The 57,671-nt window shown below is 43.5% G+C and carries 59 protein-coding genes and 1 pseudogene (1 of these 60 running past the window's edge); 27 read left to right on the forward strand and 33 right to left on the reverse strand.

What is annotated here, in order from left to right; genetic code table 11:
• Positions 1-129: 129 nt before the first annotated feature.
• The 12 genes and pseudogenes from KFE26_RS16025 to KFE26_RS16080 all read right to left on the reverse strand — a co-directional run.
• Positions 130-354 (reverse strand): annotated as a pseudogene (locus tag KFE26_RS16025) (DNA polymerase V subunit UmuC); the annotation flags it as partial.
• Positions 342-776, reverse strand: a complete 435-nt coding sequence (umuD, locus tag KFE26_RS16030; protein ID WP_212601000.1) for a translesion error-prone DNA polymerase V autoproteolytic subunit — start codon at positions 774-776, stop codon at positions 342-344. The gene umuD and the pseudogene KFE26_RS16025, both read right to left, overlap by 13 nt.
• Before the next feature lie 592 nt (positions 777-1,368).
• Complete coding sequence (locus tag KFE26_RS16035; protein ID WP_212601001.1) at positions 1,369-1,644, reverse strand: hypothetical protein; 276 nt, start codon at positions 1,642-1,644, stop codon at positions 1,369-1,371.
• Positions 1,645-1,774: 130 nt separating this feature from the next.
• Positions 1,775-3,013, reverse strand: a complete 1,239-nt coding sequence (arsJ, locus tag KFE26_RS16040; protein ID WP_212601002.1) for an organoarsenical effux MFS transporter ArsJ — start codon at positions 3,011-3,013, stop codon at positions 1,775-1,777.
• A gap of 5 nt (positions 3,014-3,018) precedes the next feature.
• Positions 3,019-4,029 (reverse strand): ArsJ-associated glyceraldehyde-3-phosphate dehydrogenase, encoded by a 1,011-nt coding sequence (locus KFE26_RS16045; RefSeq protein ID WP_212601003.1) that lies wholly within the window; start codon positions 4,027-4,029, stop codon positions 3,019-3,021.
• Positions 4,030-4,085: 56 nt separating this feature from the next.
• Entirely contained in the window at positions 4,086-4,577 is a 492-nt protein-coding gene (locus KFE26_RS16050) for a tyrosine-protein phosphatase (RefSeq protein WP_212601004.1), read from the reverse strand.
• Between the two features lie 7 nt (positions 4,578-4,584).
• Entirely contained in the window at positions 4,585-4,821 is a 237-nt protein-coding gene (locus tag KFE26_RS16055; RefSeq protein ID WP_131524958.1) for a thioredoxin family protein, read from the reverse strand.
• A gap of 11 nt (positions 4,822-4,832) precedes the next feature.
• Complete coding sequence (locus tag KFE26_RS16060; protein WP_212601005.1) at positions 4,833-5,831, reverse strand: permease; 999 nt, start codon at positions 5,829-5,831, stop codon at positions 4,833-4,835.
• 92 nt (positions 5,832-5,923) lie between these two features.
• Positions 5,924-6,436, reverse strand: coding sequence for an arsenate reductase ArsC (locus KFE26_RS16065; RefSeq protein ID WP_212601006.1), 513 nt, complete (start codon positions 6,434-6,436; stop codon positions 5,924-5,926).
• Positions 6,437-6,514: 78 nt separating this feature from the next.
• Positions 6,515-6,862 carry a metalloregulator ArsR/SmtB family transcription factor gene (locus KFE26_RS16070; protein ID WP_212601007.1) on the reverse strand — a complete coding sequence of 116 codons (348 nt, stop codon included), beginning with the start codon at positions 6,860-6,862 and terminating at the stop codon, positions 6,515-6,517.
• Positions 6,855-7,271: an arsenate reductase ArsC gene (locus KFE26_RS16075; protein ID WP_212601008.1), complete on the reverse strand. Its 417-nt coding sequence runs from the start codon at positions 7,269-7,271 to the stop codon at positions 6,855-6,857. Before KFE26_RS16075 ends, KFE26_RS16070 begins: the two co-directional genes overlap by 8 nt.
• 98 nt (positions 7,272-7,369) lie before the next feature.
• Complete coding sequence (locus KFE26_RS16080) at positions 7,370-7,657, reverse strand: helix-turn-helix transcriptional regulator (RefSeq protein WP_182743184.1); 288 nt, start codon at positions 7,655-7,657, stop codon at positions 7,370-7,372.
• A 224-nt stretch (positions 7,658-7,881) separates the two neighbouring features.
• Between KFE26_RS16080 and KFE26_RS16085 the strand changes: the two genes are divergently transcribed.
• Both KFE26_RS16085 and KFE26_RS16090 read left to right on the forward strand, forming a co-directional pair.
• Entirely contained in the window at positions 7,882-8,934 is a 1,053-nt protein-coding gene (locus tag KFE26_RS16085) for a permease (RefSeq protein WP_212601009.1), read from the forward strand.
• A 155-nt stretch (positions 8,935-9,089) separates the two neighbouring features.
• On the forward strand, positions 9,090-10,520 hold the full coding sequence (locus KFE26_RS16090) for a glutathione synthase (RefSeq protein WP_212601010.1): 1,431 nt from the start codon (positions 9,090-9,092) through the stop codon (positions 10,518-10,520).
• Between the two features lie 70 nt (positions 10,521-10,590).
• Here KFE26_RS16090 and arrB read toward each other — a convergent pair whose 3' ends face one another.
• Together arrB and arrA are read right to left on the reverse strand one after the other, a co-directional pair.
• Positions 10,591-11,295 carry an arsenate respiratory reductase iron-sulfur subunit ArrB gene (gene arrB, locus KFE26_RS16095; RefSeq protein ID WP_212601011.1) on the reverse strand — a complete coding sequence of 235 codons (705 nt, stop codon included), beginning with the start codon at positions 11,293-11,295 and terminating at the stop codon, positions 10,591-10,593.
• An 11-nt stretch (positions 11,296-11,306) separates the two neighbouring features.
• Complete coding sequence (arrA, locus tag KFE26_RS16100; protein WP_212601012.1) at positions 11,307-13,871, reverse strand: arsenate respiratory reductase molybdopterin-containing subunit ArrA; 2,565 nt, start codon at positions 13,869-13,871, stop codon at positions 11,307-11,309.
• Positions 13,872-14,243: 372 nt separating this feature from the next.
• On the opposite strand from arrA, the gene arsD reads away from it, so the two are divergent.
• The 4 genes from arsD to arsC all read left to right on the forward strand — a co-directional run bounded on the left by arsD (position 14,244) and on the right by arsC (position 18,283).
• Positions 14,244-14,606: an arsenite efflux transporter metallochaperone ArsD gene (gene arsD, locus KFE26_RS16105; protein ID WP_212601013.1), complete on the forward strand. Its 363-nt coding sequence runs from the start codon at positions 14,244-14,246 to the stop codon at positions 14,604-14,606.
• Positions 14,607-14,640: 34 nt separating this feature from the next.
• Positions 14,641-16,413, forward strand: a complete 1,773-nt coding sequence (arsA, locus tag KFE26_RS16110; RefSeq protein WP_212601014.1) for an arsenical pump-driving ATPase — start codon at positions 14,641-14,643, stop codon at positions 16,411-16,413.
• A 64-nt stretch (positions 16,414-16,477) separates the two neighbouring features.
• Positions 16,478-17,761 carry an arsenic transporter gene (locus KFE26_RS16115; RefSeq protein WP_212601015.1) on the forward strand — a complete coding sequence of 428 codons (1,284 nt, stop codon included), beginning with the start codon at positions 16,478-16,480 and terminating at the stop codon, positions 17,759-17,761.
• An 87-nt stretch (positions 17,762-17,848) separates the two neighbouring features.
• Positions 17,849-18,283 carry a glutaredoxin-dependent arsenate reductase gene (gene arsC, locus KFE26_RS16120; protein ID WP_212601055.1) on the forward strand — a complete coding sequence of 145 codons (435 nt, stop codon included), beginning with the start codon at positions 17,849-17,851 and terminating at the stop codon, positions 18,281-18,283.
• 117 nt (positions 18,284-18,400) lie between these two features.
• Here arsC and KFE26_RS16125 read toward each other — a convergent pair whose 3' ends face one another.
• The 7 genes from KFE26_RS16125 to KFE26_RS16155 form a co-directional block, all read right to left on the reverse strand.
• Positions 18,401-21,475, reverse strand: a complete 3,075-nt coding sequence (locus KFE26_RS16125) for an efflux RND transporter permease subunit (RefSeq protein WP_212601016.1) — start codon at positions 21,473-21,475, stop codon at positions 18,401-18,403.
• Entirely contained in the window at positions 21,472-22,596 is a 1,125-nt protein-coding gene (locus KFE26_RS16130) for an efflux RND transporter periplasmic adaptor subunit (RefSeq protein ID WP_212601017.1), read from the reverse strand. Before KFE26_RS16130 ends, KFE26_RS16125 begins: the two co-directional genes overlap by 4 nt.
• Before the next feature lie 44 nt (positions 22,597-22,640).
• Complete coding sequence (locus KFE26_RS16135; RefSeq protein WP_212601018.1) at positions 22,641-23,339, reverse strand: aromatic aminobenezylarsenical efflux permease ArsG family transporter; 699 nt, start codon at positions 23,337-23,339, stop codon at positions 22,641-22,643.
• Positions 23,332-23,865 (reverse strand): nitrophenyl compound nitroreductase subunit ArsF family protein, encoded by a 534-nt coding sequence (locus tag KFE26_RS16140; protein ID WP_212601019.1) that lies wholly within the window; start codon positions 23,863-23,865, stop codon positions 23,332-23,334. Before KFE26_RS16140 ends, KFE26_RS16135 begins: the two co-directional genes overlap by 8 nt.
• An 18-nt stretch (positions 23,866-23,883) precedes the next feature.
• A complete protein-coding gene (locus tag KFE26_RS16145) occupies positions 23,884-24,126 on the reverse strand; it encodes a thioredoxin family protein (RefSeq protein WP_212601020.1) in 243 nt (80 codons plus the stop codon).
• A gap of 60 nt (positions 24,127-24,186) precedes the next feature.
• Positions 24,187-24,495 (reverse strand): helix-turn-helix transcriptional regulator, encoded by a 309-nt coding sequence (locus KFE26_RS16150; protein WP_212601021.1) that lies wholly within the window; start codon positions 24,493-24,495, stop codon positions 24,187-24,189.
• Positions 24,496-24,903: 408 nt separating this feature from the next.
• On the reverse strand, positions 24,904-25,233 hold the full coding sequence (locus KFE26_RS16155) for a YnfA family protein (RefSeq protein ID WP_212601022.1): 330 nt from the start codon (positions 25,231-25,233) through the stop codon (positions 24,904-24,906).
• A gap of 572 nt (positions 25,234-25,805) precedes the next feature.
• Between KFE26_RS16155 and KFE26_RS16160 the strand changes: the two genes are divergently transcribed.
• A complete protein-coding gene (locus KFE26_RS16160) occupies positions 25,806-26,435 on the forward strand; it encodes a recombinase family protein (RefSeq protein ID WP_212601023.1) in 630 nt (209 codons plus the stop codon).
• A gap of 207 nt (positions 26,436-26,642) precedes the next feature.
• On the opposite strand, the gene KFE26_RS16165 is transcribed toward KFE26_RS16160, so the two are convergent.
• From KFE26_RS16165 to KFE26_RS16200, 8 genes are all read right to left on the reverse strand, one after another.
• Positions 26,643-27,248, reverse strand: coding sequence for a hypothetical protein (locus KFE26_RS16165; protein ID WP_212601024.1), 606 nt, complete (start codon positions 27,246-27,248; stop codon positions 26,643-26,645).
• A gap of 157 nt (positions 27,249-27,405) precedes the next feature.
• Entirely contained in the window at positions 27,406-28,374 is a 969-nt protein-coding gene (locus KFE26_RS16170; protein WP_212601025.1) for a YiiX/YebB-like N1pC/P60 family cysteine hydrolase, read from the reverse strand.
• 109 nt (positions 28,375-28,483) lie between these two features.
• Positions 28,484-29,368, reverse strand: coding sequence for a hypothetical protein (locus KFE26_RS16175; RefSeq protein ID WP_212601026.1), 885 nt, complete (start codon positions 29,366-29,368; stop codon positions 28,484-28,486).
• Positions 29,369-29,405: 37 nt separating this feature from the next.
• The gene (locus KFE26_RS16180; protein ID WP_212601027.1) at positions 29,406-29,783 is read right to left on the reverse strand and encodes a hypothetical protein; all 378 of its coding nucleotides are present in this window, start codon (positions 29,781-29,783) and stop codon (positions 29,406-29,408) included.
• A 132-nt stretch (positions 29,784-29,915) separates the two neighbouring features.
• The gene (locus tag KFE26_RS16185; protein ID WP_212601028.1) at positions 29,916-30,641 is read right to left on the reverse strand and encodes a hypothetical protein; all 726 of its coding nucleotides are present in this window, start codon (positions 30,639-30,641) and stop codon (positions 29,916-29,918) included.
• An 89-nt stretch (positions 30,642-30,730) separates the two neighbouring features.
• A complete protein-coding gene (locus tag KFE26_RS16190; RefSeq protein WP_212601029.1) occupies positions 30,731-34,591 on the reverse strand; it encodes a hypothetical protein in 3,861 nt (1,286 codons plus the stop codon).
• Positions 34,592-34,921: 330 nt separating this feature from the next.
• Positions 34,922-36,019, reverse strand: coding sequence for a ParB family protein (locus KFE26_RS16195; RefSeq protein ID WP_212601030.1), 1,098 nt, complete (start codon positions 36,017-36,019; stop codon positions 34,922-34,924).
• Positions 36,019-37,218: a ParA family protein gene (locus KFE26_RS16200; RefSeq protein ID WP_212601031.1), complete on the reverse strand. Its 1,200-nt coding sequence runs from the start codon at positions 37,216-37,218 to the stop codon at positions 36,019-36,021. The genes KFE26_RS16195 and KFE26_RS16200 overlap by 1 nt, the downstream gene beginning before the upstream one ends.
• A 165-nt stretch (positions 37,219-37,383) precedes the next feature.
• Here KFE26_RS16200 and KFE26_RS16205 point away from each other — a divergent pair, with 165 nt between their 5' ends.
• Complete coding sequence (locus KFE26_RS16205) at positions 37,384-37,614, forward strand: hypothetical protein (RefSeq protein ID WP_037391534.1); 231 nt, start codon at positions 37,384-37,386, stop codon at positions 37,612-37,614.
• Positions 37,615-38,055: 441 nt separating this feature from the next.
• Here the strand turns inward: KFE26_RS16205 and KFE26_RS16210 are convergent, their stop codons facing one another.
• From KFE26_RS16210 to KFE26_RS16225, 4 genes are all read right to left on the reverse strand, one after another.
• A complete protein-coding gene (locus KFE26_RS16210) occupies positions 38,056-38,583 on the reverse strand; it encodes a GNAT family N-acetyltransferase (RefSeq protein WP_212601032.1) in 528 nt (175 codons plus the stop codon).
• A gap of 5 nt (positions 38,584-38,588) precedes the next feature.
• Positions 38,589-38,870, reverse strand: coding sequence for a DUF1778 domain-containing protein (locus KFE26_RS16215; RefSeq protein WP_212601033.1), 282 nt, complete (start codon positions 38,868-38,870; stop codon positions 38,589-38,591).
• Positions 38,871-39,791: 921 nt separating this feature from the next.
• Positions 39,792-40,724 carry a hypothetical protein gene (locus KFE26_RS16220; RefSeq protein ID WP_212601034.1) on the reverse strand — a complete coding sequence of 311 codons (933 nt, stop codon included), beginning with the start codon at positions 40,722-40,724 and terminating at the stop codon, positions 39,792-39,794.
• 441 nt (positions 40,725-41,165) lie between these two features.
• A complete protein-coding gene (locus KFE26_RS16225; RefSeq protein WP_012197906.1) occupies positions 41,166-41,348 on the reverse strand; it encodes a hypothetical protein in 183 nt (60 codons plus the stop codon).
• Between the two features lie 119 nt (positions 41,349-41,467).
• Between KFE26_RS16225 and KFE26_RS16230 the strand changes: the two genes are divergently transcribed.
• The 19 genes from KFE26_RS16230 to traG all read left to right on the forward strand — a co-directional run.
• Entirely contained in the window at positions 41,468-41,725 is a 258-nt protein-coding gene (locus KFE26_RS16230; RefSeq protein WP_012197905.1) for a hypothetical protein, read from the forward strand.
• A gap of 101 nt (positions 41,726-41,826) precedes the next feature.
• Positions 41,827-42,015, forward strand: a complete 189-nt coding sequence (locus KFE26_RS16235) for a TraY domain-containing protein (protein ID WP_012588990.1) — start codon at positions 41,827-41,829, stop codon at positions 42,013-42,015.
• 63 nt (positions 42,016-42,078) lie between these two features.
• Positions 42,079-42,453 (forward strand): hypothetical protein, encoded by a 375-nt coding sequence (locus KFE26_RS16240; RefSeq protein ID WP_212601035.1) that lies wholly within the window; start codon positions 42,079-42,081, stop codon positions 42,451-42,453.
• Positions 42,454-42,456: 3 nt separating this feature from the next.
• Positions 42,457-42,759 carry a type IV conjugative transfer system protein TraL gene (traL, locus tag KFE26_RS16245; protein ID WP_212601036.1) on the forward strand — a complete coding sequence of 101 codons (303 nt, stop codon included), beginning with the start codon at positions 42,457-42,459 and terminating at the stop codon, positions 42,757-42,759.
• A 40-nt stretch (positions 42,760-42,799) separates the two neighbouring features.
• Positions 42,800-43,366: a type IV conjugative transfer system protein TraE gene (gene traE, locus KFE26_RS16250; RefSeq protein ID WP_212601037.1), complete on the forward strand. Its 567-nt coding sequence runs from the start codon at positions 42,800-42,802 to the stop codon at positions 43,364-43,366.
• On the forward strand, positions 43,366-44,181 hold the full coding sequence (gene traK / locus KFE26_RS16255) for a type-F conjugative transfer system secretin TraK (protein WP_212601038.1): 816 nt from the start codon (positions 43,366-43,368) through the stop codon (positions 44,179-44,181). Before traE ends, traK begins: the two co-directional genes overlap by 1 nt.
• The gene (locus KFE26_RS16260) at positions 44,178-45,704 is read left to right on the forward strand and encodes a TrbI/VirB10 family protein (RefSeq protein ID WP_212601039.1); all 1,527 of its coding nucleotides are present in this window, start codon (positions 44,178-44,180) and stop codon (positions 45,702-45,704) included. The genes traK and KFE26_RS16260 overlap by 4 nt, the downstream gene beginning before the upstream one ends.
• A gap of 20 nt (positions 45,705-45,724) precedes the next feature.
• The gene (gene traV / locus KFE26_RS16265) at positions 45,725-46,180 is read left to right on the forward strand and encodes a type IV conjugative transfer system lipoprotein TraV (protein WP_048908698.1); all 456 of its coding nucleotides are present in this window, start codon (positions 45,725-45,727) and stop codon (positions 46,178-46,180) included.
• Positions 46,181-46,183: 3 nt separating this feature from the next.
• Complete coding sequence (gene traC, locus KFE26_RS16270; RefSeq protein ID WP_212601040.1) at positions 46,184-48,772, forward strand: type IV secretion system protein TraC; 2,589 nt, start codon at positions 46,184-46,186, stop codon at positions 48,770-48,772.
• A gap of 1 nt (position 48,773) precedes the next feature.
• On the forward strand, positions 48,774-49,145 hold the full coding sequence (locus KFE26_RS16275; protein ID WP_212601041.1) for a TrbI F-type domain-containing protein: 372 nt from the start codon (positions 48,774-48,776) through the stop codon (positions 49,143-49,145).
• Entirely contained in the window at positions 49,142-49,846 is a 705-nt protein-coding gene (gene traW, locus KFE26_RS16280; RefSeq protein WP_212601042.1) for a type-F conjugative transfer system protein TraW, read from the forward strand. Before KFE26_RS16275 ends, traW begins: the two co-directional genes overlap by 4 nt.
• Positions 49,833-50,840 (forward strand): conjugal transfer pilus assembly protein TraU, encoded by a 1,008-nt coding sequence (traU, locus tag KFE26_RS16285; RefSeq protein WP_212601043.1) that lies wholly within the window; start codon positions 49,833-49,835, stop codon positions 50,838-50,840. The genes traW and traU overlap by 14 nt, the downstream gene beginning before the upstream one ends.
• Before the next feature lie 22 nt (positions 50,841-50,862).
• Positions 50,863-51,603 (forward strand): type-F conjugative transfer system pilin assembly protein TrbC, encoded by a 741-nt coding sequence (gene trbC / locus KFE26_RS16290; protein ID WP_012197896.1) that lies wholly within the window; start codon positions 50,863-50,865, stop codon positions 51,601-51,603.
• Positions 51,600-53,411: a type-F conjugative transfer system mating-pair stabilization protein TraN gene (traN, locus tag KFE26_RS16295; protein WP_212601044.1), complete on the forward strand. Its 1,812-nt coding sequence runs from the start codon at positions 51,600-51,602 to the stop codon at positions 53,409-53,411. The genes trbC and traN overlap by 4 nt, the downstream gene beginning before the upstream one ends.
• 104 nt (positions 53,412-53,515) lie before the next feature.
• On the forward strand, positions 53,516-54,283 hold the full coding sequence (traF, locus tag KFE26_RS16300) for a type-F conjugative transfer system pilin assembly protein TraF (RefSeq protein WP_311981220.1): 768 nt from the start codon (positions 53,516-53,518) through the stop codon (positions 54,281-54,283).
• A 13-nt stretch (positions 54,284-54,296) separates the two neighbouring features.
• On the forward strand, positions 54,297-54,737 hold the full coding sequence (gene trbB, locus KFE26_RS16305) for a type-F conjugative transfer system pilin assembly thiol-disulfide isomerase TrbB (RefSeq protein WP_212601046.1): 441 nt from the start codon (positions 54,297-54,299) through the stop codon (positions 54,735-54,737).
• A 10-nt stretch (positions 54,738-54,747) separates the two neighbouring features.
• On the forward strand, positions 54,748-54,924 hold the full coding sequence (locus tag KFE26_RS16310) for a hypothetical protein (protein WP_212601047.1): 177 nt from the start codon (positions 54,748-54,750) through the stop codon (positions 54,922-54,924).
• A complete protein-coding gene (locus KFE26_RS16315; RefSeq protein WP_212601048.1) occupies positions 54,921-56,309 on the forward strand; it encodes a conjugal transfer protein TraH in 1,389 nt (462 codons plus the stop codon). Before KFE26_RS16310 ends, KFE26_RS16315 begins: the two co-directional genes overlap by 4 nt.
• A gap of 2 nt (positions 56,310-56,311) precedes the next feature.
• Positions 56,312-57,671 carry the 5' portion of a conjugal transfer mating-pair stabilization protein TraG gene (gene traG / locus KFE26_RS16320; RefSeq protein WP_212601049.1) on the forward strand. The gene runs 1,454 nt beyond the window's last position, so only the first 1,360 of its 2,814 coding nucleotides appear in the window; its start codon is at positions 56,312-56,314; its stop codon lies beyond the right edge, outside the window.

Here is a 57,671-nt window from a genome sequence, read left to right on the forward strand (position 1 = left end):
TTCATCCATCTACTTTTTCAAGATATCCAGACAAACAGTAAAACTGTAACTACCTCTCTTCTCTTCGTCTAATTTATTTATCATGAAAAATTCCAACATGTGGCATCTAAAAAAATTCCCAACTGTAAATTCATAATTAGATGAAAACACCTGCACATTATGTTGTCTGCACAAATGTTGCAGCTCAAAGTAAGGGACAAATTTTTTCACGCCAACGGACTTGGCCGCTCGATTGACTGCCACACAACAACCGTCGTTGTTGCTGAGTACAATCGCGGGAAGTTCGCGCAAGTCGGGTCTAAACACCAATTCGCATGACACATAAAATGAATTAGCATCAATCAGTCCGTACATGATTGACTCAGATATTGTTCAAGTAAGCTTGAATGCTCGTGAAGTCGGATTGACTTGATGATCACCCCTTCAACCGAGAAGGTATCTGCATCATCGATTGCAACGGACGTCATGTTTTGCTGTTGATCGATAGAAACCAGTAACCGGCGCTTTTCATCGAGGAGCTTTACGGTAAATTCTCCGTTATAGCTGGCAACAACAATAGAGAGATTACGGCGCTTAGCGGCACGGTCAATCACCAGTATATCGCCATCATAGATCCCAACCCCTTCCATTGAGCAACCCGCAGCACGACCAAACCAGGTCGAGCTAGGATGCTCAACAAGCAGTTGATCAAGACTAAGGGGTAATTCAACGTAATCCGCTGCAGGACTTGGAAAACCCGAAATTCCTGCACTCGCATGGCATGTTATGAGTTTCATAGCACCAAACTACTGTATAAATAATCAGTAATAATAGCAGGAAATTTAAAAAATTCTAAAATTTCGGTCCTGCTGCCGGTTCGTGATTTTTTCGGTGGATAATCACCGCGCTCTTTGGGGTGTTATCCACAAAAAATCAGGGTTCGGTGGCGAGTGATATTTCGCTTGAAATGGCAATGAATGATGGAAAACGGTAAATAATTGCAGACAAATCCACTTTAGTTGCATAAATCTGGTCAATACCCACAGATTATTGACTTGTACTGGTACGCTAAATTTGGTCACTTAGATAGAGGCGTAATTTGACTTTACTTCCATATTTTTGGAATGACTAAATGTAAGTCAATTATCCTCTGTGCACTGAGTGATTAATCGGTCATAGCTCACAATGGGGCAAAAATTGGTTAGTAAGAAGGCTGCACAAAATAGCAGGGGTTTGGCACGTGAACCCGAATAGGTAAGTCTGACTCAGTCAATCTGGGCTAGAGTAATTCACCTAATTTTTAGATATTACGAGTTAGAACCAAAGTTCCAACTCGTAAAACATCAGAAAATGGGATTTAGAAATTCGAGTAACGCTTCACTAAGTACATTAGTTCGCTTTTACCTTAGCTAAATATTCATCTAAGGTTATTTGATCGGCCGCTTTAACCGTCATCCCCTTAGGACCAACACCAATGACAGTAAATTGCTTTGCTGGCTCACCATGCTGTTTAAACTCAGTTAACTCAGCCGAATTCTCTTTAAACACCCATAGACGACCATCTTCTACTTCAGTGACAAAACCCGGTAAATCGAACTCGCTAGCGTGAGCAACACAAGCAAATAATCCTAAACCAAGCAGTGACATTAACGCTGTTTTTTTCATATTGATATCCTCATTTGGAGACATAGGTGTCATTTAACTGTCTTTATGTAACACCGCTAGAATACATATGAAATATGACATATATGTTAATTCGCATATTGTTTGTGACATTTTTTCGCGTTTAATGTCTTTATATCGCTCTATGTCTTGGAAGCTTAATTGAGATAAGCGCTGCGAGCGCAATAAATGCCGCCGATATCCACAGACAAGCCGCCATGCCATACACTTGATACACCCAGCCAGACAACACAGTCCCGATCAAGCGTCCCATAGCATTAGCCATGTAGTAAAAACCCACATCTAACGATACGCCATCTTCATCCGCATAACTGACGATAAGATAGCTGTGTAATGAAGAGTTGATCGCGAATAAGGCGCCAAACAGCATCAATCCCCAAATCAGTATATTCGCGGCATGGAAGTCATAACTTATCGCCAGCGCAATGCCTGCCGGCACTATGCTCAATATCGCCGCCCAACCTAAGGCGCTACGTCCATCGGGAACCTTGTTTTGGCTCGCCGACTTTGTCCCCGTCAAGCGAGGTGCAAAGCCTTGCACTATGCCATAACCTATTACCCAGAGTGCGAGAAAACCGCCGACATACCAATGATCCCAACCAAAGGCTGAGGCCAAATAAACGGGTAAAGCCACCACAAACCACACATCCCGCGCACCAAACAAAAACATGCGTGCGGCAGAAAGCGTATTTACCGCCGGACTCTTAGAGAAAATTTCCGTGAACTTAGGTTTGTTTTTGGCTTTACCTAAATCGCGTTGCAAACTTAACAGACTAAAAATCCACACCAGTAATAGGCCAATCGCCATACCTAACACGGCCAGCTGGAATCCAAACAGGGTCAGTAAGGCGCCGCCCAAGAAGAACCCCGCGCCCTTTAGCGCATTTTTGGAGCCAGTGAGCATGGCAACCCACTTATACAGCTCACCCTGAGCATCATTGGGCACCAACAACTTGATACTGCTTTTAGCGCTCATCTTATTGAGATCTTTAGCGATACCCGACAAGGCCTGCGCCGCCATCACCCAAGCAACCGTGAGCATACCGCTAGGCACAAGCAGCATGCTAAGGGCGACAATCTGCATAAATAGGCCTACATTCATGGTCTTATTTAAGCCTAAACGCGCCCCGAGCCAGCCGCCGACTAAGTTCGTTACCACCCCAAAGATTTCATAGAAGAGGAATAGCATGGCAATTTGCAGCGGGCTATAACCTAAGCCATGAAAATGGAGCACCACTAACATACGTAATGCGCCATCGGTGAGCGTGAATGCCCAATAGTTGCCTGTGACCACCAAATACTGGCGGATCTCGGGTGATATGTTAGACAAGAACCCTGTCAGCTTACCCATAAAGCTTATGCCTTATCCATCAGACCGACCATGCGGGCCAGTTCGACGGTGCGATTGGCATAACCCCACTCGTTGTCATACCAAGCGTAGAGTTTGACCTGAGTGCCATTGATAATCATGGTCGATAGCGCATCGATAATGCTCGAACGCGGATCGGTTTTATAATCGACCGAGACTAATGGGCGTTCCTCATAACCTAAAATGCCTTTTAGCGGTCCGTCTGCCGCTTCTTTTAACAGGCGATTGACTTCAGCTTCGGTCGTTTTGCGACTCACCTCGAACACGCAATCGGTTAATGAAGCGTTCGCTAATGGCACCCGCACCGCATGGCCGTTAAGCTTACCTTTGAGTTCAGGGAAAATATGGGTAATGGCCGTCGCTGAGCCTGTTGTCGTAGGGATAAGGCTTAAACCACAGGCCCGCGCACGGCGAAGATCTTTATGCGGTGCATCTAAAATAGTTTGAGTGTTGGTAATATCGTGAATAGTCGTCATGGAACCATGCACTATGCCGAGGTTTTCGTGGATCACTTTGACGATCGGCGCCAAACAGTTAGTAGTACAGGAGGCCGCAGTCACAATCGGATGAATAGCTTTGTCATAGAGTTGATGATTCACTCCCATGACAACGTTTAACACGCCCTCTTCTTTAACTGGCGCTGTGACCACAACGCGTTTAACGCCTTGATCTAAATAAGCTTGCAGCACTGCTTTGGTTTTCATTTTACCCGAAGCTTCAATCACCACATCACAACCGGACCAATCGGTTTCCCCGATGGTTTTATTGCGAGTACAGCGAATACGCTTGCCATCGATAATGATGTCATCGCCATCGCTGCTCGCCTCATGTTGCCAGCGGCCATGCACAGAATCGAATGTCAGCAAATGGGCTAAGGTCGCCGCATCTCCGGCGGGATCATTAATCTGCACAAACTCAACCTCTTCCCAGCCCCAAGCAGCGCGCAGTGCTAAACGTCCCATACGGCCAAAGCCATTTATCCCGATTTTGATTGTCATACCTGCATCCTTCACACTCAGTTTTATATTAGGTGTTTTATATTATTTGTTTAAGATTAAAGCGTTATCTGTTCGATATAGCCACGTTGATGCACATTGGTTAAGGCATTAGGGCGAATGGATTGCACTTGGGTAATCACTTCTGCCAAGGTGCCTCCCGCCAGTAACAGCAAGATTGCCGCCATTAATCCTGTGCGACCGGAACCACCGCGACAATGAATGGCAATTGTGGATTGAGTTTGCATCAATGCCAGCAGTTCTGCTTTGTGTCGTGCAAACGCGAGCTCGAATACCTCTGCGGGTGCCGCATCATCTTCTATAGGTAAATGCAACCAACGGATCCCCGCTTCATGGCAAATATCGGGCAATAATGCAGCACCAAATGTTTGCAATTCGGCAAGTGGCATTAAGGTTATGATGACCTCAGTTCCCGCCGCTTTAAGAATTGCCACCGCCTCTGTCACAGGGACAGATTTAGTCCCTGGGCAAGGGGTAAAAATCAACCTAGCACCACTCTCTAGCGGCAAAATATCAAATGGATGTGACATTTAAGTGTTACCCCACTAACCAAGATTCAATCATGGCTCTATGGGGAATGGAGCCCCAATGCACTAGCTTCTCATCAATCACCACAGCGGGTGTACTCATCACCTTATAGCCCATGATGACTTCTGGATTGGTTTCCTTTACCAGCGCAATACTGATGCCCTTTTCGTTGGCGATGGCGGTAATAATCTCAGCGGTTTTTGTGCATTTGGCACATCCACTGCCTAATACTTTGATGTTTAGCATTTTTATAATTCTCACAGAACGGGACCTATAGCGTTAAAGATCCAACCTATTAAGGTGAATGAAATCAATAAAATGGCAAAAACGATGGCCAGTAAACGCCATTGCATCACCTGCTTGAGCAAAATGAACTCAGGAAAACTGGCGGCAACCGTTGCCATACAAAATGCCAATGTTGTCCCTACGGGCAAGCCATTAGTGATAAGGCTCTCCATGATAGGGATAACCCCTGTGGCATTGGAATACAGAGGAATACCAATCAATACCGCCGCAGGAACAGACCACCATTGACCATCGCCTAAGTGGGCTTCGATCCAACCGTCAGGTACAAATCCATGGAGTGCGGCGCCAAGCCCAACCCCAATAATGACCCATTTCCACACTCGGCCAAAAATCTCTAGGGTCTCGCCTTTCGCAAATTCATGCCGTTCCGTTAACGTCATGGATGTTGATGTCATACCCTCGCTATTATCGTGACTTGCTTGTGCCTTTCCTTGCTCGAGTGCTTTGGCGGCAAAGGACTGCAGCCAACGCTCAGCGCGGATCGTGTCCAAAAATGCCCCCGCCAACATACCCACTGACATGCCGACCAGCACGTATATCACAGTAAACTTCCAGCCCAACAGACTCACAAGCAACAGAACGGCGACTTCATTAATTAACGGCGAAGTAATCAGAAACGCCATAGTGATCCCAACGGGGATCCCAGCAGAGGTGAAACCTAAAAAAACCGGAATGCTCGAACATGAGCAGAATGGAGTAACCGCGCCAAAACCCGATCCCATAAAGTAACCGACAAAACGATTTTTACCCGCCAAGTAATCCCGAACGCGCTCGACATTGAGCGAGGCCCGCACCAAAGCGATGCCATAAATCATCAGCAACAGGAGCGCAAAAATCTTAGTGGTATCTTCAATAAAAAAATGGATGGCGTCGGCGAGCTTAGTATTGGGATCTAAACCCATTACTCCAAAGGTTAGCCAGCTCGCTAAATCGGAAAATAGTTGCAGCATAATCAAACTTCCTTGGTATACATGAAAGCGATGAAGCAAAAGGATATTGCTATTTTAATTAGTTGAATAAACACCAATTAAATACAAACCATTTATCTTTGAATAAGTGGAAATTGACTCGCAATTGATTGTAATGATGCTTTTTGAGCTTCTATACCTGCCGAAAGCGGCAACGAGATTAATGCCTTTATACGATTTTCAAGTGTTTCTATAACATAGCTAAATTGCTCATCTATATCGGGGGCGTCGATTGATGTTGGGTCGGGTAAACCCCAATGTAATTTAAGTGTTTGACCTAACCACAAAGGACAGGTTTCTCCCGCAGCATTATCACAAACAGTGATCACTAAGTCAGGAGTGAAATCCGCCATCATATCCCAGCTTTTGCTGCAGAGCCCTTCGGTAACATAGCCTCTGTGTGCTAGTTGCAATAGAGTTTGAGGATGAACGACCCCGGCAGGTTCACTACCGGCACTCGCAAATTGCCATTGAGCAATAGTAGTCAAAGCTTGCTTACCGACGAGATCTCGACCTATAGCTTCAGCTAGGATGCTGCGACAGGCATTATGGGTACATAGAAAGAGCACTTTTATAGCTGGTGCCATATCAACCTCTAGCGATTTAATATATGAATTTTCATATATTTTAGATTAAATTTTTTATTTATTTGTTACAAACAATCTTTAGCAACAGGCTCTAGCGCGCTCGGGGCGGCCACCCATCTTGCACAGATTACGCATGTTTTCTTCAAGGAATACCGGATTTTGGCTGGTAACCTCACTCAACACTGACTTTCCCCATTCGGGTAAATCATTACTGATACTATAGAAAATCCATTGCCCCTGCCGGCGATCGACTAATAATCCGCACTTACGTAATTGGGCTAAATGCCGCGAGATCTTGGGCTGAATTTCCTGCAAGGCTTCGGTCAATTCACAGACGCAAAGCTCACCCTCGTGCTGAATCAACATCAAACAGCGCAAGCGAGTTTCATCGGCTAAACATTTAAAAAATTGCGTAGGATTAATCATTAAGATCCTTAGACTGAACGAGTACAAACATTTTTATTCTTTCGTTGAGTTCTCTAAAAGTTTGTTCAAACCCACGAGTGCCCGATTCGATTTTGGGATCGGGATAATCCCAAGCAATAATCTTATCTGCCAAGGGGAAACTCTGACACTCTTGCGTTGATTTTTCACAGAGACTGATCACAAAGTCAAAGGATTGCCCACTAAACTCACTGACAGACTTCGAACGTAACTCACTCGTACCCAAATTATTTTTCTGCAAAAGCGCAAGAGTTCGCTCATCGATGGGCTCAGGCTGCGTACCCGCACTAAACACATCAAACTGCTCTTGGGCTTGGTGTCTTAATAAGGCCTCAGCGAGTTGTGAACGCGCAGAATTACCAACACAGAGAAAAAGTACACGTTTTTTCATGGGAATGAGTCCTGATGAAAGAGAATGTCACTATATACGATTTATCATATATGTAAATATCCACATGTAATAATTTACTGTTCATTTAACAAAATTGTTCACTGAGCACTACAACATTGATCTTGTAAAAAATGCACTAATCCTTGTAATAATTCATAGTCAGGTACGCAGTACAGCACCCTTCCCTCGCGCCGTTGGGAAATCACTCCCGCTGACACAAGGGCACTAATATGGTGTGAGAGAGTTGAACCAGGGATCTGCAACTCGTCTTGTAACTGACCCACCGCAACGCCAGCATATCCGCCCTTGACCAGTAATCGAAATAGGGCGAGACGCGTTGGATGGCCCAGTTCTTTTAATACTTTAGCAGCATTCTCTATATTCATATCGGCCTCATTTCGTTAAGTAATTCGATAATACCAGAAATATCCTTACCCTAGCGACCTCAAAATCGACCACTCATAAACAATCAAAAGCAGGGTGTCATGTGTTTAAGCATCAATAGGTATACCAAATATTTCCATTATTCTAGAAATAATATATTGAAAACACTTCGCCCAAACACTATTATTCTAGAATATTCGAAACTTTAAGTTGAAGAGGTAAAAAAATGAGTCCTGAAATGATTCTTATGATGAAAGAAACGGCAAGCATGTTCGCTTTCCTTGCCGTTGAGCTTACCCTACTATTTCTTGTCATAAGCTACCTAGTAGGTATTTTACAAGAATTTATCACCCCTCAAAAAATACAAGCGATGCTAAGCTCACGCAACGGCAGAGGTTATGTCATTGCTGCACTACTTGGGTCAATTACCCCGTTTTGCTCTTGTTCTACCATTCCATTTTTGAAAGGCTTACTCAGGGCTCGTGCCGGTTTTGGCCCTATGATGGTATTCCTGTTTGCCAGTCCATTACTGAATCCGATTATTATCGGACTATTTGTTGTCACCTTTGGCTTAAAAGTAGCACTTTTTTATTTTGTAGTAGCAATGGGAGTCTCTGTCATTGCAGGCTATATGCTTGAAAAGCTGGGGTTTGAAAGGTATGTCCGTAAAGAAGCTTATACTCTGGAAGACACTGTCACTTCATGTTGTGACACTAAACCTTCCTCCTTTTCCAGTACCTGTTGCGAAACTAAATCGACAGCAGTTGCGAACTCATGTTGCGATACTAAACCCACAGCTGTTGCGAACTCATGTTGCGATACTAAACCAGTAACGACTACTGATATAGCACCCAAAAGTAAGCCTCAGAGCCGCTGGATAAGAGTTTGGCACTCTACTTGGAAGGACTTCAAACAAGTACTACCTTATCTATTTGTGGGCATTCTGTTGGGGTCAATGATCTACGGTTTTATTCCTACAGATTTAATCGTTAAATATGCCGGTGAAGCAAAATGGTACGCTATTCCTGTGGCGGCTTTAATTGGTATTCCACTTTATATTCGCGCCGAAGCAGTAATCCCTCTCAGCGCCGCATTAGTGCAAAAAGGGATGGCGATGGGTTCTGTAATGGCCTTAATTATCGGCAGTGCAGGAGCGAGTTTAACAGAAGTCATTTTACTAAAATCCCTCTTTAAAAATCAGATGATTATTGCATTTTTAGCGGTAATTTTAAGTATGGCAATGACTGCCGGATTTCTTTATAGCTATGTATTTAGTTAACACAAAAAATAATGTTCTAACTCGATATGGCACTCACCGCATGCTCCTAAAGTGAGTGCCATAGGGCCTTTACGCCCCAAGATTAAATCATCTAAAACGTAAACCTATAACATACTGGTATTGCGAATAAATTCGCCTCGCTTAAGAGAAGCATAATGAATTCACCTATTAGTCTAAAAGCCAAAGATGATGCAATAGAATGGGCGCTAACCCATGGCATGGCGTTTAAAGAAACCCAATATTCTGCCCGCCACGCGCCATTTACCTTAACGCCGAGTTTAATCAGTCGAGGTCACTATCAATACTTAAAAGATTCTGTGCATTTACTCGGTAAACTTATTCATTCTATATCAGAAGAACATGCCTTCTTATACGATGCGATTCAACCTATTACGGCTAGCGATCCCTTTTTTGCCGCCTTGCTTGGTATACACCAGCAAGTACATTGCTCGCAGACTCCAGCGCAGAGAATGCCATTGCTCATTATGCGTAGTGACTTCATGGACGATAAGGACTTAGGGCCAAAACTAGTGGAGTTTAATGGCATTGCGGCTGGTATGGGGCCCTTTGGTCAGAGAGTGCATCAATTCCACCATTATTTGCAGCAATGGCATCAACTGCCTATAGGTGAACTTGTTGATAATCATGCCATTGAACAATTATCCGCAGGCATAGCTAAAGCAACCTTTAAGATAAAACAGGAATTTGAAGATGCGGGGCCAGCAAGATTTTTGATGATAGTGCAAGAAAATGAAGACAATGTGTTTGACCAACATTTACTCGAACTCGCGTTACAACAACAAAAGATACAAACAATTCGCAGAACCTTTAGTGAACTACAAGAACAAGTTACCACAGGCGAAAAACATAGACTGATACTCGAAGGCATAGGCACTATTGATACCGTTTATCTGCGAGCGGGTTATCAATATACAGATTATGAATCCGTTGACATCAATGGTAACAAAAACTGCCAAGCCCTGATGGCGATCCGTGTATTGATTGAAAAACATCGCGTTGCCGTCAATGCCACCGTAGGGCAACAACTGGCAACCAGTAAGCGGATGCAGATGCTGCTCTCGTCTATGGATGAAATGTCCTTGACTCAGTTTGGTTTAACGCTGCAACAAGCCAAAATGGTCAAATCCCTCCTCGGCGAGATGCGCCCCGTTACCCCAGAGAGTATCAAATTAGTCGAAGCATCCCCAATAGACACTTGGGTGCTAAAAAATCAAGGTGAAGGCGGTGGCAATTGCCTGTTTGGTACCGATATTTCACATGAATTAGCCGAGCTAGAACCCGCGCAATACCAAGCATGGTCACTGATGCGCCGCTTACACCCTAGACCGAGAGCAACACCAGCCTTAGTGGTGCGTAACGGCAAGATAGAAACCATAAATGACATGATCCCTGAAATAGGCATGTTCACCATCCACATTGATGGCGAGCCTGTGATGGAGGATAGCTCTAATAGCGACAACCCCGGTTATGCGGGATATTTAGTTCGCAGCAAATCGGCCATGGTGACTGAGGGTGGAGTTCACAGCGGCCAAGGGGTATTAGATTCGCTGATGTTTAGCGATTAACAGGGCGCGTATAAAGTAAAAAGCCACAGAATCTCATCTGTGGCTTTAACTAACAAATTAACCTATATGATTAATAAGCGGTTTTAACACCAAAACTGCGAATATAAAATACCCTTGGTCCCGTTCCCGCTTCAGGTTTCAACTGCATCGGTTTATGCAATTTAATCAACTGGGATACCTTGCTCTGCGGATCATCTAAATCACCAATCACCCGCGCTTCAGATGGACAAGCGTCAACACAGGCAGGATTCAACCCCTTATCAAGCCTATGATCACAGAAAGTACATTTCTCTGTAGTGCGTCTTGGTCGTGTAACAGGGTAAGTATCACCCCGCTCTGGGTTTTCATTGGGTGATGCAGCAGCCCCCGTGCGTTTGAGCAGCATCAGTGGAGATACAGTTCCGTTCGCGACCACCTCTGAGTCATCCTGCCAACGACGATGTGGTGTTGCCGCATTAAAACTAATCACGCCGTATGGGCAAGCATTCATACACTTCTTGCAACCAATACATTCATCATTGTTTTGCAGCGTTAAGCCGCGCTTATCTTTGTGCATAGCCCCTGTCGGGCAGACTTTTACACAAGGTGCATCATCACAATGATTACATAAGGTCGGTATATAAGTGTATTTTACATCAGGAAAAATCCCCTCAGTGGTGGCAATATGATGCGACCAATGAATACCGTCGTTCGTGTTGTTCTCTGTTTTACAGGCTAAGCTACAGCCACCACACCCTACACATTTTTGTAGGTCAATCACCATTCCTAATCTCATAGTGGGTTACCTCACACTTTCTCAACACGAACACGGATATGACCATAGAATGCCGACGCGCCACTTAAGCGATCGTACCTGTCTGCAATCAAGTCATTATTTGAGCCACCTCTTGGGGTTATGCCAAATTTGGTACTGGCGTAACGTCCATAGGCCCAATGCCCTTGGCCAAAACACTTAGCCACAGTGCCAGGACGGACACCTTCCCATAGCTTCGCCTTACAGGTCAGCGTACCCACAGGGCTTGTAATGCGGATTTCATCACCGTCTTTGAGGCCAAATTTCTTGCCGTCTATCGGGTTGAATTTAGCCACATCTTCATTCGCCACATCACCAGGATCGACATCTTTAAACTCGTAGTACCAAGGACTATTTGCAGTTCGACCTTCTTTGTTTAGACGTGACTTTTGATCCACGAGTAACAGCGGGAACTCGGCTTCGTCACCAAATCGATAGGGTTCTTCATAATGAGGGATAAATACCAATTGACCACGAGCTTGGTAGTCACAAGCTTTCATTACCTCATCTATGCTGACTTTGTGTTTATCAGCATGTTCTTGCAACGCTTTTTCCAAGGTCTTACTGTAAAACTCAAACTTAGAGGTTTCTGTTTTGAACTTACCCCAGCGAGACTCAAGCTTATAAGGAGAGCTATTCCACACCCCTTTTTGCACGAACTCATCCCATGAATTGAGCTTATCACCGTATTTAGACGCATCTTCTTTCCACAGCGGCGCAGTCAAGAATCTGACCATCAACTTCGCAAACTCAGCTTCATCCGCAGCAGGTTTACCTGTTTCAGGATCGACAATTTGTTCATTGATATAACGCCATGGTGCATCAAATCCTTTATCTGCCAGCTTTTTAGCTAACATGTAAGGGATTTCAGATTCATCGATACGGGTATCCCATAGACGTTTAATCGAGGGTTGTTGAATTGAAACCTGTGCAACACCATTACCGATAGAATCCAACACACCCCATTTTTCAAACATATGGTGGCTAGAAGGTAATAACACATCAGCAAACCAACTGAATTCGGACACGTTGGTGGTCACATGGGCCATGAAATCGACTTTGCTTAAGGCTTCATCCCAACGTTTCCCTTCAGGATTGGAAAAGTTGAAGTTATTAAAATAAGCTAAAATCACTTTTATTTCATAAGGATCAGCAGCGAGCATGCCATTAGGGACGTTACCCGTGATCACCCCACCTCCAGGCTTACCTTTAGCAATGGCAGGGAATGCTAAACGACCACGTTGGTCAATTTTTTCTTTTTTGACACCTTTAGCAGCAATCTCATCCATATAGGCTTTTGCCTCTGGATATTCTTTCAGGAGAGGCGTTTTGTTACCTGGGAATAAACCCCCTTTACTATCGATACCACCAAATAAGCCATTTAAAGCATGGCAAGAAATCGAAGTATATGTTCCGCGGGCTTGCATCACTGCGCCACGGGAAGTCCATACTTGCACCGCAGGTGCCGCCGCCCCCATATCTTTAGCAATGGCAATAATGGTTTTAGGGTCTATACCAGTAATTTTGCTCGCCCATTCTGGCGTATAGTCTTTAAGAGCTTGGTTCCACCACTCCACTAAACCGTAGGTATGGGTTTCTTTAAAGCTCTCGATACTGACGGTTTTACCCGCTTTAAACAGGTTTTTACCCTCAATAAAATCACCAACAAAAGGCTTATGCCATACACCTTCAACCAAGGCGACATGGGCAATGGCTAGGGCCAGCACACTGTCTTGACCAGGTTCAATCGGGATCCATTTATGGGCTTTGGCCGCCGAAGCAGAAAGCCTTGGGTCGACTACGACGACTGTAGCCTGATCGAGGGAATCACCCCATGTCTGCGAATAAAACGAGACTTGACGGTTACTCGCAATGGGATCGGCGCCAAATGACAAAATAAATTTAGCATTTTTGATATCGTACTGGTTATATCCCCAGTTACCATCTAGATAATACGGTCCCATTTTATGGGCTTCAGCACACACTGAACTATGGGAAATATTATTGGGAGAACCAATCAGATTGGTCATCTTTTTATAGAGTAAATCAGTGATATGCGAATATCTACCGCGAAGGAGCGCATATTTATGGGGCTCATTAGCTTCGCGTAAAGCAATGATTTTATCCGCTAACATATCCAGCGCTTTATCCCAAGTAATAGGGACAAATTTAGGATCTTGATCGCGGCCTTTTTTAGGATTAGTTCGCATCATTGGTGTACGCAATCTATCGGGATCGTAAACCTGCTGTAAGCTTAAGTGCTGGCGAGGGCAACTGGACATACCGTGTACGCCGGAGTTTGGATTACCCCTCACTTTTAATGCTCGGCCATCCATCACATAAATCTGCTTAGCGCACCATGAGGTACAACCTTGGCAGGTCGTCGCTAACCACTCTCCAGTGCCGGTTCTACGCAAAGGCGCAGGTAATTCTGCAGCAATACTATCAACGATAGGGGTAAAGGATAAGGTCCCACCAATACCTGTTAATACCGTGCCCGCCGCAGTTGACTTGAGTAGCTGGCGCCGCCCCAAGTTGACTTGAATTTCTTTTTTCATTTCCACACTCCTGATAAGGGTATGGAATTTAATATATATCTTTTAGGGTATGTAACTGCGATTTAGATCAATTAATACACAAGTATCCTTTACTGAAATTTACAATTGTGAAACTAAGTTGAAAAATATAAAAAATGTGATCAAGAACAATATCCTGAAGTTTAGTAAAAAAATTTACACGTATAAAGATGATCTATTTCAGATTTTTTAGATTTTAATGACGAATATCCTCAGTATGTTTGACTCCCCTTTTTTGAAGCGTATAGTATATATGAAAATTCATATGTTTATATGAAGTGATTTTTAAGGCGCCTGTTACCACCTTTTATCGCCTCCACTTTCAAACCAAAATCAATTTTATGGGGAAAAGTTATGACTCAATTTTCAATATTCGATCCCGCTTTATGTTGCAGCTCTGGCGTGTGTGGCACTGAAGTTGACCAAGCACTCGTCACCTTTGCCGCCGATTGCCAATGGCTAAAACAACAAGACATTACAGTAGATCGCTTTAATTTATCCCAACAGCCCATGGCCTTTGCAGAAAATGCCCTTGTCAGACGCTTTTTAGAAACATCTGGTACAGAATCCCTACCGCTTATTCTCCTAAATGGTGAGATGATATTAGCGGGCCGTTATCCAAGTCGGCAGGAACTAGCCCGTTGGGCGAAGATCGATATCGCAGAACCTGCGAAAAATATCGCTCCTTGTTGCAGTGGCAAAACCTCTTGCTGTTAGTCAACTCACGTTTGGAAACACCAAGGATAATCTAATGAAATTTATTCAGAATCCGCCCGCATTCCTCTTCTTTACCGGTAAAGGCGGTGTTGGTAAAACATCGCTATCCTGCGCGACAGCAATTACCTTAGCTGACAGTGGTAAGCGGGTGTTGTTGGTCAGTACCGATCCCGCATCCAATGTAGGTCAAGTTTTCGGACAAACCATAGGTAATAAACTCACGCCAATAGACAGCGTTGCGGGACTAACGGCACTGGAAATTGATCCTCAAGCAGCTGCAGAGCAATACCGCGCTCGTATTGTGGATCCCGTCAAAGGCCTATTACCGCCAGATGTAGTTCGCAGTATTGAAGAACAACTCTCTGGTGCCTGTACCACTGAAATTGCCGCCTTCGATGAATTCACCGGTTTATTAACCGATGCATCGCTACTGCAAGATTTCGATCATATTATTTTTGATACCGCACCAACGGGGCATACGATTAGGCTGTTACAACTCCCTGGGGCTTGGAGCAGCTTTATCGAGACTAACCCCGAGGGCGCTTCCTGTCTTGGCCCATTAGCGGGCCTCGAAAAACAGGCGGAACGCTACTCGCAAGCATTAGCTGCACTGGCCAATCCCGACAAAACACGCTTGATCTTAGTTGCGCGTCCACAGCAATCCACCCTGATAGAAGTGGAGCGCACTCACCAAGAATTGCGCCAAGTGGGCCTTAAGAATCAATATCTGGTGATTAACGGCGTATTGCCCAAAGGCGCAGCACTCAATGATCCCCTTGCCTCAGCACTCTACCAACGTGAACAAGCGGTGCTCACCAATTTATCCCCCATTCTCACGGCATTACCTCACGAAACGCTGATACTTCAATCGATGAACCTGGTAGGCGTTGCGCCATTACGCCAACTCTTTATGCCTGCAGAAGACATAGATTTACCCGCAATGGATGAGCAAGACCAATGTAAGCAAGACAGTCAGCCCCAAGTGCCAACACTGGATAGTTTAATCAGTGAAATCGCGCAGCAGGACCATGGCCTTATCATGCTCATGGGCAAAGGTGGTGTCGGGAAAACTACGCTGGCCGCCGCCATTGCGGTCAGATTGGCAGAGCTGGGCTTAGATGTGCATTTGACCACATCAGATCCTGCCGCGCATCTAGAACAAACGCTGCATGGTCAATTGGCGAATTTGCAAGTCAGCAGAATCGATCCCGTCGAAGTCACCACTCGCTACCGCGAACAGGTGTTAGCAACGAAGGGCAAAGCGTTAGATGTCCAAGGTAAAGCCTTGTTAGAAGAAGATTTACGTTCGCCATGCACCGAAGAAATTGCCGTATTCCAAGCCTTTTCGCGCATTATCCGCGAGGCGGGGAAACGCTTTGTGGTAATGGATACCGCGCCAACGGGGCATACCTTATTGCTGCTTGACGCTACCGGCGCCTACCACCGTGAAGTAGCTAAACGTATGGGAGAAACAACTCACTATTCAACGCCAATGATGCAGTTGCAAGACAAAGAGCGCACTAAGGTATTATTGGTCACTTTGCCCGAAACTACCCCTGTGCTCGAAGCCGCGAATTTGCAGGAAGATTTGCGCCGCGCAGGGATTGAACCTTGGGCATGGCTTATCAATAATAGCCTCGCCGTTGCCAGAACGACCTCGCCATTATTAAAAGTACGCGCTCGCCATGAACTGGTGCAAATAGAGAAAGTGCAACAGGGCTTAGCCTCTCGGTTGGCATTAATCCCATTGCAGCAAGAAGAACCCATTGGTATTACGCGATTAAGCCTACTGGCAAAACAACATTAATGTATCCTTATGGGCATTATTTTAGGGTTACGGGTAGACGGTATCTGCCCTTTTAGGAGCTTGTATGTGGTTAGCTGGGGCAATTTTTGTACTCACCATAGTGTTAGTAATTTGGCAGCCTAAGGGATTAGGCATAGGTTGGAGTGCCACCTTGGGCGCCGTATTGGCTCTACTACTGGGTGTGGTGCACTTAGGGGATATTCCTGTGGTATGGAATATTGTCTGGAATGCGACCGCCACCTTTATTGCCGTGATCATCATCAGTTTATTATTAGATGAGTCGGGATTTTTCGAATGGGCCGCGCTGCATGTGGCCCGTTGGGGCAAAGGTCGTGGCCGTTTACTCTTTACTTACATAGTGTTACTCGGCGCTACTGTTGCCGCATTGTTCGCCAATGATGGCGCGGCGCTGATCCTCACCCCCATAGTAATTGCGATGTTACTGGCTCTGGGCTTTAGCGCCGGAGCGACCTTAGCCTTTGTAATGGCGGCGGGTTTTATTGCCGATACCGCGAGTTTGCCGTTAATCGTCTCTAACTTAGTGAATATCGTTTCGGCTGACTTCTTCAACATAGGCTTTAACGAATATGCTGCAGTGATGGTGCCCGTCGATATTGCCGCTATTAGCGCCACCTTAGTCATGCTGCATCTGTTTTTCCGCAAAGATATTCCCGCGACCTACGACTTGCAAAAACTACGCGAGCCTAAGGCCGCCATTCGCGACCTCAACACCTTTAAAACCGGTTGGGGTGTATTAGTCTTGCTCTTGGTGGGCTTTTTTGGCTTAGAACCACTCGGTGTGCCCGTGAGTTTAGTGGCTGCCGTGGGTGCCCTGATCCTGTTTGTTGTCGCGAAAAAAGGCCATGCCATAGATACCACTAAAGTACTTCGCGGCGCGCCATGGCAAATCGTAGTCTTTTCATTAGGCATGTATTTGGTTGTTTATGGTCTTCGCAACGCAGGCTTAACCGATTACCTATCAAGCGTATTAAATAGCTTGGCAGAACAAGGGCTTTGGGCTGCCACTATGGGCACAGGCTTCTTGGTCGCCTTTTTATCGTCCATCATGAACAACATGCCCACAGTGTTAATTGGCGCCCTGTCGATAGACGGTAGCAATGCAACTGGCGTGATTAAAGAGGCCATGATTTACGCGAACGTAATTGGTAGCGATTTAGGTCCCAAAATCACCCCCATCGGCAGTTTAGCAACCTTGTTATGGCTGCATGTACTGGCGCAGAAAAATATCAATATTACCTGGGGTTATTATTTCCGCGTCGGCATTGTGATGACAGTACCAGTGCTATTTGTCACCCTAGCGGCACTGGCGCTGCGCCTCTCCTTCTAATCTTCTTCCATGGGCACTAGAGCATCTATTTAGTGCCTATGGATAAATTTATAAGCGATTATTTATCAGAGACATGTTATGACTAATATGATTGATGACAGCATTAAGATTTACCACAATCCAGCCTGTGGCACATCGCGCAACACTTTAGGCCTTATCCGCAATTCAGGGGTTGAACCGACCATAATCCTCTACCTTGAGACGCCACCGAGCCGACAAACTCTGCAGCAACTGATTGCGGAGATGGGTATTTCGGTACGCAGTTTACTGCGGCAAAATGTTGAGCCCTTTACCGTATTAGGCTTAAGTGAAGATAAGTTTAGCGACAGTGAATTAATCGATTTTATGCTTGAGCACCCGATCCTAATTAATCGCCCTATCGTCGTTACTCCATTAGGCACTCGCCTCTGCCGCCCCTCGGAACAGGTATTGGATATTATACCCAAACCCCAACTGGGTGCTTTTACTAAAGAAGACGGTGAAGTGGTTATTGATGCCAATGGGCAAAGAGTGGCTCAATAACATTTTCGTTTATAGATTACTCCCTAAACGCTGCTTAATCTCAAAATAAACGCCTGCGAAGCTAATGACTTCGCAGGCGTTTTTTAACCTTGATAACCGCGTTTATTACCCTACCGCTTAAGTTATATCAGCTGATGCTGGTTCTGGTGTAGATGCCATAAAAGTATACAGAACAGGAACCAGAAATAGCGCAACAAAGACATTTAATAGCAAACCACCTATCGCTGCAGCGGCCATAGGACGCAATAACTCCCCTCCTTCCTCAAATGCAAATGCTAACGGTGTAAAGCCTAATACGGCGGGTAATACCGTCATCAGTCGAGGACGAAGTCGACTCAAACCTGCATCAAATGTCGCTTTCAACAAGGTCATACCCTGTTGTTTTTGACGCTCAGCGGTTTGGATCAGTAACACACCATCAATAACATTGGCCGCTAGCACTATCATAGCCGCAATGATCACGGTAGCTCCAAACGGTTGACCTGCTAAGAAGAGCCCATATCCAATACCTGTAAGGCAAAAAGGTGCGGCAAATAAGATCACCAAAGGAAGGCGAATACTATTAAATTGTACCGCTAAGACAATAAAGGAAAAAAATACTGCATAGCCCAGAATACTTTGCACTGTCGTTTGCATTTGCGTCATTTGCAATGCCTTACCGCCTATCGAATAAGTGTATCCCGTAGGCCAAGTTGTCTCTGTAAGAATATTAGTGACCAATTCTTTTGCTGAGTTAAGATCAGTTGCTGACGGATCACAACGTACAATTACTTGTTTTATCTGATTTTTTCTAATTATTTCAACAGGACCTGTTGCTGCGGTCACTTTAGCTACGTCTTTAAGGCGCACATAATGACCAGAAGGCGTGGCTATAGAGATATTTTCAACATCAGAGCGCGACCGTAACTGTGACTCAGGCATAATGATTCGGATATCATACAACTCACTCGCCTCTCGATAACGTGTCGCCACACTTCCATTAATGTAGCCGTTAAGAACGTGGGCAATTTCCTTAGTAGATAAGCCATGTTCGGCGGCCAGAGTCCTGTCAATATCAACTTGCCATTCAGGCTTCGAAGAATCAAGCGAGACATAGACATTGGTTAATTCGGGCCTTTCGGCTAATTTTGCCGCCAATTTATTCGCCACATCAAAAAGTGTATCAACTTCTGAGCCATTAATTTCAACTTCAATTTCGGCCTGTCCCACAGAGCGAATACCCCGCATCTTTGCCTGATTGACCGCTAATATCGCCCCCGGGGCTAGCAACTTAGCCACCTTAGGCCGCAATTCTTTAATGTATTCCGTAGTAGTAATTTTACGCTCACTGGAGGGGACAAGTTCAATATCGACTTCACCTTCATTACCAATTTTATTGGTATACAGTCCCCTGACCGCACCACCTGAAAGCGCAAAAACACTACGAACTCGCTGATCGCCTATCACTAATGCTTCAACTTGCTGTGCTATGGCATCCATGCGAGCTAAATTCGCCCCCGCAGGCATTCGAATTTTAACGACTATACGGCCATCATCAACAGCGGGGAAAAATTCAGACCCTGCGGACTTAAACAGCAGCACACCACCGATTGCAACACCAATAAATATAAATATAGTGGTTAACCTAAACTGCAATGCGCTATGCAACAAGACGCCATAAGCCCAGCGTAAGCCATGGTTAATCTTCTCACTGAAGGCAAATTCGCGTTGATTGGCTTTTAATAACACGCCACCTAGCATGGGAGTCAGTGTGATAGCGGCAAGACCTGCAATGATCATCAAACCAAGGATAACTAGGACTAACTCTTTAAATAGTAAGGTGATTAGCCCAGGCACGAGTAAAAACGGAACAAACAGCGCTATAAAGGTCACTGTCGCTGCCATAATCGCCCCACCCACTTCCAGTGTAGCCTCCTCGGAGATGGATTGTGGGTTAGCCTTATCATGTAAACTACGCAGCCGGGAAATATTTTCAACCACTATAATTGATGTGTCGGGTAACACCCCAATCGCAACGACAAGACCACCAAGGGAAAAAATATTGAGTGAAAAGCCTGCGAGGTGCATTAAAAAGAAATTCACCAATAATGCAAATGGCAAGGCTATCGCAATAATTAACACTTGCCTTGAGTTACCTAAAAATACGAATAATACCAGCACAACCAGCGCCATAGCCTCTAAGGCAGTGTTACGTACACCACGGATAGAATCATTGATATAGTCGGCTTGGTTTTCAACTAAAGTGAATTTGATATCCTTAGGAAAAGATGGCGCTAACTCCGCTAAACGGTCCTCAACATTATCTACCGTTGTGACAGTATTAGCGTCGGCTTGTTTAATCACGTTAACTTTAACCGCCGGATGACCATTTAAGCGGGTCAGCATACGAATGTCTTCATGGCTATCTTTAACCTCGGCCACATCCCTGACACGAACAATGTTGCCATTATTATCGCGGCTTAATACGAGATCTTGAATAACAGCTAACTGCCTAAACTCCCCCATCACCCTCACTATATTCTCACGGTATTGGCCAGTCACCCTTCCGCCAACCCGTTGTAAATTCTCAGCAGCGAGGACCCGTTCTAACGTGGTGAGATCTAATCCGTGGGCTTCTAGTTTTTCATCATCCACAAAAATACGAATTTCACGCTCAAGACCGCCGGCAACATCAATAGCGGCTACGCCACCGGCAGATAACAGTCGCTGAGTTAACCATGAATCAACCCAAGTACGCAGCTGAGTCAAATCCATATGTTCCGACTCAAACACAGCTTGTACTATCGGTAATTGTGACGGATCGGCTTTGATGATGACGGCAGCCTCAATATCAACAGGCAGCTCCTTGGTGGAGCGATTAAACGCCGCTAACGTATCTTGATATGCAACATCAACATCAACACCGTAACGGTAATTGACATCCAATTGATATAGGCCCTCTATCGCGCTAGATGAAAGATAATCTAGACCATCTACTGAGGCGAGTTCACGCTCAATAGGATCGGCTAAGTTTTGGTCTATATCCTCAGGTGTTGCACCCTGCCAAACTATCGATAACTTGATGAGAGGGTATTTAACCGAAGGTAAGAAATCGACAGGTAGCATATTCAGATTTAGCGCCCCAAAAATAGCTAAACCGAAAGCCAATACAGCCGTTGAAATTCGACGAGAAATAGCGGCTTTAATGATCATTTCACAACACCCGCGCTATTGTTTTTAGCGGGTTGCTCCAATACTCTTACTGCAGAGCCATTTTTCACCCGTTCAATGCCAGTTAGAACGATCTTCTCGCCCGCTTTCAGTCCCGATAACACTTCAATTTGATCATCCTGCTCTAGACCAGTTTCGACTAATCGTCGAGTGGCTATATTATCAGTCACCACAAACACACTTTTGTCATTTCCTTGCACTTGAAGCGCATCAATCGGTATGACAAGGGTATTTTCGTGTTTTTGTTGTATTGCACTGATCCGCGCAAACATACCTGGAATAAACTCATTTACAGGCAGCGCCGCCTCAAAAAGACGCGTACGTAACTTTCTATCTAAATCGGGATAAGCTCGAATAATCTCTAATTCAAATTCCTTCCCAGCAAGCCCATCAAAAGTCGCTTTAATTTTATGCCCCTTCTTAAGCGCTAAAGCTTGGGCTTCTGCGACGCTAAATCGTAATACCAAACTATCTGGATCATACATTTCAACCAAGGGACTACGGGGTATAACGAAATGACCATCTGAAACCAAGACTTTAGATATAATCCCTGACCAAGGCGAGGTCACGATGTAATCATTAAGAGCTTGTTTTGCTTGGCTCAATGCCGCCTTCGCTTTTTCTAATGATGCTAGTGCTTCGTCTAACTGCTCCTCAGGTAAAGTATGCTGCTTAACTAAAGTTTCAATACGCTTTAAATTTAATACTTGTTTACGTACTTCTTCAGCGGCAGATGTTTGAAAAGAATTAGCCGCATGAGTTCGTCCAATGCGTAAAATCTCTTGTCCTAAATTAACAGTGTCCCCCTCGCGCACCACAAGATTAAGAATCGGACCTTCTGCCGGAGAGGCCAAACTCGCCATTTTTGTTGGCTCAATTGTTCCAGTCAATACAATATACTGGCTAAACGTTTGATTTGTGACTTTAAAAAGGCTAACTGCAGGAGGTAGTTGCGACTTTTTAGACGTTGACTTAGCCATCATCTCTGCCGTTAATTTACTTTCAGCATATTGTGTTTTTGAGGAAAAATTAAGACCCCAAACTACTATCCCAATTAATAGAATAAAGGTACTTCCAACTATTAACACCAACGTTTTTTTCACAGGAAGGACCTCACAAGATAAGCATTGTTAGGAATAAAATTATGCTAAAACAAAGATGGAACGAAAATATTCACCCAAGCGTAATAGGCACCAATGATGATAAACACCACGCCAGTGATTTTTCTGGCCCAATGCTCAAACGTCAAAATATGGTTGTAGGCTTTAGCAACACGATGGGCGCTAACGCCAAGCAAAATAGCGAAAACTAAAACCGGCAGCCCAGTCGCAAAACCATAAATCGCTGGCAGTGCAATACTCGATTGTGACTCTAGTGCAAGCGGCAGCAGCGAACCAAAGAAGAGCGCGGCGGAAGTCGGACAAAATGACAGCGCAAATAACACGCCTAGCAGTAAAGCTCCTACATATCCCTGAGGGTTGATTTTAGACTTTAATTTTTCGATTAAGGCACCATCACCCGGTAGACGCAACGTCAATAACTCCAGCAAAAACATCCCTACCAATATCAAAATCGGACCTAATAGTAGGTTCATATATTTCTGAAGCGCGACGGATAATGTCATTGTCGAGAGCAAACTGCCAACCAATATCACACCAATCACCAAATAACTCAGCATGCGCCCTATCGTGTAGGCAAGCCCAGTACCCACTACCCGATAAGGCGATTGTATTCCTTTACTGATATAGGAAATGGCCGCCACATTGGTGGCCAAAGGACAGGGACTTATAGAGGTTAAAATGCCAAACCAAAAGGCCGATAACAGCATGACTGCCCACTCATCCATGGGGGAGCTCCTTGGGAGATGGCGCCGCGAGGGTTTGATTTGCCTGAATTTGATTAACCATTGCGTTAATCTCTTCAGTCAAATATTGGCTGAATGCCAGCTCGTTGTTGGCCAACTCCCACACACGGTCTAACCGTCGCCAATCTGTATCCACGCCATTATGGGTATTAGCAATCACCACGGTACGAAATACCAACTGATAATCATCGATGTAATGCTGGTTTTCAGGCAAATCGACATTCACCAAATTTAACTGCATTTCACCATCGCGCACTTGCTTGAAAAACTGATTCATCACAGTAGACTGTGTGAATTTTTCCATGCGGACACACGTTGTACAGCGCTGATTTCCATGAAAATAATAAACATTCAGCCCATCTTTTAATTGAGGTGACACGCTGGCAGCGATATCCGCATTGTTAGTTTTAGCAGCGGTTATCGTGCCAAATTGCTGATACCCAACCAACCCTAAGCCTACACAAACCACAGTGAGCAGCAGGTAGCGGACAATTTTTTTAACGTTCATGCCGACTCCTTTATGCCACTAAGCTGTATGGGCTTGAAGCAAGGTCATGAGTTCATCAACACTGGCAAGTCGTCCCATCAGCTTTATTTGCTCGTCGACCACCAACGCCGGTGTCGACATTACGTTGTAGGCCATAATTTTCTCAATATCAGTCACTTTAGTTAGCTGGTAATCAAGATTAAGTGCTTGCGCCGCGGCATTAGTAGCCTCTGCCAATTTTTGACACTTTGTACAACCCGTACCGAGAATTTTAATATCCATAATTTAGCCTCACTTGGTTACTTCGTTATTTTGCCATTTAACCAAATGATAAGTCTGAAACTACTCCATTAATGCGATCTGCTTCTGAATTTGTTGATCTAATAAACCATCAATGCAATGTAACGATGTCAGTAAGCATGGCATGGTGAGACGATAAAAAATCTGCTTACCTCGTTTTTCCATATCCACAATTCCAGCATGGCGCAAAACGGATAAGTGCTTAGAAATTGTGGAAAAATCAACATCAACGCCCTCAACAAATTCACATACACATTTTTCACCCTTTGTTAGTTGCTCTACCATCCATAATCGCGTTGGATGCCCCAGAGCTTTGAAAATATTAGCTTTTAATATGATGCGTTGTTTCATTACTGACATCCCTTAACTCTACAGTGGCTAAATCAGTGATAAGTATAAAATAATCGAGCTAAAAAAACGTTGGTGAATAACGCAAAGTGACATCTATTTTATTGACTGAACACAAGATTCTAAATTCAAGTATTGAATGTCAATTCTCTGTTGTTGATAAACAATGAACTCTTTGAAAATATTTCTAAGTTTGCTTTCTAACTATGAAAACTAATGCTTAATTGGTACTGATTACAATCGAAACTGAACAACGCTAAATTACTCTGGAATACAAATTGTTAGATGTTCAGATCTAGTGGCGAAAAATATCTATAGGTAACGCTTTGCTAATTGGCTGGCGCAGCGTAGCCAGTCCAGTTCTGGCTACGATTTTTGTGGGCGGAACAAAATTAAACAACTTATTATGTACTACGTGCGTGGTGCAAAAATGATAATTACCATACCCAAAATTGCCACGCCTGAGCCAACAAAATCCCAGGTTGTTGGTTTGATTCCATCTACTACCCACAGCCACAAAATAGCCATAAAAATATAAACACCACCATAAGCGGCATAAACTCTGCCTGCTGCTGTTGGATGTAAGGATAACAACCAAGCAAACACAGCAAGACTAATGGCGGCCGGAATCAGCAACCAAATCGATTTTCCCTCACGCAACCAAAGGTATGGTAAATAACAACCAACAATCTCTGCCAAAGCAGTAATTAAAAAAAGAACTAAGGTTTTCATTTCAGTCAAAATACGATACCTCTGATTGATTGCACATAACACCTTAAGTAAGTGCGCCACTTTTTGGCGTAGCGTAGCATATTTATACTGGTTAAGCCTTGCTTCAGGAGTGTGAAGTCCAACGGAACAAAACGTACGCTAAGTCAATTCGTTCTGCTCTGATGGTTGCTTCTGCGGCCTGAGTTGCCCACTTAGTACTTGTTCAATAAGGGTAAACGAATAATGCCCCAGCATGTTCACGTGTTTATCGCTGATCGGGGATAATCTAAGTACAGCTTCTATACTCCTGAAAGAGTTATTTACTCTCTCATTGCGGCAAGTATGATCGTAAGGTTTCCACAAGAAAGAGCTCAAGAGTATGCAGGTATCGACAACTTGAGTAGTGTCACGTTGCTCATATCCGAAGTAGGTCGCTATTAGTATATCTATACACAAGGATACCACTAGACGAACCACCATTTAGGGTATACCCCAAGCAAACTAACCACATCACATTGCCAATTGGTTCGCTATATATTGATTTAAAACCCTACTCGCACTAGCATCGTAAACCACATCCTAAAAACACCAAATGAGGCAAAATGTTTATTCGGGCCTACCTACGCGCATCAACAGATGAACAAGATGCCAATCGAGCCAGAAATGAGTTGGTTCAGTTTTCAGAAAGTAAAAATGTTCGCATAGCCAGTTTTTATACTGAGACGCAATCAGGGGCGAAAATTGAACGGCCTGAACTTGGGCGCTTAATCATGGACTCTCACCCTGGTGATGTTTTACTCATAGAAAAAGTCGATAGATTGTCTCGCCTCCCCTTTGAGCAATGGAAGGTCCTAAAAAGTAAATTGGTAAAAGCCTATATTCATATTGTTGTTGTTGACCAGCCAATGACACATGGGATCTTAAATAACACTGAAGAACATACCATGATCGCAAAGGTACTGACTGAGTTCATGATTGATTTAGCCGCGGCCATGGCCAGAGATGATTACGAGACAAGAAGAAAGCGACAAGCACAAGGCATCGAAAAGGCCAAAACCTTAGGTAAATACCTTGGGCGTCAGCCTAACCATGGATTGAGGCACAATATTCGGTTACTACTCGATGAAGGGAAAAGCTGGTCACAAGTGCAGAGTCTGCTTAAATGCAGTCGTTCTACCATTGCCAAGGCTGCTAAGTTGAATGAGCTAAAAACCGATGAATCAATTCTCTAAAGATTTGATTCATTCTAAGGCAAAAAAAAGCCCCGTTGGAAGGAAGATACGGGGTGAAAATCAGTCTGGTGTAGAGTGATTCACTGGTTCATTTTTGACAACGTCTTTCTCACCTGCACATGCTGCGGAGAGTGCTTTTGTATAAAATGGAGCGCAGCGAAAACACAAAAATTAGCGTAGCAGTATGTGTCAGCGTGCAGCAATTTGTTATACATTGGCTTTCGCTAGATCCTCCCATTCGAACGAAATGCCAAGAACTCCATTGACCTTTTTCACTACCTCACTATTTGTTAGATCTAGATAAGCAAACCGATCAGCTTCATGATGCATACGACTAACCAAATAGTAAAATGAAGCTAACATTTCTGTATTTGCTCTAAATTTTCCAATTAGGAGCACAAAATCTTCCGCACTCTTCGCTTGCCCAATCAGGTCTGAATTTTTATTAATTTTATCTGCAAGAGACTTTAGTGCTTTAACAGCCATTCTTTGATCGCTAGACAGCTCTAGCAAAGACTTGCTAAGCAAGGTTTCCAAAGATAAGAATTCTAGACGAGGAGCTAGGGTAAGCTCATAAAAACGATCATTAAACTTTTGACCTTTATCAGCCTTCCAAAGTATCCAGTATGATTCATAATAATTTTTTACGTATGAGGATGCTGCCTTTTCATAATCAGCCAACTCAGCATAAAAACAATCAATAGCTCTTTTTGACTCTGACTTTGACTTTCTACTTTCGATATAAGGAACTAGATAGACACCTAAACCAACACCAGCCAGTGGCATTAAATCCTTTACCCATTCATAGGACATAAGTTGACTCCATGTGATGTATAACGTTGTGTTCAACCGCAGTTTGTAAGTAGCACATTGCGATAAACCTTGGGCAGCAATTCGCTAAATGCGCTACTTACAAACTGTCGAGTGGAGGCGCGAAGCGCCGGAACGGTGTTGGAACACTTTGTATGGTCTATTTCCCGAGAATTGCTTCGGCTGTAAACTTATGGTCAAGAGCATTTTCAACTAATTTTTTGTATAAGATATATTGTTGGTTGGCATATTTCAAACGGTGTAACTCTTTGATATAAAAGTATTGTTCAAAGTTAATCTTGTACAACTCAAGTAGCCCATCAGCATTTTTCAACTCTTGTGTAGCTAGTACATATTGTTCACTTTTTGACAATGGTAAAGCCTCAAATAAGTCAATGTTATATCGCCATGGGTTTGCTTTTAGCTCGTATTCCCACATGGTTAAGTATCCAGAGGACTCATAAATATCAGTGATTTCGCTATCGTATTTAGGGTCCGCTATAAGAGCTTTAGTAATATCTGAAAGTGATTGGATTTTGTTACCTAACATTTTTCTAGCAGATTTGAGTATGTTGTTTGTAATTTCAGCTTGATTCTTGATAGGATCATAGCTATTAGCAAAGTCAATTTCATTCGGTTCAGCTTGATACACACAACCTTTAACTTCTTTTACAAACATAGAATCAGCGATTTCTTGCGGTAAACACGCATCACTGTTTGCAACAAGTTTGACACCTGCCGACTCAAAAGCTTTTGCGACCAAACTAGAACAAAACTGCCTTTTCGAATCTAGTTTTGTAAAAACTTTAACGAACGCATTAGCAGCACTAACCTTTGAATAGGAAGTTCCAACTTGTAGCCGCGCATAAATTATGGCTTTTTCTGCTACAACGGGATCGTCCACTCGCATAACTTTTACATATTGAAGCTCATCTATTAGTAATCGCTGAGTATTACTAGAATGCACCCCATAGAGATCAGAATGAATATAGCTCGATTCACCAACATACAAAATAGCATGTGAGAAATTTGAATTAGTAATCTTACAAATTAATGAGCTGTTCTTTTCATTCGAGCGAGTGAGAATGATGTCTCCGAGCTTCAACTTTGATCTGTCTAATAGATACATAATACTTCCTAGAAACCTAACGAACCAGTTAATGATAAATTTAACGTTAGCGATAACATTTAACTAAGTGAAAATGGCAAACGGTAAATTTTCCCTTTAGAACTGTTCATCAGGATAATGAACCTACCTTATTACAAATACTTAATAACCAATCTAAATTTTCAAATGGTATCATTTCATGATGTTTAGGTACAGGTTTGTCATTTTCGGCTTCACCAACAAAAACTACAGGAACACTTTTTTCAGGGAACTTAAAAGTGCTATTTAGTTTTGCAAAATAGATGATTGTTTCTTGCAGTTTAGCACTCTTAACGTCTATATACTTAGAGAATAACTCCTCTATAATTTTCATATATTTATTTAAATGAGGATAAAGATCGAAGACCTCGTCACAACTTTGGATGTCATTTTTAATTTTACCCCATTTATAACCACAACTAAGTAACTCATCTCTTTTCATGTTTACAAGCAAGGTTATTTTATCTTTCGTCTTATCTTGGTTCACATTTAGCGATGATATTGGCAAACTATGATGTTGCGAATAGTTTCTTAACTCATAAGTGAATCTGTAAGAAAATGAGGATTTATGTAGTTTATTTCGATATTCATTCCATTCAAAATGCTCAGATGTCTTTTTAAGATTGCATTCCGAGTTGACAAGAAATGTATTCGCTGAGGTTATAAAATTTGTAATTTTTACAGACAAATCACTCATCAATGAAAGATATTGAAAAACAACCCCTTTACCAGGTTTCATATTCTTCGTAAAGTTAATCCCAATATTAAAACTAGAATTTAATTCGTTGAAATTAATTTGAACAGCTTCGAACAAAATTGCTATTGGCTGTAAATCAAGAATCACCTTCGAGTTGCGATAAAGCTCTCTATAGGAATCTAAAGAAAAATCTGCATTTAAGATACCAAAATCTATTTTCCCATCGTTTAAATCAGAGGAACGGTAGTACCCAATTCTTAGACGTTGCTCATTATTCACGATAGTCTCCAAGATAGGCATAACGCCTTGTTAGCTTTTATATTGTGGTATATGACTTGCCTTCGAGTAAACCATTAGATGATAAAGTTAAACTAAAGCGCTTAAACAGACTAAAAAAATCATTGTAAGGCATTTCAATTTCAACTTCGTTTAGAACCAAAGCATCGCCTTCAGTTTTTATCTTTTCTTGGATATTGTCATAACTACCAACATTTGAATGAAAAAACCTAACTGTAAGGGTATTATATCTAACATTATGTACAGACGAATAAACTTGAATACCAAGCACGAAGCTATTATCAGGAATGCTGTGGTGTTTTCTTAGATAATAAGTTGCATCCTGATTATCATCTCGGTCTGCATGGACAGAACCATCAAGATCTTTATATTGAACTCCTGCTTCAAAAAATTTCATAAATAGCACCATTTAATATAAGAAAGCTAACTGCCTGTTAAGACGTGAGCAACGCAATCCACCCGAATACCATAGATAGAATAGTGAAAATGCTTTGCATTGATAATCACTCTTAAACAGTTGTTACTTTAATTACAATATCCGTATTGTCGAATAATTAAACGAGCCCAAATCTACAGCTAGTTCATTTGTAAAAGCTTCTTTGTATGCATTTGCGTCAAAACCAACAAACTTTACACCCTTTTCGTTAAGTGCTTTGAAAACCTTAACAGTAGCTGAAATATAAATAGGAATTATATTTATATACACATGTTTTAGCGGGTATCTTTCACTGTTTGAGTATTTTTTAAGCGCACCAAAACTAAGATCATTTTCGAGCTGATTTAACAATTTTTCTCGACTTTTGTCACTAATTCTATCCTCGACATAAGGTGACCCTAGTGATGGGTCTATTCGCAGATAGAAATCTTCAAGCTTGTACAAATGCTTCATTTCATGACCATTAGTCAAAATGTCGTGACTTGCAAGCAAAAACTCACCACCAAGGTATTTTTTGTGCCCTTCATTTAAACCCATCTCTTGATTCCAAGTTTTAAACAACAGATGGTTACGGTGGTGAACTGCATTTCTCAGTAAAATGAGAATTGCTGTATCCGCATGGTCAAAGTAATCAAAGAGGCCCTTTGTTACATCATATAGACTATGGAAAGCTTCAAGCTTGGCTTCCATAGCTCGATCTAAGTTATCAATAGCCTCTTCGGCATCAACTAACTTCAAACGATTAAAATTCATATGAGCTTCGCCATATATCCTCATGGCATTCGCTAATTTACTCAATGCTTGTTCTTGTATAACCACGATATTTTCCTACTTTAAACTAACAATACTATTACGAGTGAACGGTTTTAATAACCTAGTCATCGTTGAAGAGTGGCTGAAAAATAAAACTAACCCTTAAAGTAATTGATATGTAGTCGTCCACGCCTGACAGAGCAAGAAGATACGACTTCATGGTAAACCAAAGAACAACTGAAAGCGTAATTGGTATTATTATCTAGCAATCCATTCAATATTCCATCACTAGTGGTATAGAAACTATCTGGCTTCGAGTCCCACGAATTGATCATTGGCAAGATTTTCGCTTTCTGATGAGCCATTTGCCCTATCAATAAACGTACTTTGTCATCCGAAGAAATTGACTTCATTGCAAGCAATGCTTTTATAACATCGTCTTCCAATAGTAACTGCTCAGGAATCAAGCCTAAATCAATAGCAATTTGCTCAGTCAGAACTGAATTTTTTATCAGAGTCAGTCCGTATATTTTTTCTTGCTTTTGAATAGGTAAAACCAAGTGTAACCATTCTTTCGGGGCAATATCTTTATAAATATTTACTTGATGAGTTTTTAATAACGCTTGTTTTGCTATTACCGAAAGAGAATCACTGACGATCAATTTCAACAAATCCTCAGACGAAAACTCCAACTCTGGTAACCAAGAACCATCCACTTCCATAATATTAAGTTTAAAGAATATTGATTCGTTCATCTGTATCAAAGCTAAAGCAGTATTATTTTGCTGGTCAGCTCTTAGCGCCTGATAAAGCTCAAATGATGGTAAAAGTAATCCTCTCTTTAACAATATGGAGGATTGATCCTCACGCAAACCATAAATATTATCAGGACCATATTGATACTCTACCGCAGCTATATATTCAGCAAAACTATCCGCGTTTATCTCACTAGATTCGATAAATGAAATAAACTCATCGCGTACCGATTCAAGTTCTAACTTCTCACCTTTGTAGCATAATGCATCTTTTGTACTCTGTGCTTGTAAAAAATTCAGCACCATGACTTTTAACTCATCAGTGCTTTCGTTATGCTTTTTATCTATTTTTTTATCATTTAGAACGTTGTTATAGAAATTTATTAACACAGCTACGTTAGACCAAGTAGGCGCAATTCGAAACTCTTCGGCTAAGGCTATCAACTTGCAATTACCAAGGTCCATAATATTGAGATCCTCAATCAGAAAGTCTAGCCCCTCAATCAGAGAAAGCTTCTCTTTCTCAGTCAAAATAGATTTAAACTCATCGTTCAATAGCGAAGCTATAACTGTTGCTGGCACTTCGGAAATTTCACCACAATAGATTAATCTTGCATACTCATGAATATCTGAATATAGAAATGATTTAAAGGCTTTGTTGGTAATTGGTAATTTAGTATATGCAACAGGAAAAGTGATGATGTCTTTATCTCTTATTGCTGATATTGTGGCGATAAACGTTACTGAGTTCAGCTTTAGCACTTGATAGTTCAGTGCCTCTCGAATGACCACATATAAGTTAGGTAAAATATTCACAGTTTCGATTTTAATATCGGCTTCTGCTATTAACTTTAGAGCCTTAGATACATTGCCACTATCTGCGACTATTTCAAGCATATCAGCACAGGCATCAATTATTGACTGAATGAAAAATGACTCATCTTCTCTTACTTCCTCAATAGTAAGTAGTATTCTAACGAGTAATACTGCAGTCTCGCTTGTTGTTAACACTTGATTATTTTGCAATGTTGATAACACTTCAGGCCAATGCTTAATAAGAGATTTAAAGCATACTTTACTCCAGATAGGTTGAGCTAATCGCTCAAGCCCCTGTGAGTGGTCTTTAAATTGATTTTTCAAAATCTCAATGAAAAAAGGCATAGCATCAGAATTTTGCGAGTCTGACAGATACTCTATCAGTCCGATGTTATATGCCGCAGGAGAAGCACATGCTTCCCCATTGATAAATGCTACCAGCTCTTTATAGTTGCCAGATTCATAATTTTGGTCGAATACTGTCAGCCCCTTCAATGCTCTTAATAATTCCATATCTTGTTTAGTAAGATGCCCTTCAACATGGGCACTCAAGTAGAAGCCGTAATCCTCATCGATAAATCCTGCTATGAGAAATGCGTGAAGCATTGGCTTGTCATTCGATGGCGTAGGTGTCGCCTGGTTGAGAGGCCGCTTTAGGCATTGTGCTAGGCTTAGCAAACTCAAAGCCTGTTGTTCCTGTTGTAGTTGTTTTATTTTTTTCTGCCGCGCTTGACGAGCTTCTATATTGCGATTTTTCAACCGCGCTAGACGTGTTTGATAATCAGGCATTGCCGACTCAAGCATAGCTGACCATTTTCTGAGGCTACCATGAGACCCCCCATTCCTTGTTATTCCATTAACGCTTCCGTACGATGACTCGCTGCAGGTCGCGTTAAACATTCTTTCAACCACCTCCACAGGATTTTCAACACCATATAGGGGAATACTATCAATAGAGAGAAGCGGATGATAAGAAGAATCAGCTCCAGTGACTTTAGATGAATTCACTCTATATAACATCAACTCAGCCAATTCACCTTGATCAGCCAAATGATCTGCCTCGGCCTCTTTCTCTTCTTGACGAAGCTCTAATATTTGCTTTTCAAGCATTTGGTGCTCTAGAGTTATAAAATTTTTCTTTTGTTGTATTTGTTCAACAAGCGAGCCTTTACCTTCTTGGCATAAAGCAAAATCATCACTATACAAATTCTTATACGCGATAAACGCCAATAATTTTGTTTCGCTGCCTTGGGTGTTATTGAGTTCAAGCACTTTTCTGTACAATAAAAACTCCGCCACAATGCTTTTAAGAAGCCTCATCTCCTGAATATATAGCGTGATAGTTCGGCACAGATCATCCCAATGACTTGTATTGTCTGCGATAGTGATACTAGCTTTGGCCAGTAATTGTTTGAATTGTGGGTAGGCATTAGCCCCCGCAACCACAGGAAGGATTGGAACAATCGCATCAAAAAACTTAGTCCGATCAGGACCCTCAAATACATCATCAGAAAGAGCATAGATAAAACGGACGGGCCGACTGACAACATTACTATCGTTGAGTACTTTATTTAATTCTCTAAGCCGTTCAAAAATTCTATGGCACTCAAAGCGATCTAAATCTTCAAATATAACCACATCAATTTTAGCATGGCCGAAGTAAGCCAAAATATCTTCAAGGTATAGATTGAACACAGAGTCATGACTTTTACCCTGTACCTCTATATCACCACTAACAGGATTTATCTTACTTATTCGTATCTGTCTAACATAACGAACCAAATCAGCAAGTAATAAAGTTGGCACTGCGACCATGAAAGCTGCAAACCAATATAAAGGGTGGGTTGAATCAGTAAAATTGGTTGAGTTTATTTGAGCCCAATCTAATATCTTTTTTGTGCCATAAAGGTTCGCAAACAACAATGCAATCCCAAATATCGTTATAGTAAACGTGACAGCGATTGCGAATGGTCTAGATGGGTTAGTTAAAGGTGCACGGACAAAGCGAGAGCCTCGGCTCTCTATGTCACTTTCTCTATATAATAACTGCTTTAATACTGCACGTTCAATGCGTTCAACTGTCGGCCGTTGTTGAGCATCTAATAATGTGTTTTCACCAACTGTTTTAATATCCTCATCATAGAAATTAGCTAAAGAGATATTAATGTACTTGAGTTCAGGGTGGTGAACCTGATATGTATTGAGAAACGTACTCTTGCCACTAGCGTAAGGACCGGTTACAGCAATCCCTTTTACCCGTTCCGCTCGGCTCAGATATACTTCCAACTGTTGCGCGTAATGTTCATGACCCTTCTCACAAATAACCGGGGCTAAATCAGGTACTGCATTATGGTCAGCAAAATCTCGTTTAAAGAGCACGCATCTTAAGGCATACCGCAAAAAAACAACTAACAGGTCTCGAATAGCATTAAAAACTTCTTTCATAAAACACCAAGGACCCTTAGTAAAATATATAAATATCAGATAGATATATTGTCATAAGTGGATTTATTAAACAAGTTAAGGTATTTATGTGGGTTTGAGGGGTCGCTGGGATTTTGGAAATATCCACCACTGAAAAATTTCGATTGTTTATAGCTCATATGTACACCTCGAACCGAAGTCATATACAGCAAATAGATAGATAACAGTAGATAGTCCTGAGTTATCTACTGTTATAAATAGGCAATATTTAAGGTGTAACTAAGGCGTTTTAGTATGTAGTACCACAATCGGAGAAATAATTTAATTGCAGTGACATAAAACTAAATTTTTTTAAAAATCTGATTTTGTGTTAAATTTATTTTTTTTCAAAACATCTGCAATAGCAACATCTAACTGCAGTTGAATATCTAAAGACAGTCGACCAAATTCATAAGCGAAGTTGCGTCCTTTAATACGCTTTCTTGCGTAAATGCCTGAGCTATCAAATGTCGCAAGATTAGTAACACTAACCTGTGCTTTACTTTTCATATCCTTAGCGATCTGAAGTTCTGCTTTTATCGCTTTGGTGATAGCTGATTTACGTTCTTCCCTTGAATATTCAGCCTGAATAATGACAACTTGTTTAGTCAAACCATTGATGAATGATAGTAATTCATCTTCAAATTCATAGACTTCCATAACTTTACTCAGCAAAGCATAGTCAGTGTGTGACAAGTCATTAGCCACAGGAAAAAGCTTCACCAAACGTTCATCGACCTTAGCGGCTTTTAAAGCTTTACTCACACCAGCCTGACTCATTCCAAGTTGAGCAGCTACTTCAGCCTGTGTAATCTTAGGATTCGCTTTTTCCAAAGATAAACATTGTTGGCCAATTTCACGTAGGTTATGTTCTTTTGCAGTTTGGAGCTGTTTAGCTAGAGCTTTAGCATCTGAAAGTGAAATATCATCTTTAGTTACCAGTATGCGAAATATATCAACTTCACCATTTTGCAGTAAAAACCAAGCTCTGCGTCGAGAACCATCTAGCACATCGAGTTTACCATTCACTTCTCTAGCGACTGCTGGGTAAAATTGCTGGAAAGCTAATGAATCGAGATCTTGTAGAGAATCTGCATTTAATAATGCCTGGTCACGCCCGTTAACATCGAAAGTCACATAGGTACTATCGCGAACTTGTTCATATGATAATGTTGCTTCGGTAAATGTAGCGGTAGCACCAGAAGCTAATTGCCATAAGAAGCTTTTACCTACAGATTCAAAACCAAATAAATTTTGAAGAGATAACGTTACGTCTTCACTTACTTTTTCAATTTCAGTTGTAATTTGGCGTTTTAAAGACTCAATATTAGCTTTGGCTGCATTTATTTGTGCTTCTTCGGCACCAACAGCATTACCTAGAGGGCTCATTACCCCACGTTTTTTAGCCATTATGCTTGCTCCTGTTCACGCCAGACGTTCACAATATCTCTTAGGACTTGGCTGGTTACTTCATAACAATTTTGCTGTGCACTTTGGAACGTCGCTTTACTCTTAGGGTATTCACTCTTAGACATATCAAACACGGTAGAAAGCAACGAAGATGACTGACGAATAGCTTCACTATGTTTAAATTCATTTGAGTACATATAAGGCGCAAAATGATCGTATAAACTATTCATTAGATCGGTTGTTGTAGCGCTATCGCGATGATTTGTAATTAAAATCTTCATAAAATCATAACCACGATGATTAGCATTCGCCAATAAAGCCCACACTTGAGGGATATAACTAAAATAGGAACAAGTAGCATCAATGTCGTTTTCTGTGATGGACAACGGGAAAACTACACTGGTAGCGGCAAAATATGCATTATAAGTTGCATACCCTAATGAGGGAGGGGTATCGATAATGATGATATCAAATTCATCTTGAACAGCATTGATGATCGTGTTCAAAAGAGAGTAAGGAGACTTTAACTTTTGACCAAATACTTGTTCATGAAACCAACCTTCAATAGCTCTATCACTTTGTGATGCCGGCAAAATACGGAGATTAGGTATAGTTGTAGGTAAGAATGCGTTTGAAACGACTTGTTCAAGAGTCTCACCTTCATCTAGATCAAAATTATTCATCATGAGATCGCCAACAGATAAACAACCTTCTAGATCCGCTTCTGGTGCGTAATACATGGACAAAGTAGCTTGACCATCCATATCGATAAGGCCTACCCGATACTCTTGATGAAACTCTGTAGCCAAGCCTGAAGCAATTGTTGCAGCAGAAACGGTTTTACCAACACCACCTTTTTGATTTTGTATAACAATAACCTGCATTTTCTGGTTATCACTGCGCTTAAATTTAGATGCTTTGCGCAAATTATCTGGTAGCAAATCTCGTAATTTATACATTTCTTCTATGTTGATTAGCCATTGAGAATCTTCATGCCGCCTTGGATCAAAATCTGCTGTAGATACATATTTATCAAGTGTTTTTGCGTCAATGTCCAAATAGGTAAAGGCTTCCGCACGCGTAAATTTTCGCAACTCTTTCCGGTGATTAGACAATAACCGTTGGTTACGTCGCTTAATATAGGCATCAGCCCCCATTTTAAGCTCTTGAAAAGTCTCTGTAGTCTGCATGCTATCCATGAAATCCTCCTTAAATAATTAAATTTAAGTGTATACCTTAATATTTAAGGTGTATACTTATATTCAATGGAATTGCTATTTTAAAGGTAAAAGAACCCGAATTTGGTCAGACTGTTAATGTGGCCAAACAACGAAATACGGAAGTTGAGGGTATTGAAATGAGAAATGACGGATAAAAATACGGCCAATGATGATGGTCAAGATCATCACTGGCCTGTGCCACAACCTAGGATAAAGGTAACTAAACTTATGTCACAATTTCAGTATAACCAAATTGAAAAAGCGCGTCTAATTGACTTACCAATGATCCCATCGGGATTGTTGATTCAATGGTTAGTAACGAAACCTGATTGGTTACAACAGCGAGTATTTAAACAACTAACACTTCAACAATAAACCATAGAGAGCAGGGATTAAGTTCCTGCTCTTTAATGCCAGGTCTAAATACCTTTCTCAATTTTTAACCTTTCTTTCTTACTTACTTGGCTCATACTCAAGTGAACTTACAATAAAATGGTTCAACCATTTTATATAGATCAACTCTTTTGCTTTTGAAAATCTCAGTTTTACTCCGTTTCTTCGCCACTTTGGCACTTAGCTTACAAATCCCTTCTGCTAGACGCTTTTTCTTTAGCGACTGACTATACAGCGCGTTTGAATTTTAACGGTCGTAGACAAAATTAACTTACAGCACTGCTTTTAGGGGGTGTACGTCGGAACCGCCGAAATTTCCGTGAGGCATAAGTTTTGGCGTTCGGCGGTTCCGGCACAGAACCCCAAATAAAAACCCCGCAAGCGGGGTTTAGTGGTGGTAATCCGTTTCTTGATAACTCTTAGTTACTTCAATGCATCCAAAATGGTTTCAACATGAATAAACATTAAAGCTAATTCAACGTCTTGCACTTGTTTGGTTGCATCAGGAATGGCATCAAACCCTAACGATATATAAAAATCTTTAGCTCTAGGGTGAGCCCATAACGCTAAACCCTTCGCGGCAGCAAGCTCATTAACTAACACCGTAGCTTCCATCACTTTCCGCATCAGGCGTTTACCAATTCCTTTGCCTTGGTAAGCTTTATCAACTGCAATTTGATCTAACATTACCACAGGAACCTGGCGTGGATATTTCCCAGATAAAATTGAATGCTCGTCATTACTGAGCATAAAAACTTTCATCGTTGCAAATCCAACACCTATATCTCTGTCTACAGCAACATAGACCCGAGAATCATTATTAGCATCAGCTTTCGCCAATTTCTTAGGCGCAAAACTATCAAGAAACAGATCACCACAATCAAAATTTGAAAAACTTGGTTGTCGTTCCATCTTGTTTAGCAGCTGATAATCAACATCGCTTGTGCTCATTTATTTTACTCCGAAAATAGTGCCTTTAGTGCCGGAGTAGCTTTACGAGGATTATCTAAAATGGTTTCAAATTGAGTCCAAGCATGTTGGTTCAGATGTAGTGTAGTTTCTGATTCAATAATTGCATGGGCTCTCTCTCGGGCTTGATTAATGATAAATGCCGTAAGATTGATGCCATTGATAGCTGCCGCTCGTTCAAGCAGTTCCTTTACCTCTAGCGAGGTTTTAAGTTCTATCCGCGCTGGTTTTGAAACGGCTCCAGCATTTGCCGTATTTTGAATACTCATATCGAATTCCTCATTGGATCAAATTTTTTAAGTTGTAACCTCCTTAATAACAATCTAAGACAATAAATTTGTCTAATTCATTAAAATTATTCAAAATTTCCATTTTTTAGTACCTCATTACTTGCTGCGAGCAAACTCTGTTGTGTTTTATCTTTATGTAAAACTCCGTACATAGTACGTCTAAATGATATTTTAGTCAAATTTAGCCGTACTAAAACCGTACGATTGTTAATGGCACAGTGTTTGAAATTTCTTTCCCTGCAAGACCGTTTTTTGGTTTTTAACGATTGGCCAGCGCGTTTGTTGTTAAACGGTCGGATGACAAAAGGAGGTGTTAGCGGTGTTTTTGATCTTTCTCTAAGCGTTAACTATAAAGTGGATCGTTGAATATCTGAGGGGATTACTTTAACAAATGACTTTCTCAATAGAATGGTTTAACCATTCTATTTATGTACCTTGGCATTGAGCTTGCAAACTAGTCCTGCTAGACGCTTTTTTCTTTAGCAACTGAGTTACAGCACGTTTGTAGTTTAACGGTCGAAGACAAAATTAACTTGCAGCGCTTCTCTTAATCTCTTGTAGAAGCGACTGATTTATCAGTCATCATTTTTATATCTTTTGCTATAGATCTTTTTATCTTTCATTTTCTAAAGCTAAAAATCAAAAGAAAAAATCAAAAGAGGTGAGACTAAAGATCACAACTAACTTTGCAGTTTTTTTTTGTACTTTAAGTTTATTAAAAAGAAAGTATGGCTATACATAAAATAAGATCAATCCAATCCAATTTGGCTAAGTAATATTAAGAATTGATGGAGATACTCCTAATAAATTAGGGGTATGAGGGGCTTATTGGACATTGGGACATGAGAAGCATCAGTAATGTACTGATTGATAGTCGAAGAATTAAAAAGGCTTAGAATGTCAATTGGGAGGTACGTAGTAAGCTTCGCGTTCATAGTGAGAGCGAATAAGTGCCAACAATTCTTGAGACGGTTTTATGATTGGCATATTTTGACGAAGAGAACCATCGCGACGATAGCGCGAACTCGCGTAGCGGGGTTTTTGCTTAAATGATTTTCCTGCCAGTTTCAGATCAACGTTATGCTTCGCAGCTGCTGTTCTTACAGATAATCGGTCAGCACCCAACATTGACATAAGCTTTGTTGATAAATACTTATGGCTCGCTTCAGCATGAAAAGAGGCTACGTGGCCATCTTCATAAATGCTCACAGTATGGCTTTCAATGTGGCCGCATTGAACTAATCGATTAACGTAAAAGTACCATGTTGATTCTGGTATGTAGACACCGTGACGCATGGCCACTTCTTTACGTAGTTCATCATGAGTAACGTTCTTGCCGCCATGTCTAGTAGCAACGACAATATGACCGTTGTTGACATTACAGTTAACAACAAATGCAGAGAGCATATAGCCTAAAATCACTTTAGAACGTGCCTGAGTTTTTCCTCTACACAATCCATCACCACGATCTAAAAAATCGTCGCGGTGAGGCAATAGTTTAGATTGGGTTAATAACGTTTGCACAAAATCAGGTAGTCGCTTAGCTTTAAATCCAGCATAAGATGCTACTTTTGCTTTAAAGCCAACAGCTACACCTTTTTTCTTGACGATGTTAGCAAGGCTCTTAATTTCGGCATTGATCTTGTCACGCTCAGCTTTTCTAGCAACTTTTAACCTAATCGCTTCTTCATCGACAGAGTAAGCATTGCCATCTGGCAGTTCTGCCATATGAACATGAGGTATATCAGCATAACTAGATAAAGGAGGATGTTCTTGATAATCATCACTGCTGAATGATGAATAGAGAAGATCTGATTGACTAGAGTTTTGCATCAGACACTATCCCACTGTAGCTCAGCATAGATCGCGAGATCTGGCGGCATAGAGGGTATATGTATCTGAGGATATGGATCTTGTGCTGCAAATAGCAGCCATTTAAGAAATTAGGCATTATTGTTGATTCCGAATGTTTTAGGGCTGTTTGAATGGTTAGTTCAAACATTGCCAAACACTATAATATGATCGATCGCAAAGATCAATGATCTTTCAATGTCTTGAATTTTAGGCACAAAAAAGCCGACCCATTCGGTAAGTCGGCTTTGTTGTCGAATGCTTCACGTCAGGGAACCACCCCCAACACACTCTAATTTTGAAAAATACACTACATAGAAAACTATGTAGTAGCGTGCTATGTAATGCACTTTTGCTTCAAAATCTACTTCGTATTTTAATAGCTCATCAAAAAAATTGCAAGGCCAATGCAAAACAGATCAACTATGCATCTGAATCGGGGTCGAATTGCAATTTATCCTTAACAGCCTCAACAGTTAAAGCTGTAATTGTTTGATATTTACCATCTTTTACAGCTTGGTCCATCAATTCCTTAAGCTTCTTTGGGCACCTAAACGTCACAAGCTCAGTTTTAGACGAAGTAGGAGGGTTATAATTTTTTTTCATAATAATTCATTTTGTATTGACCACCCTACTGTAATACAGTAAGTTTACTGTAATACAGTAATCTTGTAATTTTATTCATGATAGAACATATCGATTTTTCAATAAAGAAGTAAAAAAATATGCCTCTAAATAAAAGCGAGATCACTATTTTCCGTGAGTTGTTCCCAACTCTTACGCAACGGCAGCTAGAAGTAATGAAGGATTTTTCACTAGGAATGACACCATCTCAATTACAAGCCAAAGCAGACTGCTCACGCACGGCAATTGAAAGGCACCTTGCCGATCTCAGAGCAGAATTTGGATGCACGTCATCTAATGAAATTAGAACTATCTTTTTAAATAAACTATTAATACAAGTATTACGTAACTCAATTTAAGTTTCATTTCAAGTTAGGAATTTCCTAACTAATAACGGTATCTGTTTTCACTTATTATCTTCGCCGCGATAGTCGCACAACCAGATATAAATGAGGATTACATGTCCGATGGAAAAATTAACAAAAACCACTCAAGAATAACAATTATTCTAACAGGTGAATATCACAATAAATTAGTTAATTCATGTGAACGTTCAGCACGTAGCAAACGAGCCGAAATACAGCTTCGAATTGAACATAGTTTATTAAGTTTTGTTGATGCTCCGCCCAAACCAATTAAGCAACAATGATTAAACGAGTAATTACAATTAATTACATAAGTCTCACCTAAATATATACAAAGGAAGTGTTATATGACAACTCTGACTCAAAAACAACCTAGCGCACAACAAACTGAAGTAAACGCAGAGATCCTAAGACTCGCAAAACATATACCCAGTGATAGCACCATATTCATAATGCGCTGCACTTTCCTATTCATCATTTGTGTCGTCGCTACTTTGCTGTTGTCTTGGGATGTACATGCTGCTGATCCTTTTGCACCGGCTAAATCTGAAATTGTTGATACCGTTGGCACCGGCTCAACTGCACAGTTCGCCATTCTCGCCGTAGGTTTATGTGCCGCCGCGGTCGGGGGCTTTCTGACCAAAAACTGGGGCGGGGCTATCGGCGGCTTTATCGTTGGCGTCATTTTCGTCAACGTTGGAATGAAGGTTGTAGGTCTATAGGCCGTGGATAATCCCACTCAGTTTTTTAGCATCCCTAAACACCTTAATAACACCCCTACGCTATTAGGGTTCGCGATGGATGAACTTGCTCCTGCCTTAGTGTTTTTTGTCGTGTTATTCATGATGAATCAAGCGCTCATTGGCATTGCGCTTGCCTCTTCATGGTTTTTAGGGATGCGCAGAATGAAATCGCAATACGGCATGAGCGTATTACGCCTCACCGCTTATTGGTACGCCCCAGCAGAATTTAGCGCTTCATTTTTAAAACGAACGCCTGCGGCATGTCGCCGCTACTGGTTACGTTAAATGATGTGAATTAGGGGGCCAATCCCCCTAAGGATGCCCCATGTTACAAAAGAACAAGATCGACTTTATCCGCATTGCAAAATCCCTCAACACACTTCTGTTAATCGGCTTTACCGTAGCCATGATCAGTAACACGGTCCTAGCAAGTATTGTATGGAAGGCCTACTTCAATAAAAGCCGCACCGTTGTGCCACCGACCATCAGCGCAGCCTTTACCGTATCAGACACGTCTATAGACGAACCGTATTTACAGCAGATGTCGGAATACTTTGCCTTTCTAAAGCTCAATGTCACGCCCGCTTCGGTAGACCATCAGTACAAACAGCTCGCAAACTATATCGATGAAGCTGATTGGCATCAGATGCAACCTTTACTGGTTGAAGATGCAGCAATGATTAAAAAACAAAACATCAGCAGTCACTTCACCATCAATGAAACTCAAATTGCCCTTGATGATCGTCTCGTAAAAATAACGGGCACGTTAAACAAATATGTGGGCAAACGCGCGCTAGAACCCGAAAACATCAGCTACATCATTGCCATGAATTATGACCATGGCCAACTGTCGCTCAAAGCCATTAAGAAAGTGCAAAAGGACGTTAAATAATGAAGATTGCTAACCCACTTGTTTTCGCAGCCTGCGCGCTTTTTCCTATGAGCGTGTTAGCAGCAAATACGCCCCCAAAACACTACGGATTCAATGACAGTGAAACGGTTCCTATTGAGCTGTCGAGTGTCGATATCAACCGCTTAGTCGTTGAAGGTGACAAAATCACCTCGATTGATTGCCCTGAAGGATTTTGCGTTGTCACTGGCACTAAATCGGATAAATCCGGCGCAGCGCGCGTTAACCTCAATCTGGCCATGCCATTCACAGCCTATGTATCAACAGAAAAGGGCAGACATTTCGGCTTATTCATCAGCCCTAAAGCCATTCCTGCCGTGACCTCTATCTTCACAGCAGAACATTATCGAGAAGAACAACCCTCCGTTTTCGATAAGAAAACCCCTTACCCCACCATGATGACGGAGTTTACCGCGCAAATGATCCGTTACCTGAACACAGGCAAACCGATTGACGGTTATCGTGTGCATATAGTTAGTGCCCCTGCTGAACGAGAACCAACAAATAACGAGCCAAGAGGCACAGAAACATCAATAGATGACCTTATGTTTACTCGCTTAAATGAGCAAATGCCCAAACCAGCAGGACTGACAACAGAACCTGCTTTCGTGTTCACTGGTAAGCATTTCAACGGCATCATTTATCGCGTAACCAATCACGCAACACTCCCAGTCACCCTCACAACGGCGCAGTTCTACTCCCCAACGACGCGAGCCGCAGCCTTATCAACCTATGAATTGGCACCACAGCAAACAGGCCACCTCTTTGTTGTCTCAGGCGGGGAGAGCATGCAATGAAGCAACTCCTAGACTACTTCAAAAAAGACCCCGAAGCCGACTTTGAGCAAGGCAGTGCGTTAAATGAAGCCAATAAAAAACGCAATTGGGTGATTGCAGGGGTGGGGGCCACGGTACTCGGTGCCCTCTATTTAGCGGGCGACGCCTATATGTCTGCCCCTAAACGTGCTCCTGAAACCGCAGCGGGCAATCCAATCGATTTTGGTGCCGTGATTGATAAAGATTTCACAGAGAAAGACAATCAGTCTGCGCTCACCGCACAACAAATTGCCTTAGATAAGCAACAAAAAACGATTGATAAAATGCTGAGCAGCATGCAAGCCATTGAGCGCAGCAATGAAGCTAACCGCCTTGATTTAAAACGTAATTTAGAGACGTTCCAACTGACCATCACTGAAAGAATTGATGATAAGATTAATGCCGCTACCGCAAATGCAATGCAGCATAGCAATGTCACCGATGAATTTTCGACAGAGGGCATTGATGCATCAGCCTATCCCGTTAGGCAAAGCACACGCTACTTAGGTGAACAAACGCTACCACCACGCCCGAGCGTGGGTGACGGACAAAGTGGGTATGCTGCCCCCTATCAAGGCGGTGCTATCCCGCCACCTGCAACCCAAAATGGCATCGATTCCTTTGCACTAAATTGGGAAACGCCAGACCAAAACCTGCCAAAAAAACGCACCCCTGAGAACTACGTTCCTGCAGGTTCATTTGTGACAGCTGTCGTTACTGGCGGCGCAGATGCCAATGCGGGTGTGAATGGCCAAGGCGATACCGTACCAATGGTATTCCAAACCATTAACCAAGGTGTACTGCCTAACGGCAAGCCCTCAAAACTAAACAACTGTACAGTTTTAGGCGCGGCTTACGGCGAAATCTCATCGAGTCGCGGCATTGTGCGCACCACTCGCCTCAGCTGTATTTTTGAAGATGAAATCATCGACATTCCCGTCGAGGCGACCGTATTTAACTATGGCCGCAATGGCATTCGCGGTACTGCCATTATGAAGAACGGCAAAATCGTTCAAATGGCGGGCATTAGCGGCATTTTGACGGGCATTGGTGAGACAGGTAAAGCACTGAGCCAAACCACATCTAACTCAGCACTTGGATCAACTTCAAGCGTGAATGGGGCCGATGCACTGCTCAACTTAGCCGGCAGTGCCAGTTCAAGCGTGGGTAGCAAGCTTGCTGATTACTACATCAAATTAGCTGAGCAATACCACCCGATTATTGAGCTCAATCCGGGCAATACCGTCAACATCGTGTTTTTGAAAGGCTTCCCACTCGATCCGGTTGGCATTCAAGAATATGAAGAAGCGCTAGCGCAACAAGCCCAAAATCCTGTCAGTGCCACAGCGCAAATCCTCAACACTATCAGCAACCCACTGTTAGAACAGATGCCAGGGAATATTAAGCCGCAGGCCCAAGGCGCAAACACGCCTACACCACAGCAGCAATATAACCAACAAGGTCAACGCCCCCCTGTTAACTCAGCCTTTGGCCGTGCGAATTAATTCATTTAAGGAGTGACATTTTGAACCCAATCATGAGCAAAAATGCATTACGTAACACCGGTATTATCGCACTGGCTTCATGGCTATTAAGTGGCTGTGCAGCAGGGCTGGATGGTGACTATTCCTGCGATAAGGTGGGCGGCATCAATGGCTGTACCAATATGATGGAAGTGAGGCAACTTACCGACAGTGGTGTGTTCAATCAGCCACAAGCACAAAGCCCTGCGGTGACGGCCTTAAGCGGCCAAAGCACAACTGCACTTCCCAAGCTCGCGAGCCAACAACAAGACTTTATCCCATTGCCACGCCGCGACCGCCACGGTGTACCGCTGCGCACCTCTGAGTCAGTCCAAAAAGTAACAATCTTCCCGTATCTCAATGAGCAAGGTGATTACGTTGATACCAGCGATGTCTACATCGTGGTCGATAAGAGCCGTTGGACGGGTAGACCTGCCAAATACATCAAGCAGGATTAAGCCATGAAACAACGTATTAAAGACGATCTCGGCGCACTCTATGCCAGCAGCAAACAGCAGCACAACCATCTGCATCATGAATTGCCCTATCGCATTTATGATGATGCCGAACAAGTATTTGAAAATGCCAATACGCTTGGTTTTGGCTTTGCCATTTCGCTGTTTGGCGGGGCTAATGACGACTTGATCAAAACCATGAACGCCTTGGTGTGCACACTGCCAGAGGGCGACAAATGGCACTATCAATTCGTCATGGTGGGTAACAACCAAGTCGGTGAACTCATCGAGCAAAATCAAGCGCTGCTCAGTGGTCGCAATGCCATTTGCGATAAATTTGCTAATAATGAAGCTATCTATGCCAAACACAGTTCGACCAAAGGCTTTGGCACCAAGCTCAGCAGCGCATACCACTACGATTTAAAGAACACCAAAGGGTTTTTCTTTGTTTCAACCACAGAGGACATGCCTGCACTGCTGGATATGCGTCTTGGCGTTGAGTCAGAACTGGCGCAAACAGGCATGCACATTCGCCGCTTAGGCGCTGACGATTTGATTGAGCATTGCCGCGAGCATTTAAATTTTTCGCATCAACAAGATCGCGTTTCGCCCGCTAAATATAACGAGTATCAACCTCTCAACACCCAAATTCTCAGCCCTGACAGTGAGTTCATCATTAATCGTGATTCGGTCAATATCCGTCACACGCCGATGCAATCCGACAACAGTGTCGATACCACCTTAATCAATCTTGGGCTAAAGGGGCTGCCGAACGACTTTAGGCTATATGCGTTTCCCAACTGTATTGCATCACTCAGTTACACCATGAACAGTGTTCAATGTCCTTATCGTGTCAGCGTGTCTTTTTATATTAATAAAACCGGCGAGCAAACCACCCGTAACGACAGCAAAATTGGCTCACTAACGAAAACGGTCAACTCCCCTATGCGGTTGTTAATCCCCAGCGCCGCGGATGAACTGGCTGAACGCAAGGAGATACAAAAAGGACTCAGCTCACACGCCTTTAAAATCACCACCATGACATTGAATGTCACCCTGTATACGACAGAAGAGAAACAACGCCATGACACCTCAAAAGCGATTGCGACCTTCCGCACGGCAGGCATTGATTTAATCCGAAACAATAAACTGCAAGGCATGTGCACCCTGTCCACACTCCCGTTCTCAATGAGCGAAGGCTTTATGAAAGACAGCCAAAAAGCGGGCCTGTGTTTCATGATGAAAACCTCAAACTTGGTGAATTTCTTACCGATTGTTGCAGACTACAAACGCTTATCAGCAGGGCTACTCTTGCCAACAATGCGCCATCAAATTAGCTATTTCGATCCGTTTAACTGCGGCAGTGATAACTACAACATGGCGATTACGGGCGGCTCAGGGGCAGGGAAGTCATTCTTCATGCAAGCCTTAGTAAAATCGATTTTTGCCAAAGGGGGCAAGGCATGGATTTTAGACAAGGGTCAGAGTTATAAAAAACTCACTCAAACATTAGGCGGCGTCTATCTCGACAGTTCGCAGATTTTCCTAAACCCGTTTACCCACTTAGGCAAAGTATTAAGCGTGCGGGATGCGGGTACTTTTGGCCCAATCCTCGATGATGAAGGTCAAGCCATTGATCCCATCACCGAAGTGTTGGGAAACATCACCGCGCTTATCGCCACCATGGCATCACCTGATGAAAAGCTCACCGGATTTCAGACGGCATTACTCGGCGATGCTATTTTGCTGGCATGGCAAAAATGCGGTAACGACACGCTGATTGACGATGTGCAAACGGCACTCTATGACATTGCCGCACAAAAAAATGACGATACCCGTATCAGTGATATTGCCGCGCAATTAAACAAGTTCTGCTCACAGGGCATTCATGGCGCAATTTTCAATAAGCCCTCGATGCTCGATCCCAATATCGATATCACCACGCTGGAACTTGATGGATTTAAAGGCGAGCTACAACGTCCGGTGATTTTCGCGTTGATGGTGACGATCAGCCAACAAATGTACTTATCGGGCCAACGTTCTATTCCGAAAATCTGTGTGATTGAAGAAGCATGGTCACTCATGAGCGGCGCGAATGCGCAAAGTAAGGATTTCATCAACGAAGGTTATCGCACAGTGCGTAAGTTCGGCGGCAGCTTTGCCACAGTAACGCAAGGCATGAACGACTTCTTTGCCAACGCCGAGGCCGAAGCGGCACTGAACAGTTCAGATATTCATATCACATTGCGCCAAGGTGATGGCTTTGGGGATTTCTTGAACAAGCATCCTGACCACTTCTCGCCCTTCGAGCAACACATGATCAAGTCATTCCCCCGCGCCAATGATGCGGGTCATTCCTGCGTCATGCTCAAAGCGGGCGGGCTAGTGTCCTTTCACCGGATTTTTGCCGATCCATGGTCGCGCGCCATGCTCTCAACTGAACCCAAAGAGTTTGAATATTGCGAAAACTTGATTAAAGGCGGCATGCCGTTACTCGATGCCATTGAACTGACAGCCCAACATTTCTATCCCGATGATATGGCCCGCTTTGATGCCATTTTGTCCGCCGCAGCAACCCACAAAGAGGCCGCATAAAATGGAAAAAACCATCATACAATCAATTTTATGGCTGGTGACGCTGGGCGTCATGATAACCCTCTGGGTGACGCGCGAACCCAGTGTTGTCGAGTATGACATTAACGAAACCGTGGCGAGCTTTCACCAATCTATCGGTCAAAGCGAGCTATCCGACGAACAACGCGAAAAAGAAATCACTCGATTTACCCAAACACTCGATGATGTGGTGCAGCAATACGCCATTGATAACCATGTCGTGGTGTTAGTCAGCCCCGCCGTCGTCAGTGGCGCCGTGAATGTCACCCAAGAAATTCAGCAGTCACTACTGCAAACCCTTCAAGCGCAAAACAAGGCGAACCGCGCCCAAGCGAACGAGGTCACGGCTAAATGAATAAATTCGCGCTTCTGATGCTAGCGCTATGCCCACTCTTACCACTCAAGGCTGCGTCCATCGGCACCGTGGGCCAAGTGTTCCCCATAGCTGAAATTGACATGCTGCAGTGGATTGAAAACCGTCTGCAAACCTTAGAAAAAACGGGTGAGCTAGACAGTATGCGCGAGCAATTCCAAGAGAATGTCAAAGCCGGTGTTAAGCGCCCTCGTCCAGTGGGACTTATCACAACTAAAACACCAGAAGTGTTTTTAGTCGATCCCACTTTAACGCTGGCCAAAGATATCAATGATGCTAATGGCAACCTGATTTATCCCAAAGGGACGCGCGTAAACCCATTTGACACCAAGACATGGCCAGCATTGCAAAAGGCCAACGTCGGCAAGTTTGAGTTCAGTAAAACGCTGGTGTTTTTTGATGGGGATGATGTGCAGCAAGTGTTATGGGCCAAAGAGTTTGCAACAACCCATGACAAGCCACACACCATCAAATGGATTTTAACGGGCGGCGAACCCGAAACACTGCATGGCCAATTAGATGCGCGCGTTTACTTTGACCAGCAAGGAAACCTCAGCCGCGCATTAACACTTAAGCGCGTGCCGAGTGTCATTAAGCAAGCGGGGGTGATGTGGCAAGTGCGCGAAATAGATGTGTCAAATTTCCCCGTATTCATGGAGGAAACAAACCATGCGACACATTAAACCTGCGCTGCTCTTAGCATTCTTAATGGGAGTCATTCCCGCACAAGTCAACGCGCAAGCGGCCTGTACGGGCACGTTCGTTAACCCGATGACCGACATTTGTTGGTCGTGTATCTTCCCGATGACCATTGGCAGTGTGCCTATTATTCCTGGGAGCCTACCCGATACGCGCAACCCCGTATCACCCATTTCATTTTGTCCCAAACCGCCACCAATTTTTATGCAAATTGGCCTCAATATTGGCTATTGGGAGCCTGATACCTTAGTGGACGTGACGCGCGTCCCTTACTGCATGGTCAACATGGGCATGAAGCTCGACATGAGTAATTCCCCCCAAATCGGCGGCCGCGTCACTAACCGCGATAACGATGCCAGTGATGGCGCGTTTTATCATGGGCACTGGTACAAATACCCTGTGATCTATTGGCTGCAAATTATGCAAAGCGCAGCTTGTATGGCCACGGACAATTTCGACATTGCCTATTTAACAGAGATTGACCCACTGTGGGATGATGACGAGTTGTCATTTATCCTCAATCCCGAAGCCATTTTATTTGGCAATATCGTGTCACAACTCGCCTGTGCAACCGAAGCCGTGGCCACCTCAACTAACAGCATATTGCCTTTTGATTTTCTGTTTTGGTGTATGGGCTCACAAGGCAGTGCTTACCCCCTGACTGGCACCACCAATTACCGCGACACGCCAATTCAGGCGGGTACGTTGATTTTAGAGCGCCTGAACTACAAATTGCATCGCCAAGGCATCGTATGGGAATCCCACGGTGAAGATGGCGCGATTTGCTATCAAACGCCGATGCCCCTCATGCCTAAATCCCGCTATCGCTATCAAATGACCAACACCATACCCGATGCGCTATGGGCGCACCCTTACACCACGACAACGGTGATCTGGGAAAGTGGCCACGACAACCCTGTGTCGGGTGACAACTTTGGTTTTATCAACTTCAAAAAACGCAATTGCGTGTTTTTGTGACCAATAAGGAGAGGGATTTTCGATGAAAAAGTTTGAGACCAAATTACCAACAACATATACCGCTTTATGCACAAAAATTGTGGATAACAGCCTATTTTCACATTCATTTAAAGGCTTAGCCCTGCTCGTGAGCTTATGGTGCCTTGGATCAATTTCACAGGTGTTCGCCCAAACGGATTACAGTATTGACGAATTAAAAGCGCTGTCGATGCGAGAACGTCACACATTACCCCCATTGAACGTAGACCAAGCCGCACTATTTGATAAAGCCCGTCAGTTCGAAGCGCAAAGCAAAGGCCAATTAGACAACGCACTATCACCATTGCTCGATGCAAAGCCCAACCCCAGCGCCGATGCTAATGGTGTGATGGTATTTGTGTCGTTGGGTATGCCTGCGACCAGTTTGCAGCAGTTACTCATGCAAAGCGCAGACTTACAGGTGCCACTCATTGTGCGCGGTGTACTGCCTCAAGGCTTTACAGCCACCGTTAAACAGATGAATCACCTTATCGATAACAAGGGTAAAACCATACAGAGCGGTTTTGCGATTAATCCCCAGTGGTTTACGCAATTCGGCATTACCCAAGTACCCGCCTTTGTTGCTGTAAGACCCAACAAATGTCAGGCAAAACAGCCCTGCAGTACCGATGACTTTGACGTGATTTACGGCAACGTTTCGTTGTATGACGCGCTGAACTTACTTGCACAACACGGCAGCATTCCCGATGTGGCAGCTAAGACATTAGCAAAGGGGGCGAAATGACTCAGTTGAATAATGCCTTAATCCTCAGTGCCATCCTCACATTGAGCGCCGCCTTGCCTGTTATGGCGGCCAACAGCGAAAAGGATTACCGCGATAATGTGCAGTGGGCCAAAGACAGTATCAAGCAGAATCAGAACAAAGCGGGTTACACCGGCTTTGACGTTAACAGCCTATGCAAAGATGCGACATGTCAGCAAGAAGTCGCTAACCCAAGCGAAAGCCGTTACTACAACAACCCGAGCGCCATGGACAGTGCCAAAATGCAAGGCATGAGCACGGATGGCCAAGCCCAAGCCGTGACGAGTGGCTTTAATAATGGCCGCCCGACGATTGATGAAAACGATCCGGCATACCATACCGCCGTTGGCTATCAAAATGATGCTTACAATATCAGCCACGGCATTTCATCTAAATATCATGACTGTGAAAAAGGGCTCGTTTGTGAAGTCGATTCTCTGCCACGTTCTTGCACGTTGCCCACCAATAATCCGGTGCAATGCTACCTAACACCCTTTGTCAAAAGCACATCGGTTAAGGAAGTGGCGCATTCATACAGCTTAACTGGCACACCACCGTTTACTATTGACATTAAATTACCAAACCCTAATGTTAAGATCGTCCGTGTTCAATTTAAAGGTGAGTATCGTTCTATAGCCATTGATGCCGAATTATCAATTGCATTAAATGGTACGTTTATAGGACATGTTCTAACAGAGAGAGCCCCTGGTACATGTGTTGCTAATCAACCTTGCGCAATGAGTGTAAACAGTTCATTAACCACAGAAAATTATGATATTAAAGCATCCCCATTAGCGGTTCATATAAGTGCAAATTGGGATTTTTACTTTAAAATTGAGTTACAGAATTTACCCATCACTATCATCACCACTGAAACGCATGTTGAAGTCGGTTACAACAACAGCTGTGGTGCTGTTCTTCCTGAGTGCCAACAAGTCCAATCTCAATGCGTAGAAGGTAAAGAAACGCGCATGATTAATGGGATAGCCGTGACATTGGATTGCTGGAAAGAACAAACCACCTATCAATGTGCCTTTCCCAATACCTGCGACGCCATCGCAGATTGCAGCATTCAATCGACCAGTTGTGACACCCAACTTGGCGGCGTTTGCATTAAAGATAAACAACAACGCCTATGTGATAAACAGCAATGCCGCGATACGGGCCTTATCTGCGGTGCTGACAGCTTTGCGCTCAGTGGTGACTATTACGATCCTGCTGCCACTCGCAGCACTGACTTTAACCATGCTGCGGCAGGACTGGCCGCCGTCAGTGACGCAGCCGGTGATGTGAAAGACAAAGCCAACATCAACGAAAACAGCGCCATCATTTTCAAAGGCAACATCATGGAGTGCAGCGATAAAGCGCTGGGGATCAGCAATTGTTGTCAGGACAGCGGTTGGGGTAACGGCATCGGCTTAACGTCCTGCAGTGAAGAAGAAAAAGCGCTGGGTACCGCCAAAGAAGACAAGCTCACCGTATCACTTGGCCAATATTGCGCTGAGAAAGTGCTTGGCGTGTGTATCCGCAAGAAAAAAGCCTATTGCGCGTTTGATAGCAAGCTCGCGCGCATTGTGCAGGTTGAGGGCCGCGCGCAATTGGGCAAAAACTTCGGCAGCGCTAAACAACCTGATTGCAGCGCCTTTTCACCTAACGAACTGCAACGCATTGATATGTCTTCAATGGACTTTTCTGATTTTTATGAAGACATGTACGACGCCATCGAACTGCCCAACACAGATGAAATTCAAAAACGCTTACAACAGTCGGTTGGAGGAACCAAACCATGATGACGTTGTTAAATGACCGCTTACAACATGCCGCAGTATCTCCTTTTTTTCGGTGGTCAAGCCACGCGCCGTTGGCGTGGTTGTCCACAAAAAAAGGGGATGCGGTGGTCAACAAGCGCAGCGCGTTAGTGATCCTTATGCTGACAACGTTTTGCCTCGGCGCGAACGCCACGGATGCACAAGGCTGGCGCTGGTATAACGAACCGACCGCCCCCAAGAAGCAAGCACCTAAAAAGGCCGAAACGCCAAGCGTCACACTCACGCGCACCCAAACACTGACGCCCACAGAGCAGATGGATTGGTTTCACAGCTACTACCAAGACACGCTCAATGACGCGGCGATAAACAGCCAAGACAGCAAGAAAGTGGAAAGGGCCATGCTGCTTAATCAGTACGTCAGCAATAAATCGTCAGAGTTCGGCATGACCTTTAAAAAGGTCCTGCTAGATAACCCTGAGCTGTCTTACACCAAAGATAGACCGACGGAACAAGCGGCAAGAAGCACCTATTTATCATTAGAGCGCAACAAGAAGATGCGCGCAGTACGCAGCCTTGCCGATGCGGGATGGGGGCTGTTCTTTGTCTACAAAGGCCAAGAAGAAATTGATATTGCGCTAGCGCCCAGTGTGCAGCAGTTCGCTACTGAGCATGGCATTGAGCTACTTGGCGTCACGCTCGATGGTGTAGCACTGCCAGCCATCGTGCAGAACCGCCAAAACGACCAGCACATAAACGTCCCGTTTAGTCCCGCACTCGTGTTAGTTAATCCTGGCACGGGGGAAATGAAACCGCTCGCGTATGGCTTTATCTCTCAAGACGATTTACTTGGCCGCTTCCTGAACGTGGCCACCGATTTCGCCCCTGACTTTTAAACGGAAAATACCCATGAAACGCATCATCACAGTAATGTTAATGACTCTTCTATTCTCTTTAAGCGCTAAGGCGACGCCTATGGGGGGGGCGGCAGTTGCGGCCAATCCGAATGATTACGCGTTAGTGTTTTTCTTTCGCTCTGATTGCCCTTACTGCCACCAGTTCGCCCCGAAACTGAAACAGCTTGCGGCGCAAACTGGCACCTATACCTATGCCTTTTCGCTCGACAACCAAGGCATAGCAGGCTTTGAAGTACCGATACCTTCCACGCCAGACATTGCCGCCACCTTCTTTGAGAATCCGCGCAGCGTGACAGTGCCTGCCACATTTTTAATCAACGTCAATACCCGTAAGTTTGTCCGTTTAACCGTCGGTGATGTGACGCCCTCGCAGCTTCAACAAAGTTACCTTCAATCCCTCAATGACCCACAAGTCATTGCAAGCATGCGTTAGGAGCAATCTCATGGACACGATGTTAATCATCAATATTTTACTGGCCTTAGCCATTTATAAATTCGTACTCGTCCCAGTGCATGCATTGTTAAGTGCCGTTTGCTTGCGTGCGCTACGCACACTAAACCCGCGTCATAACGGCAACATAAGCGGCAGCATAAACGGCAATACCGGAGGTAAATCATGAAACGCTTAGCACTGACGCGCACACTACTGGGCGTCACTATTTCATGTTTGCTGACAACACACGCCTATAGCGCGGGGGTTTCAGGTTCACTAAACGATTTTTTCAATGGCCTAGGCTATGGCACTAACGTGACCAATCCGGGCTCATTCAAAGGCCAAAGCGCCAACTACTACAGCGGCGGCAATCTCTTTGTGCGTAGCCCCATTCGCGACGCGCAGCTCGTGAGTGTGCAAATGCCCAGCATTGCCGCAGGCTGTGGCGGTATTGATATGTTTATGGGGGGATTCAGCCACATTAACTCTGACGCCCTTGTGCAACAAGGCAAGGCTATTATCGCCAACGCTGCACCGTTCGCAGTCGATTTAGCCCTGCAGACGTGGGCACCGCAAATCAAACAGATTAAGGACACGCTAACGGCCATTGCTGATAAGTATCTCAATCAGTCGATCAATTCTTGCGAGAGTGCCCAAGCGGGCGTATCTGCACTGGCGGGGTTTGCAGGTGTTGGCAGTCAAAAATACATTTGTGCCACTATGGGCACACAAAATAACGCGTTTGCGGATTGGGTATCTGGCCAGCAAGAATGCGGCGCGGGCGGTCAAGCTAACAATCAGCTCGATAACGCAAAGAAAGATCCCGCACTAAAAGACATGGTGCGCAAAAACACCAATATTGTGTGGGCCGCCATTTTAAAAAACACCTTCCTTGCCAGCGATCCCACCTTGGCAGAATTTCTCATGTCGATTTCGGGCACGTATATCTATGACGCGACCGGCAATGCGCGCGGTTATGGCTCACTGCTGACCGACAACAATAACCTGATTAATAGTCTGTTAGAGGGCGGCAAAGCTGAAAGCTATCAATGCACCAATCAAGCCATTGACCAATGCTTAGCACCGACACAACAAACGATCACCATCCAAAGTAATCACGGCCTGCAATACCGCGTAGAAACCTTACTCAGAGGTATCGCCAGCAAGATGCAAAACGACCAGCCACTAACAGATAACGACAAGTCGCTGCTCGAATACACCACACTGCCCATCATGACCTTTTTACGTACCGAATTGGAGGCAGGACTCACGCCCCAAACCAATACTTACGCCAAAATCATCAGCGTGCAGTTTATTACCCTCTATCTGCAAAACATGCTGTCGATTGTGAAATCTTCAATCACGGCCACGAACAATGATCCCAAAGACATTGACCGCATCGAGAAAGACATTATCAACGCTAACCGCTTTTTAGAAGGACTCACCGCTAAAGCTCAAAATGAGGCGATATCACAGCACCAGCTCATTATGCAAAACCAGCAAATCAAACAGCAAATAACGGGCGCCATGAGCGCTAAAGCTAAGGCCAACTTGAATTTTGGGGAGCGATAACCATGGCGGTTGAGATTTTCACGTACAGCAACGGTGACGTAGCCAAGCAAGTGATGAATGCCATTGCCGTGCTGTTCAAGTCCGATTCATTTGCCAGCATGATAAGCATCTGTGCACTGTTTGCCGTGGTGGCCACCGCGCTGCACTTTTTCATCAAGCGTGACCATAACGCGATTATGAAATGGTGCGCGGTTTACTTTGCCGTGCCATTGCTTGCCATGAACACCACCGCCACAGTGCAAATTACCGATTTAACCAATCCGACGGGTAACTATCGCGTGGACAATGTGCCCGCGATAGTGGCATTTCCGGCCTCATGGGCATCGCATTATATGTATGCCACCACCCAAACGGTGGAAGATATTTTTCACGTACCGGATGATCAACAATACAGTAAAACGGGCATGATGTTTGGCTCTGAGCTGTACAAGTTATCCAGACAAAGCGAGATAGAAAACACCCAACTTAAAGGCTATTGGCAGCACTACATCAGCAGTTGTATTCGCGGAGATATGCTACTCAATAATAAATACACATGGCGAGATTTAGCCAGTGCGCCGGATATTTGGGACTTTCTAGCGACTCACAACCCTTCGCCACTACGGGCGATTCAAATGGGTCCTAATGACTATCCTACCTGCAAAGAAGCCCTTCCGCGCCTCAAGCAGCTATTCCAAGCAGACAGCGCAAAAAGCATCAAGTTACTGGGCAGTTGGATTTATGGTGAAAAGGCCACAAGCCAACAAAGCTTTTTGAATACCAGCATCAGCAGTGGTTATCAAAAATACGCCAATATCAGTCAAAGCGCGTCGCAAATCACGCTGCAAAACATGACGATTAACGCCCTGCGAAATGGCCTTGCAGATGATGCAGCGGTGAGCAACAACACCGCCGCCGCATTCAACTACGCCTATACGCAAAACAAAATGCAAACCACATCGATGTGGGCGGGAATGGCCCTGCAGGCGCGGGAATTTTTGCCCATGCTGCAATCGATTTTGTTTTTGCTGTTTAGCTCTGTCGCCTTTTTAGTGGTGGCGATTGCCATGATCCCCTCACTCACGTTTCAAGTGCTCGGCAACTATTTCAAAGGCTTTATCTACCTTGGCACATGGCCGGTGATGTTTGCCCTCATTAACTTCATCATGACCACGCGCTTATCCCTTAACGCCACCGAAATCACTAACATTTACGGCGGTATCACGTTAAGCAACGTTGATCCCTTACAAGAAATGCACTCCCGCTATGCGGCCATGACCGGCTTTTTAATGATGAGCGTACCGACATTAATTGTCCCGCTCATTATGAAAGGCGGCGCGTCGGTAATGAGCAGTATGTCGCATCAGTTCGCGGGCATGATGA

Origin of the sequence: Shewanella sp. M16 (assembly GCF_018224605.1) — a bacterium.
Classification (GTDB): domain Bacteria; phylum Pseudomonadota; class Gammaproteobacteria; order Enterobacterales; family Shewanellaceae; genus Shewanella; species Shewanella oncorhynchi.

Excerpts from the sequence above, each read along its gene's own strand:
- KFE26_RS16085 (WP_212601009.1), top strand. The coding sequence starts at position 7,882 with ATGAGTCCTGAAATGATTCTTATGATGAAAGAAACGGCAAGCATGTTC.
- arsC (WP_212601055.1), top strand. The coding sequence starts at position 17,849 with ATGATTGATGACAGCATTAAGATTTACCACAATCCAGCCTGTGGCACA.
- KFE26_RS16075 (WP_212601008.1), bottom strand. The coding sequence starts at position 7,271 with ATGAAAAAACGTGTACTTTTTCTCTGTGTTGGTAATTCTGCGCGTTCA.
- traE (WP_212601037.1), top strand. The coding sequence starts at position 42,800 with ATGTTACAAAAGAACAAGATCGACTTTATCCGCATTGCAAAATCCCTC.
- KFE26_RS16210 (WP_212601032.1), bottom strand. The coding sequence starts at position 38,583 with ATGAGCACAAGCGATGTTGATTATCAGCTGCTAAACAAGATGGAACGA.
- KFE26_RS16190 (WP_212601029.1), bottom strand. The coding sequence starts at position 34,591 with ATGAAAGAAGTTTTTAATGCTATTCGAGACCTGTTAGTTGTTTTTTTG.
- KFE26_RS16150 (WP_212601021.1), bottom strand. The coding sequence starts at position 24,495 with ATGAAACAACGCATCATATTAAAAGCTAATATTTTCAAAGCTCTGGGG.
- arsA (WP_212601014.1), top strand. The coding sequence starts at position 14,641 with ATGAAATTTATTCAGAATCCGCCCGCATTCCTCTTCTTTACCGGTAAA.
- arsD (WP_212601013.1), top strand. The coding sequence starts at position 14,244 with ATGACTCAATTTTCAATATTCGATCCCGCTTTATGTTGCAGCTCTGGC.
- KFE26_RS16035 (WP_212601001.1), bottom strand. The coding sequence starts at position 1,644 with ATGAAAAAAACAGCGTTAATGTCACTGCTTGGTTTAGGATTATTTGCT.
- trbB (WP_212601046.1), top strand. The coding sequence starts at position 54,297 with ATGAAACGCATCATCACAGTAATGTTAATGACTCTTCTATTCTCTTTA.
- KFE26_RS16200 (WP_212601031.1), bottom strand. The coding sequence starts at position 37,218 with ATGGATAGCATGCAGACTACAGAGACTTTTCAAGAGCTTAAAATGGGG.
- KFE26_RS16220 (WP_212601034.1), bottom strand. The coding sequence starts at position 40,724 with ATGCAAAACTCTAGTCAATCAGATCTTCTCTATTCATCATTCAGCAGT.
- KFE26_RS16080 (WP_182743184.1), bottom strand. The coding sequence starts at position 7,657 with ATGAATATAGAGAATGCTGCTAAAGTATTAAAAGAACTGGGCCATCCA.
- KFE26_RS16055 (WP_131524958.1), bottom strand. The coding sequence starts at position 4,821 with ATGCTAAACATCAAAGTATTAGGCAGTGGATGTGCCAAATGCACAAAA.
- traW (WP_212601042.1), top strand. The coding sequence starts at position 49,142 with ATGAATAAATTCGCGCTTCTGATGCTAGCGCTATGCCCACTCTTACCA.
- KFE26_RS16225 (WP_012197906.1), bottom strand. The coding sequence starts at position 41,348 with ATGAAAAAAAATTATAACCCTCCTACTTCGTCTAAAACTGAGCTTGTG.
- KFE26_RS16260 (WP_212601039.1), top strand. The coding sequence starts at position 44,178 with ATGAAGCAACTCCTAGACTACTTCAAAAAAGACCCCGAAGCCGACTTT.
- arsJ (WP_212601002.1), bottom strand. The coding sequence starts at position 3,013 with ATGGGTAAGCTGACAGGGTTCTTGTCTAACATATCACCCGAGATCCGC.
- umuD (WP_212601000.1), bottom strand. The coding sequence starts at position 776 with ATGAAACTCATAACATGCCATGCGAGTGCAGGAATTTCGGGTTTTCCA.
- KFE26_RS16165 (WP_212601024.1), bottom strand. The coding sequence starts at position 27,248 with ATGTCCTATGAATGGGTAAAGGATTTAATGCCACTGGCTGGTGTTGGT.
- KFE26_RS16240 (WP_212601035.1), top strand. The coding sequence starts at position 42,079 with ATGACAACTCTGACTCAAAAACAACCTAGCGCACAACAAACTGAAGTA.
- traK (WP_212601038.1), top strand. The coding sequence starts at position 43,366 with ATGAAGATTGCTAACCCACTTGTTTTCGCAGCCTGCGCGCTTTTTCCT.
- KFE26_RS16160 (WP_212601023.1), top strand. The coding sequence starts at position 25,806 with ATGTTTATTCGGGCCTACCTACGCGCATCAACAGATGAACAAGATGCC.
- traU (WP_212601043.1), top strand. The coding sequence starts at position 49,833 with ATGCGACACATTAAACCTGCGCTGCTCTTAGCATTCTTAATGGGAGTC.
- arrA (WP_212601012.1), bottom strand. The coding sequence starts at position 13,871 with ATGAAAAAAGAAATTCAAGTCAACTTGGGGCGGCGCCAGCTACTCAAG.
- KFE26_RS16230 (WP_012197905.1), top strand. The coding sequence starts at position 41,468 with ATGCCTCTAAATAAAAGCGAGATCACTATTTTCCGTGAGTTGTTCCCA.
- KFE26_RS16045 (WP_212601003.1), bottom strand. The coding sequence starts at position 4,029 with ATGACAATCAAAATCGGGATAAATGGCTTTGGCCGTATGGGACGTTTA.
- KFE26_RS16180 (WP_212601027.1), bottom strand. The coding sequence starts at position 29,783 with ATGAAATTTTTTGAAGCAGGAGTTCAATATAAAGATCTTGATGGTTCT.
- KFE26_RS16215 (WP_212601033.1), bottom strand. The coding sequence starts at position 38,870 with ATGAGTATTCAAAATACGGCAAATGCTGGAGCCGTTTCAAAACCAGCG.
- KFE26_RS16135 (WP_212601018.1), bottom strand. The coding sequence starts at position 23,339 with ATGGATGAGTGGGCAGTCATGCTGTTATCGGCCTTTTGGTTTGGCATT.
- KFE26_RS16315 (WP_212601048.1), top strand. The coding sequence starts at position 54,921 with ATGAAACGCTTAGCACTGACGCGCACACTACTGGGCGTCACTATTTCA.
- arrB (WP_212601011.1), bottom strand. The coding sequence starts at position 11,295 with ATGAGATTAGGAATGGTGATTGACCTACAAAAATGTGTAGGGTGTGGT.
- traN (WP_212601044.1), top strand. The coding sequence starts at position 51,600 with ATGACTCAGTTGAATAATGCCTTAATCCTCAGTGCCATCCTCACATTG.
- KFE26_RS16060 (WP_212601005.1), bottom strand. The coding sequence starts at position 5,831 with ATGCTGCAACTATTTTCCGATTTAGCGAGCTGGCTAACCTTTGGAGTA.
- KFE26_RS16115 (WP_212601015.1), top strand. The coding sequence starts at position 16,478 with ATGTGGTTAGCTGGGGCAATTTTTGTACTCACCATAGTGTTAGTAATT.
- KFE26_RS16050 (WP_212601004.1), bottom strand. The coding sequence starts at position 4,577 with ATGTCACATCCATTTGATATTTTGCCGCTAGAGAGTGGTGCTAGGTTG.
- trbC (WP_012197896.1), top strand. The coding sequence starts at position 50,863 with ATGAAAAAGTTTGAGACCAAATTACCAACAACATATACCGCTTTATGC.
- KFE26_RS16065 (WP_212601006.1), bottom strand. The coding sequence starts at position 6,436 with ATGGCACCAGCTATAAAAGTGCTCTTTCTATGTACCCATAATGCCTGT.
- traC (WP_212601040.1), top strand. The coding sequence starts at position 46,184 with ATGAAACAACGTATTAAAGACGATCTCGGCGCACTCTATGCCAGCAGC.
- KFE26_RS16235 (WP_012588990.1), top strand. The coding sequence starts at position 41,827 with ATGTCCGATGGAAAAATTAACAAAAACCACTCAAGAATAACAATTATT.
- KFE26_RS16125 (WP_212601016.1), bottom strand. The coding sequence starts at position 21,475 with ATGATCATTAAAGCCGCTATTTCTCGTCGAATTTCAACGGCTGTATTG.
- KFE26_RS16145 (WP_212601020.1), bottom strand. The coding sequence starts at position 24,126 with ATGGATATTAAAATTCTCGGTACGGGTTGTACAAAGTGTCAAAAATTG.
- KFE26_RS16310 (WP_212601047.1), top strand. The coding sequence starts at position 54,748 with ATGGACACGATGTTAATCATCAATATTTTACTGGCCTTAGCCATTTAT.
- KFE26_RS16195 (WP_212601030.1), bottom strand. The coding sequence starts at position 36,019 with ATGGCTAAAAAACGTGGGGTAATGAGCCCTCTAGGTAATGCTGTTGGT.
- KFE26_RS16140 (WP_212601019.1), bottom strand. The coding sequence starts at position 23,865 with ATGAACGTTAAAAAAATTGTCCGCTACCTGCTGCTCACTGTGGTTTGT.
- KFE26_RS16070 (WP_212601007.1), bottom strand. The coding sequence starts at position 6,862 with ATGATTAATCCTACGCAATTTTTTAAATGTTTAGCCGATGAAACTCGC.
- KFE26_RS16090 (WP_212601010.1), top strand. The coding sequence starts at position 9,090 with ATGAATTCACCTATTAGTCTAAAAGCCAAAGATGATGCAATAGAATGG.
- KFE26_RS16170 (WP_212601025.1), bottom strand. The coding sequence starts at position 28,374 with ATGTATCTATTAGACAGATCAAAGTTGAAGCTCGGAGACATCATTCTC.
- KFE26_RS16205 (WP_037391534.1), top strand. The coding sequence starts at position 37,384 with ATGACGGATAAAAATACGGCCAATGATGATGGTCAAGATCATCACTGG.
- KFE26_RS16275 (WP_212601041.1), top strand. The coding sequence starts at position 48,774 with ATGGAAAAAACCATCATACAATCAATTTTATGGCTGGTGACGCTGGGC.